A 57,671-nucleotide genomic window follows, 5' to 3' on the forward strand; every position below is an offset into this window, starting at 1 on the left:
CTTTTTTTGAATAAACGCATGAAGTGACGAGAGCTCATTCGTGCAATGGTCGCCAGCTCCTCAATCGTTATTTTGTTCATATAATTTTGTTCGATGTAGTCTTTTACATGTTCTACGGGAGAAGTGGAAAAACGCTCTTCTGCACGTACCACATCGTTGAACATTGTATACAGTAATTCCTGAAAACGAATTTGACCATAGTACCTTTGTAAACCATTCTTACTCCGCGCTTGCTGATAGATCATCTGACAGAGCTCACCAACCGCAACCGCCGAAGCACATATGACCTCAGCGTCACAGGGATCCCCCAGAAGTTGCTTCATAATATCGAGAACTTCAGGATCATCTTGTTCCGCCAAGTGCATCACTTCGAAGTTCATATGATACACCCCTCTTTCATCCAGTGAATGAACATTTGCCTCAACCAACTGCCCAGGCTGTCCGATGTACCAGGCTCCTGCACGTAATTCAATAAAGTTGCCATCTACTGTTAACCAGCCCTGACCACTAGCCATAAACAATAACATATATGTGTCCAGGAAGTGTTTTCTCAAACACCAATTCCTTACATAATCGCTTGCGCCAGGTTGATCCACATATATGAGCTTAAAGTGTAGATGATCCAGCTTGTCAAAACGTTTTAATTGCATTTCGCTATGTGCTTCCTGCATCGTTCTCCCTCCAGCCGTCCCGATTCGTTCTTCTGGTAATCCTTAAAATATAGCACAATTCCGTGAATGAACTAAGTGCCAGTAGGAACAGCTATACACGCGCCCCTTCGCAAAAAAACGGCCCGCACAGCACCTTTTGAATAAAAAAAAGACACTCCGGGCATTCCTATTCCCTGCCTCCAATAAAACAATTTGCTTATCTTGAAGGAAAAACCAGGGTTATAGGGTGCCGGAGTGTCAAGTGCATCAGTCACAAAAATCTAAAACATACCTAGGCCAGAATTCATGTTATAAAAATCTGTATTGCGCTTCGATGAGACCATTATAAACGCCTTGTTTCTGGATAAGTTGCTCATGGTTTCCTTCTTCCTTAATTTCACCGTGATCGAGCACAATAATGTTATCTGCATTCCGGATCGTGGAGAGTCGGTGAGCGACCATGAAAGAGGTTCTGCCTTTAAGCAGCACTTTCAGTGCTTCCTGAATTTTGAGCTCTGTCTCGGTATCAATGCTTGCTGTTGCTTCATCCAGAATAAGAATCCGTGGATCCGCGAGCAAGGCACGGGCGAAAGACAATAGCTGCCGTTGTCCCATGGACAGCACGTTTCCTCTTTCTTCAACCTCCGTATCATATCCACCAGGCAGCTTCATAATAAATTCGTGGGCATTGACCGCCTTCGCAGCCTCCTCCACTTCTTCATTGGTTGCATCCAGTCTGCCAAATCGAATATTGTCTCGAATCGTTCCGGAGAAGATAAAGGTATCCTGCAAGACAATGCTTACCTGACTGCGCAGACTCTCAACCGTAATATCCTGTATATCATGGCCATCAATTGTCAGTCTTCCTCCGGAAATATCATAGAAGCGGCTAATCAGATTGATAATTGTACTTTTTCCTGAGCCGGTGTGACCAACCAGTGCAATGGACTCGCCTGCTGCGGCCTTAAAGCTGATTCCTTTAAGCGCCTGTCTGCCTTTCTCGTATTCAAAAACGACATTGTCAAAAACGATATCGCCTTTAATAGAAGGAATCGGCTTCGCACCCGGTTTGTTCGCAATGCTTGGTTCCTCATCCATGAATTCGAAAATGCGTTCGGAGGAAGCCATGGCTACCAGCAGTTGATTGTACATCTGACCCAAACGGTTGATCGGATCCCAGAAGTTACCCACATAGTTGGCGAAGGCAACAAGCAAACCAACAGTTAATTGACCATCTTGAATCAGGTAGGCACCAAACCAGAACAGGATCAATGTACCGAAACCGCCGGTAATTTCAATGAGCGGTCCAAAGCCCTGGTTCATGGCCGATGCTTTGTCCCATGATTTTTTGCTGGACAAGTTCATGTTGTCAAAGTATTTCATGTTTTCTTTTTCCTGTGTATACGCCTGAGTCACGCGAATCCCCTGAATGGATTCATTCAAGTGGGAGTTAATCCGGGAGTTCTTCATGCGTACATCCTGCCAGGCACGGCGGATCAGTACCCGCAGCTTGGTGGAGATAATAAACATGATCGGTACCGTAATAATAACGGCAAGGCCGAGTTTCCAGTTGATGAGCATCAATATGACGATAATACCCAATAACTGCACGCAGTCGATCATGACGTTGACTGCACCATTGGTGAACAAATCCTGCAATGAGTTGATATCATTCGTGACACGAACGAGTACGGAACCCGCCGGTCTTTTGTCAAAAAAGTTAAAGGACAGCTTTTGAATATGTTTGAACAGATCCGAGCGAAGGTCATAAATGACCCGCTGTCCTATAATGTTGGTTAATTTGATCCGGTACGTATTGGCAGCCCATTGAATGAGATAGAGCAGGAGTACCGAACCCCCAATAATATATAACAGGGTCATGCTTGGCAGTCCGTTCTCTGGTGCTATGGCTCTGTCAATCGCCAAACTGATCAAGAAAGGAACTGACAACTTCGTGATTGTACCCAAAATCATCATTAATATGATCAGCGGCAGAAGCTGCCTTGCATAAGGTTTCATATAGCCGAACAAACGTCCAAATTCTTTCCAGTTAAACGGTTTCTCAATGATCTCATCGTCCTGATAGACGAATCGTTCATTTATATTCTTCTCAGAGGTCCCTTTGACCTCGCGCCTGTCTGCTACCGTTTCGGCACTCATGAGTTCACCTGCTCCCCAGCCTCCCGCTTGCCGCGGGCGATGTAGTCTGCGTATTGAATTTTGTAAACATCCTGATATGGTCCAGGTTCTTCAATAAGACGTTTGTGTGTACCGCGCTGAACGACACGTCCTTCATCCAGTACCAGTATCTCATCTGCATGTCGCAGTGAGGAAATCCGGTGTGCAATGATAAAGGTTGTTCTTCCTCGCATGACCTCCTGGAAACCGGACTGGATTTCATGCTCGGTCTCCATATCCACTGCACTGGTTGCATCATCAAGTACCAGAATTTTCGGATTTTTGAGCAAAGCTCTTGCGATCGCAATCCGCTGTTTCTGACCCCCGGAAAGACCCATGCCTCGTTCTCCAACAACCGTGTCATATCCGTCCGGAAACTCCATAATGAAATCATGTGCTTTGGCCAGCTTCGCTGCCCGAATAATGTCATCCATGCTTACGTTTTTGAGACCATACGAGATATTGTTGCGTATGCTGGAGGAGAACAGGAACGTTTCCTGAAATACGGATGCGATCTGGCTCCGCAAGCTGCGTATCCCCATGTCCTTAATATTTTTGCCATCCAATTTGATGGTTCCCGAATTGACGTTATACGCACGCATCAAGAGCTGAATAATGGTGGATTTACCGGAACCTGTGCCTCCGAGGAAACCGATAACCGAGCCCGGAGGTGCATCAAAATTGATATCGGTTACTGCCGCCATTTTATTGCCATACGCAAAGGTTACAGAATCAAACGTTACATGCCCCTTAACCTGATCAGCCTCGACAATAATTGGATCTTCTGTCTCCTGCACGTCCACCGGTGTATTCAACAGTTCAAGCACCCGTTCGCCCGAAGCTTTGGATTGCGTATAGTTGTTGATATGGAATCCAAGGTTCCACATTGGTCCGATTATGTACCAGATCAAACTGAAAAAGGCAACGAGTTCACCAAGTGACAACGTCTGATTGATGACCATTCTTCCTCCAATGATAAGAAGGAGTACAACGCTTACAGAAGCAAGAATCTCCATGATGGGAAAATAACGACTCCACAATGTTGCAGCATGAATCTGATTCGTTTTATAACGCTCGTTGCGTGTGGAAAACTTCTCCACTTCGTAAGGCTCACGTGCAAAAGATTTTACGGTACGCACTCCAGTAATATTTTCCTGTACGGCTGTCGTCAATGAACTGAGCGCCAGTCGCATCTCCTGGAATGCAGGGTGGATCTGGGATTCAAATCTTAGCGCAACAAAGGCAAGCAGAGGAATACATATGAGCGTCAGCAAGGTAAGCTGCCAGCTCATCGTCATCATCATGATTGCGCCGAATACGACCATCAAAACCATGTTGAGAATCTGTGCAAAGCCAAATCCGATAAAGTTGCGGATGGCTTCCAGGTCTCCCGTGAGGCGGGACATCAGATCACCCGTCTTGGCCGTATCATAATAACGGAAGGATAAAAACTGAAGCTTTTCGTAACATGCGTTACGTAGTCGGTACGCCAGAAAGTTACCAAGGCGTCCTCCATAAAACCCGTGTAAAAACTGCATTCCCGCTTTCAAAATCACAACACCTAACACGGTCAAAGCAAGTATGGGAACGTCTTCAAAATTGCGCGGTATAATTACGTCATCAATCAGTATCCTTAGCAAATTCGGATACACCAGCCCGAGCGCAGTCGCTATGGCGAGGAACAAGATTGATACAAATAAATACGTGCGCTTTTCCCAAAAAAAGGTTTGCAGTTGCCTGAGAACATCCATGTTTCTCCTCCTCTTGTCTCGTTCAAAAACAGTATGAACATTTATGAAGTTTATCACCGTCCCCCATTCGCGGCAAAGCGAATAACTGACCATATTCAGGCTACTTTCTCCTTAATGCGTCATTAACGGGAATAAAAGACCACCTATCAATCAAATGTTTGAATATTCTCTTTGTTTCAGGTTGTTCGGACAAAAAAAGGCTCCCTGTATGACCTGGTCGGTCAGGAGCCTTTTTGCGGATACATATGCATACACTTTGCGTGTATACTTATTCGTGTACGAATTGCTGCACTTGTGCTGAAAGACTGTGCCATTCCTCTGCTGGAACGCCACTTGTCAGTGTCTCATTTAATGCAGCCACAGCTTCTTTCAGTCGATCTTCCAACTGGCTGGCTTGATGCTGCAGCGACTGATGCAGCTGGGCATCATAGAACTGAACCAGTTTTTCCTGTGCAGCAGGAAGAGCTTCAGCCACCATTTGTTTGATGACCGGATCGAGCGCTTCCTGTAGTCGTTGTCTCCCCTCACCTTCAAAGAATTGCTTCGGGTTGCGGAAGTAACTGAGATACGTTTTCCATCCTGACGGTTCCTCCAGCCGGATCTCCTCGAGCACAGGTGTACTCCAATTCTCATTAAAAGCAAGCGAAAGATCCATTCCGCCTGATCGCTCTTTAAGTTCCTGAACGCAATCATCGATCTGCCTCATTAACCAGCTCTTCCCTGCCTGCTCCAGTCGGAGTGTCGTCGCAAGCAATTCCTGCTCCAGCTCTACAGCGATCATACGCAGCAGTTCACGTCCGCATGCTGCAAATGCACCTTTTAGATTACCACGGTCTTCCCGCAGAACAGAAGGATGGAACGCTTCTGCCATAAAGAGCCCCAGTCGATAACCCAGCCGCTGTCTGACATGAAAGAGCAGTTCAGCCGTCTCCTGAGCAAGCTCTTCTCTCATGGAGCGTTCGGCAAGGGTTTGGATTCGCACGAGAGACTGATCCATGACGGCGTGTAGTTCCTGCCTCCGCTGCTGCAGCACTTCTTCACCCTGAACGGCATCGTGGGCACGCTGATCTAACCGCTGGATAACCCTCGACAGTTCTTCGGCAGCACCTCCAACGGCAAGGTCAGCAAGTTCTGTGCCAGCGAACCGATTAAACTCTTCCTCAAAACGAAGGAAACCCGATTGCTCAAGCATATCCGCATCTCCCGTGCTTTTGCCTTCCATGGCAAGCAGGCTGGAAACCGGAAATAATCGTGGTGCCCGAATCCCATTGGTTCGAAGCTGAGTACTGACATGCTCCAGTACCTGTTCAAGTTCATCTTCGGATGACGATAAGTCACTGGCATTCACCACAAAGAACATCTGGTCCATGGCCGAGCTGTCTTTCACCCGTCCCAGTTGGTTGAGAAACTGTCGATCCCCTTGGGAGAAAGCATGGTTGTAATAGGTTACAAAGATAAGCGCATCCGCATTCTTCATATAATTGAATGTTACCCCCGTATGACGGGCATTCACCGAATCGGCCCCAGGTGTATCCACCAGCACAATGCCTTGTTCCGTAACGTCACAGCTGTAGTACAGATCAATGCTGTCGACAAAGCAGGATTTCCGTTCATTGGCCACAAAATTCCGGTACCCGTTAAGGTCCACCTGAACATCTTGACCAAGCTGATCCATCGTGTCATCCCAGCCTGCAGCTGCTGCCTGCAGGAAGCTGTAGTGCGGCCGTCCTGCGGGATGTACATCTTGTGGAGATAAGGATTGCACCCGTTTCTGCCAATCCGCTCCCGGTTCGCCCAATCCGAGCAAACGGAAGGAATAGGCCAGATCTTCCTGAAACGCGGCCAGGGTCTTCATTCGGACCCGGGCCGTTCCATGCTCCGCGCCTCCCGCTGGAGCCATGATCCGGTTAATCGCCGCTGTCGTTGGATGCGGCGATACGGGGAGTACAGCTTCGCCCAGCAATGCGTTGGCGAACGAGGATTTGCCCGCGCTGAAGGCTCCGAACAGCGCCAGAGTAAACGTGCCGCCCGCAAGCGAAGCCGCGCGTGCACGCAAATCCCGTACCGCCGACCCCATGGCGGGGTACGGCTCTACCAGTGCAGCTGCGGCTTCCAGCCGTGCCGCAGCTGCATCTAGGCGCCGGCGGCGCTGTGCGCCAGCCGCCGGCTGCATGTGCGCCGCAGCTTTGCGCGGCGGCGCTTCCGTCTGTGGCTGCGCAGCCACAGACGCAGATGTGCCCGGGTCAGAGCCGTGAGCTTCGCTCGGCTCTTGAGCGGGCACATGCGGGCCCTGTACCTCCGGCAACAGCCCGGAGGGGAGAGGGCCCGCAGGAGGCAGCAGGCTGCGCAGCCCTGCTGCCTCGGCGGCGGCGGTGCGCTGCAGCGCCGTATAGCGCGCCGCCGCCGCGGACTGCGCCAGCACCGCTGCGCGGCTGGCGTCCAGCGCCTGAAGCGCGGCTTCGCCCTGCGCGCCCAGCGCCTCAAGCATCCGGTCTGCCAGCATCATGGCCGACCGGCGGTAGCGGGCCTCAATCTCGCCCCGCACCTCCTTGCTGAATTGAAGCACATACTCGGGAGACACCTCTGCGCCAGCGCTACGTTTCATCTCCAATAGTGCTTCATCCAGAACAGGCAGTTCAGAATTCAATGCCTGTTCCCAGTCCGGGCTCCACAGCTGATGAGCTTCTCCCAGCTTGCGAAGCATAGTGCGAATATGCACTTCCACTTGACCCGAAGTTTGATCCTGCAGCATTTTAACGAGCTCAGCAGCACGGCGCTGCTTTTCCTGTTCGGTCTTCCCACCTGAGAAAAGCAATCCTACCCGGAACCCAGGTTTCCGGCTCTCAAGATAAGCTGCGGCCGAAGTACGGATATCTGCAGGAGTGAGATTGGCATTCGATAGCAGGGACTCCAGCTCCCCCCGGAACTTCTCACGCTCCCGAGAAGGCTTTGCACGAAGTTCGTCTTCATCATCCTTTAACTTATCCAGCTCTCGTTCAAGTCGTTCAATGCCTTCCTGTCCTCCGATCTCCTCCAGCAGAGCTGCCTCTTCGTCCTCTCGCTGTTCAGCCTGTCTGATTATGTGCTGCTCCGTGATATGACTGGCCGAACTTGCAGTGCTATGACGAATGAGTGCTTCCTTCTCGTTCAACATGTGTTGAATCAAATCAGGGAGCACATGCCATTGGTTATAACGATGATCCTTATCGCGAAGCGAAGTGAACAAGAGCCCATCATATCTGACTTCCCACGCGTCAAAAATGGCCTCTACACCTTTCACATACTCGTCAAACGCTAGCTCCCGTTCCCTATGCTTATCAATCTGATTCACGATGAGAAACAGCGGCTTCCCCCAATCCGACAGGCTCTTGGCGAAAGACAAATTGCTCTCAGACTGAACATGGTTATAATCCATCACATAAAAGACCACATCAGCAAGATGAAGCGCCGAATGTGTTGCCAAGCCATGTCCCCGGTCAGTCGAGTCCACACCTGGTGTATCCAACAGCACAGCGTTATCTGCCAGCAAAGGGATGTCATCCCACACTTCAATGGAACGATATGCACCACCATTCTTGCAGTACTCTTCCAGTTGTTCAGGAGAAACCTCAAGCGGATTTGCGATTACTTCCTGATTGTCAGCGCTTTCGTTAGCTGCCGTATAAATCAGCGCTCGCGGTGCGCCATTGCGTATGGACACCACATTGGCACTTGTCGGAACAGGGCTTGATGGCAGTACCCGTTTCCCACATAAACTATTGATCAAACTTGATTTTCCTGCAGAGAAGTGTCCACAAAACGCGATCGTCAATTGCTTCATCTCTGCCTTGCTCATCAGATCTGTTAAAGCATGTACAGCAGTATGGTCTCCTGTTTGCTCCATTGCCTTGCGTAGCGAAAGCAGTGGTTCAGCCAATTCTACTGGGTAATCTGTTCTGGTCATGTCTGGCCTTCCCCCTGGCTTCTCTTAATTGGTACCTGCATCATGTCTTTATCTCATAATAAATGTATTTTAACATTAGACGAACCGAATTTGAACGGTTTCGTTCATTTGAAGCTAAGCGTTGCAGAAAGAAAACATCATTTTTGCTAAAAAAAATAAAACCGTTCTGTCGGTTTTATCTGAGTTATGGTTCTATTGAATACACAATGATGTTCACTGCGCGTAGTTATGTATGCTGCATTCAATGCCAGCATGAACTTATGTGATAAGCTCGACGCCAGCATTGATGCAACATGTCTTGCATTGACCAGGAGAATTAGGAAACAGCATTCTCCAGGGAAGGCAGCAAAATTTCAAATACTTGACCATGCTGCAAAATCGTGATGTCTCTTCCTTTGTCTCTCATAACCACAACTTCCGGTTTTGTAGACATACGTTCCAAATAGTGCTCAGGCACGTCGCCAGAGTGGCTTACTGTGATGCCTTCGACTTCTTTCTCTTCATTTTCAGCCATTTCCTGTTCAACGATTTGTTCAAAAATATCGGAGAAGGCCTCAAAATTGTCAGTGTACACGGAAATGCATTTCATCATTACTCATCCTCTTCTGGTCATTAATTTATTTTTCGTTTTGGGCTTGTAGCACGTTCCTTATCTTTCCTGATTTGGGACGTTTTCATACGCTTTTTCCCTTCCCGGCATACGTCCAGCAATGGACAAATATGACACCCGGGATTTTGCGCCTTGCAATGGTAGCGTCCAAAGAAAATAATCCGGTGGTGAGTTAAAGTCCACTCATCCCGGGGTACGCGCTTCATCAGTTTTTTCTCGACTTCAAGTACGGAGTCGTCCCAGCCTGCCAGCCCGAGCCGTTTGGATACACGTTCAACATGCGTATCCACCGCAATGGCCGGTACACCAAATGCATTGGAAACAACCACATTCGCGGTCTTCCGTCCTACACCTGGCAGCGTTACAAGCTGATCATGTTCCTGCGGTACATCACCGCCATACTGCTCTATTAAAATACGGCACATGTTCTGAATATGCTTGGCCTTGTTCCGGTACAAGCCAATACGCCGGATGTCCTGTTCCAACTCTTCGAGTGGAACAGCCAGATAGTCGGCAGGACTGGTGTACTTTTGGAACAAGTCTGCGGTCACCTTGTTTACCGTTTCATCGGTACACTGGGCAGACAACAGGACAGCTACAGTCAATTCAAACGCATTGCTGTGATTTAATTCGCAATGTGCATCAGGGAACATCGCTTCCATCGTATCGAGTATGTGCCTAACCGTCGCTGCATTCATGAAGAGCTACCTCCCACAAAATCACCACACCGTGTGGAGACTTACTTTCAAGCTTATTTCGAGTGCTCTGCGGGGACGCCAAAAAGCTTGCAAAAAAAACGTCCTGATGGGGGAAAGATCCCGCATCAAGACGGTCATTCTTTTGATCCTCGAAAAATACGATTACTGTTTTTGGATCTCCATGACTACGTTATTCAGGAGATACAATACAATATTATCATTATCTTTGAGAGATTGCACGCTTAAAGTGTTGTCACCCTGGTGAACAAATACGCCTGTACCAAGTGCAAAACGGTAATTTGTATCTGAAGTGGACTCACGTTTAACCAGAATTTGGTTACCGACTCCATCATAAGACCAGAATTGCTTACTCATAATGGTCATCACTCTGAAGCGAGTGGAATTATCCGTATCTTTGGTCATTTCGACACGGTCACCCACCGTAAGGCTGTTTAACGTGGTTAATGTAGAGCCTGACTTGATCACTTTTACAGCACCGCTAACAGGTACGGTTTCGCTCTGTCCATTAAACAACTTCAGCGTTACCGAAGTCGCATCAACAGATGTCACTTCTGCCAAAGTCCGTTTCACGACTTGAACCGCTTTAGGCGTCGTTCCTTCGAAAGTGACGTTAATCAGATTGCCAGCAGTCAGTTGAGAAGCGGTAATACTTTGTCCACTTTCACCTGTCAAAACAGCCTGATCCACGTAAAACTGGCTTGTCAGTGAGTCCGATTTTACACGAACACGACCATTGGTCTCTACAGATACAACTTCAAATTGTGCTACGGTGTTTAATGACACTTTTTGTACGTAATCCTGATTGGAACCAAGCGTAACGGTTACTTTATCACCAATCTTCAGGTCACTCAGACTTGCTCCAGATTTGTTGTAGATCTCAATTGCCGGAACGGTAGAATAAGGAACTGTGATGGTTTGGTTACCAGACAATACGCTGATGGTTTTTTTATTTGTATCCATGCCGCTAAGCGTACCTTCGTATTTGTAAATGACTTTTACGGACAACGCTCTGGTTCCGACATACGTCAGATCGAGTTTGCGTCCTTCGTTCAATAGCGATTCCAATCCTGCAAGCGTAGGCTTGGTTGTGTTGTAGTCCAGTTTCGTTTTGTCATCCAGCGTAAATACAAATGGTTTTTTGTTGCTGTCCAGTACAGTCAGTACTTTGGTTTTACTGTTGTAGGAAACTACAGAAGCTCCGTTCATCGGTTCCATCTGACGTCCAATAACCTGAATTCTCGTTACACGATCTTCCCCATTTAGTGTCAGTTCAACCTGATCACCATTCGTTGCATCCGTAATCAGATCTGACAATGATGCGTCCTGGATTCCGTTGATCACTACCTCCGGATTTTCGGCCAGCAATTTTGCCTCAAGAGAGCCACCTTCACGTTTGAACGTCAATGTTGACTGATTGCCACCAATCTCCACCAAGGTGCCACGTACAGACTGCTCTACACCCTGAGACAATTCAATGCTTTGCAGAACACTGTCCTTCACCGTGTATTTTACGGTACTGCCTGCTTTAAGCTCTGCTAGAGATAGAATTCGATCCTGATAACGAATAATCAGATTATCACCATACGTAAACTGCTCTGTAGTTCCTGCTGCATTCGTGAACTTAATCGTTTTCCCGGTAGTGCTCACTTCCGCAATTACACCACTGTCACTTTTGTTAACAATGCCGGACTTCACGCGGATGGCCACCGTTTTTTTGTCTGCGGAGAAGGTCTCGCGTTGTACTTCAATAATGCTGTCAGCTGTAATATCAGTCAACTTGATCGCATTTCCGTTTTGGTCGATAAATGCAGTTGCTTCATCGTACCCGTAGGTTTCATAGTTCTCGCCAACAAAGATCCCAATTTTATTGCCCGATAACGAACGTGCAAACGTACCTTCGACGCTCTCCACCTGCGGCGTCGCATCGATTACTTCCACATAAGCTGCATTTCCAGCAGATCCAACCACCTGTACTTTGGTATAGAGCTGAACATTGGGTTCTGTCGCACGTGTCTCACTATCTTTTGTAAAATATGGTGTGCTGCTGTTCACCGTAAAGTTAGTTACTTTACCATCAACCAGCAGGCTGATCTGACCATCTTTTAATCCAGTTACATAACCCGTGTACGTGTCCGGATAAGCTGTATCTGTTAACGCTTCTCCTCTGCTGAAGAAAGTTGCTAATTGGGCCCGGGTTACCGATCCGGTTGGATTAAATTTGTTACCTTCCACACCTTTGGCAAGCTCCAGGCTCACTGCCAGATTGACGTAACCTTTGCCATCTGTGGAGATGCTTGCATCATCGGCGAAGCCAGTGGACTGACTGTTCTGAGCCTTCGCTTCAGCCTCTTTGTCCAATGAACGGATCAGCAGCTTGGTAATCCACTCACGCGATGCAGGCTTTTGTCCCCATGTTGTTTTAGATACGTCTGCTGTAGCTTCTTCCGTTTTATCAATCAGTCCCAGTTGAAGCGCCAAAGCCACATATGGCTTGAAATAATTCCCCACTTCCATATTTGTCGGTAATGCCGTAGCCGTGCTGTCGTTCAACTGGCCTTCCTGGTTCATAAAACGGATCGCCATGGTTACAGCTTCCTGTTGTGTTACCGCATCTCCAGGACGGAACAGACCATTGTTACCGAGAAGGATACCTTGGTTTGCCAGCTTATATACATGCTTCTCAGCCCAGTATCCTACCTTGATATCACTGAACAAACCTGCGGGTGCAGTCGTATTGCTTACAGCCGAAGTCTGGCTCTGCTCCGCTTCTGTTGATTCCGCTGCCATGGCAGCTCCGCCAGCGCTAAGGGCCATCATGCCTGCAAGCACGGCTGATACTACTTTTTTAGAGTGTGATGGATTGTTATATTTAAAAGTCACCTATGATTTCCCCTCTCATGTAAAACGGTCGATATCCATTGGAAAACGGTAAAACAACATGCTGCAGCGAAACTATTCGGATCTTGTCATTGGATGCTCAAGATCGACATGGCCCATCAAGCTCTCAGATTGCTGCCCGTCCACCAGCAAATCAAGCGATTTGACTTCATCAAACTGGAAGAATGTTTTCTTCAAGGCATCAATTGCATATGCTTCTCCACCCGCACCAAGACGTGCAGTATCAGGCATATGAATGTCCAATGTAAGTGCACCTGCGTCAAATTTTACGGACTTCAATTCAATATCTTTGGCCCACAGTGGAACAAGTTTGTCATCAGACGTTTGTTGTAAAGCCGCAAATGCTTCCTTGTATTTATCATCATCTGCTGCGTAGGAGATATTTGCTGTGGCTTCATGCAGATCCAGCTCTTCCGGATCGGTATAAAACACCTTGATTGTTTCTTGCTCTGTACTCTGTGAAGTGCTGCTCGAATCCGTAGAAGTTCCTCCCGAAGAAGCTGTTCCTTCCGAACCTGAGCTGGAAGGTGTTGAATCCGGTGTAGATGTCGTACCTTCTGTTTCCACAGTTACAGGATCAGTAATTTCCGTATCATTTGTCTCATTCTCATTATTTTGATCCTCAGGGACGCTAACTTCCGTGCCTGCCCCTTGAGTCTGACTTGGAGCAGGAGCTGCTGTTGGCTTGCTTCCGCATCCGGCAGCAACTGCCATAACCGTTACCAGCAGTGCTGCAATCCATATTTTTTTGTTCATTCTAACTCCGCCTCCTGATCATAAGGGTTAACCCTTATTTAATTCCCAGATACTCCTTGATTCCTGCAACAATACCCTTGGCAACACTGTTTTGGAAACTTTCAGTGAACAGAGCTGCTTCATCACTCTTATTGCTCAGGAAACCGCCCTCCAGCAGAACAGCTGGCATTGTTGTTTCACGGGTAACATGGAGGCTTGCCGTTTTCACGCCACGATCCTTTAATCCCGAAGATTGCAAAAGATATTTATGCATGATGGTAGCCAATTCCTTGCTAGTGGATCGAGTATAGAAGGTTTCTACACCGTTCGCAGCAGCAGGTCCACTATTGGCATGAATGGAAATAAAAATATCCGCGTTTACCTTTTCGGCAATTTTCACACGTTCACTCAAAGCCAGAAAAGTATCATCGCTGCGGGTTAACACAACGTCAATTTTAGACTCTTTTTTCAGCAGTGCTTCCACTTTCAAAGCCATTGCCAAGTTGAAATCCTTTTCCCGTTTACCGGTAACACCAATTGCTCCAGGATCATGATCCCCGTGTCCTGCATCAATGACGACAACTTTCTTGCCATTATCTCCAACTGGAGGGGTAGGTGTCGCGCCTTGTTTGTTCAAATCAACCATAATCAAACCCGAATCGTTTTGAACGTCATAACCTTTGGCATTGGAAAGGTCTATGACAAAACGAACCGTAGAAGGGCTGTTGCTGTATAACGAATACCGAATCTTGGAAACATCGGGATAACCGCTGACTACAAGCTGTCCATTCTGGTTGCTGTCAAGAGCTTGTCCCTCACTGAAAGAATCAGCAAATGCTGTATTAGGTAAGTCGATAACAATCCGATCCGGTCCTGTCATCGTGAAGACGTTCGGCTTCGTTTCTCCGCTGGTTGCAATAAAGAAGCGGTTGTCACTGAAGCTGATGCCGTTCACCAGTACAAGACCTTCCTCATTCGTACTCCCGCCATTATTGCCGGAGTTCGGAGGAGTTGTTGTCCCGTTTCCGGAACCAGAATTCTGGGTAACTAATGTTACCGTCTTCGTAGTGTTGTTCCAACCCACCTTAAGACCCATTTGTTCACCGATAAATCGGAGTGGCACAAGAGTCGTACCATTTTTTACGAGTGGCGGGGCATCCAGGTTCACGTTACTGCCGTTCACCGTTGCCGTCTTCTGTCCTACAATCATCTGCATGGCAGTGTTGTCTTTGCTTATCGTCACGGTGCTTGTACTTTGCTTCCATTCCACACCGTACCCCAGACTCTCGGAAATAACCCGAATCGGCACCATCACTTTGCTATTGATGATTTCCGCTTTGGCATCCGATGGCTGCACAATTTCTTTCCCGTCTAGGATAATTTTCGTATCCACAGCCGCATGACTATAGCCCGGGAAAACGAGCCCAAAGACAAATAACAGTACCAAAAAACCGAACTTCTTCATCCTTCACCCCTACCATTCTCATATTTTTTCGCCGCATGTTGTGACTTACAGCTCCGACTGACCACGTGGGCATTACCAGACACCTATTAGACGCCCCGTACTCTCAAAAGTTGCGAATATATTCCAACATAACAGAAAAAAAACGTTGTCAAATCAAGCTTTTTCTACATTTTAATGTCTTTTTATTTCCTTTTTTATCAATTAAACATCTGAAAACAACGAGCTTTCCTAAACTGCGTATTTACGAATAATCGGACTTAAAGCCCTAAAAATTCTATAATTCCATCTACAATTGCTTCTGCACAGCGGTCCTGATAATCTTCTGTGAGCATAAGTGCTTCATCTGTTGGATTGCTCATAAAACCTAGCTCAAGCAGAACTGCTGGCATAGACGTCTCACGAGTTACATGCAGGCTGACCATTTTAACACCACGATCCTTGAGGCCTGCAACTGGCATGATATGTGTATGAAGCACATCGGCCAGCGTTTTGCTCTCTATCCGACTATAGAGCGTTTCTATTCCATTCGGATCAGGAGTCGTAAATTTGTTCCCGTGAATAGATATGAAAAGGTCCGCCTGATTAAGTTCTGCCATCTCGACTCTCTGCTGCAAGGTAAGTTCAGTATCATCCTGTCGTGTGATCACCGTTTGTATATCTTCATGCTTCTGCAGCAGTGCTTGTACTTTCAGACCCACTGCAAGATTAAAGTCCTTCTCATACTTTCCGGAGATACTTACTGCTCCCGACTGCCTCCCGCCGTGCCCGGGATCAATAATCACTATTTTCTTGTCGTCATCCGTTGGTAAGGCAGGTTGACTGGCAGACTCCCCATTACTTGCTGTCAGATCAACGAGCAGCACATGGTTATCTCCAAGCGACCACTTAGCCGTAGCGGATTGTTTCAGATCAAACACAATACGAACCGTGGATGGTGAATGGCTGAACATGGCGTATCGCACCTTGGATACCACAGTGGAATCTGTAACGACAATGCTGCCACTTCCATCCGAACTGAAGTCCTGTCCTTGGATGAAAGACTCAGAGAACGTGGTTTCAGGCATATCTACAATAATCCGATCCGGTGCACCGAGAGTGGACAGTTTCGGCTTGACTTCTCCACTTGTCGTTATCATCAATCGATTACTGCTGAAGCTGATACTCTGAAGCTCAGCATTCAAGCTGGGAGAAGGAGTTGTCGTAGCCTCATCCTCTTCATCTTGTTCTGCGACTGGCGGTGCGGTGCGTAGGCTGACTGTCTTGGTTCCATTGTCCCATCCTACTTCAAGCCCCATGCCTTCTCCGACGAAGCGCAAGGGGACCAGCGTCGTTCCTTGTTTAACCAAAGGTGGGGAATCCAGTTCTACAGGCCTTCCATTGACTGTTGCTGTATCTCTACCAGCCGTCATTGCTATACTGCGGCTCCCTTTTTGAACCAGAACAGACTTGGTTTCCTTTTCCCACTTCACCTGATAACCGAGGTTTTCTGAAACCATGCGGATCGGTATCATTACCGTCTTTCCGACATTCTCCGGCGCCCCGGATCCCTGATCTATGGTTACACCATCAAGAACAATAGAGGGCACCGCGCCTGCATGTGCTGCGATAGGAAATAAAAACAAAAACAGAAAGAAAACGACTGCAGCCGACCATTCCTTCATAGATCATCCACCAATCTGTCGTGTTCTGTACCTTTGACTGTACCTTCGACAAGTCCTCTATGTAACCTTCCATAATATACTAATCAGTTTATCAGATAATAGCTTTTCATCCGGTTACAACGTTGTCATATTTAGTCGGAACCAACAAGAAAAAAGAAATCAAATTGGAGAAATATCTTCTTTTTAGTCAACAGGAATTGAATATCTTGCCAAAAATATCATCTATTGATGCTATTATATTTTATGAGGCACCATAAGAAGACCCCCATACATAGCCAATTGTCCAATCTACTTTGTATTGTAAAGAAAGAATGAAAGTCATTTTATTCTTAGGAGGGAAACCAGTGATCACTTTGTATAAACAAGCATCCAATGGCAGGCTGCTCTACGCAGAATACTGGATCGAAGAGGATCAGGTTGTGGAGCATATCGGCGAAGTCGGTACGGTTGGTACAACGACCAGAATGGATTTTCCAGCCTCGTTTAGCAATGAGGACGAATTCAAAGTTGATTTTCTTCATCGCTACTCTGACCAAGGTTACAAACAAGCTTCTGAAGACGATGGTTACATGCTGATTATTCAATATCCGATGAAAAGTCTGACAGGCAGCAAACGTGATCTATGGCTCAAGGATAAAGCCAGTGAGGCACTGACAAGTGAGCTAGGGTGGAAAGGGCTCGGCATTGTAGATGGACATGATATGGGCAAAACGGCAAATCCAGTCCCCCAGTACGCTTTAAATATTTACTGCCTTGTAATGGATGAGACACTTGGAATTCAAGCAGTTAAGCGTGTGCTCCGAGAGACGCGACTGGACTATACTAGGATCAAAATCGCATCAAGAGATTTAAAAAATGACGGGGATTACATATTGAAGTATTCAGCAAAAAACAATCAGGAATTCTACGTATAGATCACTTGGTTTAAATGTGTAATTCTAAAAGGCAGCAAGATTAATCAGCACTGGATAATAGAAAAAGCTTCTGTCTCTGATCGGAACAACGTTCCTACGGAGAAGCAGAAGCTTTTTTTATTCGATATGTCAGAGATTATCCAAACAGTTTTGCGGCATGACGCTGCTCATACGCTGTAATCTCATCATCATGTTGCAATGTCAGACCGATATCATCCAGACCTTGCAGCAAGAATTGACGACGATGTTCATCCAGATCAAAATCGATATGCAGTCCGTGTGCATCGGTAATCGTTTTGTTTTCCAGATTAACATTCAGTTCATAGCCTTCATGAGCAGCTGTACGCTGGAACAGATCTTCTACTTGCTCTTCAGACAATTTAATTGGCAGGATGCCGTTTTTGAAACAGTTGTTATAGAAGATATCTGCAAAAGATGGTGCGATGACACAACGGAATCCATAGTCCATAATTGCCCAAGGTGCATGCTCACGGGATGAGCCGCAGCCGAAGTTTGCACGGGAAATCAGAATGGATGCTCCTTCATAACGGGATTTGTTCATTTCGAAGGAAGGATTGTTATTCCCCTCTTCATCGAAACGCCATTCGTAGAACAAAAATTGTCCAAATCCTGTACGTTCAATCCGCTTCAAAAATTGTTTTGGAATGATCGCGTCTGTATCTACATTGACCCGGTCTACCGGTGCAACGATGCCTTGCAGTGTTTTAAATTCTTCCATGTGATCCGTTCTCCCTTCTGTCCGTTACCTGTTAGATAACTGCTTCCGTTTTGAAATTCCAGTCACGTACGTCAACGAAGTGACCTTTAACCGCTGCTGCTGCAGCCATTGCCGGAGATACCAGGTGGGTACGTCCTCCGCGTCCTTGACGTCCTTCAAAGTTACGGTTGGATGTTGATGCACAACGTTGTCCTGGTTTCAATACATCCGGGTTCATTGCAAGACACATGCTGCATCCTGCATCACGCCATTCAAATCCTGCTTCCGTGAAGATTTTGTCCAAACCTTCTTTTTCGGCTTGAATTTTAACACGGCCTGAGCCAGGAACTACGATTGCCGTAACATTGCTGGACACGGTATGGCCTTTGGCAACCTTGGCTGCCGCACGCAGATCCTCAATCCGTCCATTCGTACAAGAACCGATAAATACATAGTCTACAGGAATTTCAGAAATCGGCGTTCCAGGTGTAAGACCCATATATTCAAGCGCCTTTTCAGCTGCTTTACGTTCATTTTCAGTTGGCAGTTCTGCCGGTACAGGCACTTTGGATGAGATATCCGTTCCCATGCCCGGGCTGGTACCCCAAGTTACTTGCGGAATCAGGGACTCCACATCGATCTCTACAACACGATCAAACTCGGCACCTTCGTCTGTAACAAGCTCTTTCCAAGCTGCAACAGCTTCATCAAACTTGGCATCAGCAGGTACATATTCACGTCCACGCAGATACTCAAATGTTGTTTCATCCGGAGCGATCATGCCTGCTCTTGCTCCACCTTCAATAGACATGTTGCATACGGTCATACGCTCTTCCATGCTGAGTTCACGGATCGATTCGCCCGTATACTCAATAACATAACCTGTTGCAAAGTCTGTGCCATATTTGGCAATCACTGCGAGGATCATGTCTTTTGCTGTTACGCCCGGATTACGCTTCCCGACGAAGCGAACCTCCATCGTTTTTGCTTTTGCTTGCTGCAAACATTGAGTAGCCATGACATGCTCTACTTCACTGGTTCCGATTCCGAATGCCAGTGCACCAAATGCACCATGTGTGGACGTATGGCTGTCACCGCAAACAATGGTTTTACCCGGGTGAGTCAGACCAAGTTCTGGTCCCATAACGTGTACAACACCTTGATCGATCGTATCCAGATCATACAATTTTACGCCAAAGTCACGGCAGTTTTGAGAGAGTGTATCAATTTGTTGCTTGGAAATCGGATCTGTAATGTTGAAACGATCCTTGGTAGGAACGTTGTGATCCATTGTCGCAAACGTTAGTTCCGGGCGACGTACCTTGCGTCCTGACAAACGCAAGCCTTCAAAAGCCTGTGGAGAAGTAACCTCATGCACCAGGTGCAGGTCGATATACAGAATGCTCGGTTTTCCTTCTTCCTGATGAATTACGTGATTTTCCCAAATTTTCTCAAACATCGTTTTTTTACTCATCATTTTCACCTCATCATAAGTTCGGTCCTTGGAAGAGCCTCTGTTTTTGTCTAAACCGTGAAGCTCTTGAATGACATAAATATATCACCCTGTCCTTCATTGTTCCAAGATATAATATCTATAGATGTAATAGGTTTGACCTATAATGAGTTAAACGACAATAAACCACTGTATCCACAGCGGCTCTTAATTGATAACAATTATCATTATCATATACAACTTATACTACGTTGCTTCACCGCGAGTGTCAATGCTTTTTCTATATATTCATAACAGAAAACTGATTTATTTATCCATGATGATATAATGGTGGCATAACGAAAGGAATGACATGTGCTTATGGAATTCAGACAACTTCAATATACGCTGCAGATTGCTGCAGAACGGAATTTTTCCCGGGCGGCAGAGAAACTTCATATTGCTCAGCCTTCGCTTAGTCAGCAATTGTCTAAACTTGAGAAAGAGCTTGGCGTTCTGCTCTTTCAGCGTAATACCAGCACGGTAGAGTTAACTCATGCTGGGGTCACCTTTGTGGAGCAAGCCCAAAAGATTGTGGATGCTGTGGAATTGCTTAGACAGGAAATGTCAGATATCTCCCAGCTGCGTAAAGGTAAAGTCGTTGTGGGCAGTATGCCGATCACCGGGTCCCACCTTCTGCCGCATGTACTCCCCGCATACCAGCAAGCCTATCCGGATATCGAAGTAACGCTGCTTGAAGACGCAGGACTAACACTGGAAAAGCTGACAGCCAGCGGCAAAGCTGATCTCAGCCTACTCTCATTGCCTTTGCAGGAACCAAGCCTGTCATATGTTGCAATCGGCGAAGAGCGAATTGATCTGGCGGTACCTCCTCATCACCCCCTTGCCGTCAGAGGGAATCCGGATCATCCGATCCCTGTGCATATGGAGGAGCTTCGGGACGAGTCGTTTGTTGTACTGAAAAAAGGACAGGGCTTCCGCAAACTGACCTTTGATCTGTGCGAGCAGGCTGGATTCGATCCGAGAGTCGTATTTGAGAGCAATAATATAGAAACCGTGCAATCCCTTGTAGCTACAGGCATGGGCATTACCCTTGTTCCACGCTTTATTGCCAGGGCACCACGCAGTGAGTTTGTACCTGTCTATGTACCACTTGCAGAACCTGTCCCAAGTCGCACTCTCGTCGTCGCTTACCGTCAGGGACGTGTACTGTCCAAAGCGGCAGAAGCTTTTATTGACACGTTTAAACGGACGGTTGCCATGCTTTCCGAAGGAGACAATGAGAATCCTGCCTCTGTAAATTAGTCATTTCGAAGTAACAAAATAAACAAAGGCTTGACCCATGTGGGCCAAGCCTTTGTTCTATACTCTTCTCCCGCATAAGCAGGATCAAGTTCTTGCATGAAATCGCAGTACATCGTTACATCACAATGTTGCTGATATCATGATCTAAAGTTAACGTAGAAACGTACATAAGAGATAATCATGTCATGTTGTTTATTTTCGCAAATTACGTTCACTCGTCAGCCTGTTCTGTTGATTGACCAGTCGGCCTTCGTCCTGAACGGTTTGTTCAGGCGGTGATAGCCCTCCTGCTCCATTCTCTAAGAATGGCCTCAAGTGATCTTCCCTTGTGTTTTCCTGTTCCAGTCTCCTGAGCGTATCTTTCACATGGTTGTCCATTGATTGATCATCCTCCTTGGTGACGGGATAGTTATCATTACCCGCCTGCTGGAAGAATAAACACTTTACTGGAATTATTTTTTTTATTATTTTGCACCAAAATAAATACCAGGTCTGCGGTCTTCAAAGACAGGAATGCGTCCCCGCACTTCATCAACAAGGGAAGGGCGAATCAGTCCGGTCACGATCTCTTCCCCTTCTCCTCCCTCAGCCACAATTTCGCCCCAAGGATCAATAATAAGAGAGTGTCCAAAAAATTCGGTGTCTCCCCCTTTACCGACCCGGTTGCACGCAATCACATACATCTGATTTTCAATAGCGCGTGCTGTCAGCAGTGTGCGCCAGTGGTGCAAACGTGGATTCGGCCATTCTGCAGGTACGATCAATGCTCTGGCCCCATTCAATGCAAGCGTGCGGGCTAGTTCTGGAAAACGGATATCATAACAGATGGACGCCCCCGCTGTCAGACCATTCTCCAGTTCGAAAATTTCAGGTTCAGCTCCTGGCTGCAAATATTTCTCCTCATCCATCAGGCGGAACAGATGCAATTTATCATAACGTGTAACCTGCTTTCCTTCCCTGTTGTAGGCATACATGGTATTAAAAATTTGTCCATTTCGCTTCTCTGCTATGGATCCACCGACAATTGAAATCTGGTGCTTCTCGGCAAATGCCGATAACCACTCCCTTGATTTTTGCCCATCCGGGTCTGCGAGCTCATGGATTTGTTCCAATGCGTAACCTGTATTCCACATTTCCGGCAGCACGGCCAGCCCCAGATCCGGATATTGTTCCACTGCTTGCTCAAGCAGAGTCTGCATATGTTTATGATTGGCCTCAGGATTACCAAGCTGAATGTCACCCTGAATCAGGGCAACACGCATTTCCCCCAATTGTTGTTTTGTCATGACGTGCACTCCTCCGAACTGTAATACCTGTTATCATAGCTTGATCCGCGCGAAGCCCGCAACAACGTTTTGATTAAGCTTATTTATGAGTTTAATGGCTGCTAGTGTACGATTATAGAAGATGGGCCAGTTCGTTTAAGCAATTCAGGGAACAGGCTCTGCAATCTGAAGTACGATAAAGCATCTCCTATATTCCACACCTGTTCATCCAACGTGTACATTTTTCCTTTTTTTACGGCAGGCAGCTCCTTCCATTCATCACTTTCAAAAAGCTTCTCCGTTGCTGCCCTGGCTGCATCACTCTCTGGCATCATGACAAAGATATGGTCACCCGCATACTGGCTTATCGACTCTGTTGAAATCTCCTTGTAGGCTCTCCCTGCTGCTAGAGCTTCCTGCACTTTGCTTACAGGCACAAACCCCTGCGGGTGATACAGAAACGGAGCCAGTCCGATATTGCCCATGACAAACAAGCGGGCACCTCGATGATGCACAAGCACTGAAGCCGTTTCGCCAAGCTGAATCCATGGTCTTATGCTGCTCCACATCTCCTCAGTTCTCCTATGATAAGATGCAATCCATGTCTCTGCATCCAGCTCCATGCCAAACCAGCTTCCCACTTTGAGGATGCGCTCTTCCAGGTTCGCATGGGAATTGTATATCAAAGTAGGAGCAATACGGGAAAGCCGCTGGTATAACTGTTCATTCGTGCTATCCAGCAAAATCAGATCCGGCTGCTTCTGCACGGTCCATTCCAAATCAATGGAAGGTAACACATCATACGCTTTGCCATCAAGCACGGGAAGCCCTAACGCAAGTAAGTCCCCTGCCGAATCTCCATAGAATAGAATCCGCTCAGGGTGTCCAGGAATGTTTACTTCATGTCCAGCCCAATCTTGAACAAGCGTATGTCGTTGAAGAGATCGATCATACTGCCGGGGAGCCAGTCCGGTGTGCTGCCTGAAGCGTCTGCTGAAATAGTACTCATCCCGGAAACCTACACGACCCGCAATATCGCGCAGAGGTTCATCGGAAAGGGACAGCCATTCCTTAGCCTGTTCAATGCGTACATGGTTCAGGTATTCAAGAGGCTTGCGGCCTGTAATTTGCCTAAACAAAGCTGTAAACTGAGCTGGTCGAAGATTCGCGAGCCGCGCTAATTTCTGTACACTTATATCCTGAGCGTAATGCTCGTCCACGTATTGAATCGTGCTCTGTACTCTGACATCCGGGCTTTGCTCAGTTTTGGGGAGTGTATAGCGGGACACCACTAGTTCCATCAATTTTTGAAAATGTACATTCAATCGGCTATACTCTGCATCCGTTTGATAGAGGCTAGCCGATTCCAACAAATCCAGCATGCTGAATAACGCGCCGGGTGAAAAGTCATTCATCTGGTCCCTCTCTTCAAATAAAGAACGTGTGTAAAGTTCCGGATCCCCTGTTACCATGTGCACGGCATCATAATGAAGCACCGTATATCTCAGCTCACCAGAACGGTTATGCTCCAGCTGATAATTCTCTCCTGGTGCCATGGGGTATATCTTGCCTGAAATAAATGGATGTAACTCAGATCCGATATATATGCGGCCTTCGCCCTGTTCACAGAACAGCAGCGTATGCCGTTCACAGCTGACTTCAAGCATAACCTGTTCAGAAGGTTCGATATGACGACTAATATGAACATATCGGAACAGGAATGCGGAGAAAAATAGGGGATTACCATTTGCGATCATTTGCTGCACTTCCGTTTCACCTCATACTTACTCTGAATGAGAATGGTTATCATTAATGTATTCTGATTATACGCCGTAAAGCCTCATTATTCCAGCATATATACAAAAGACACTTATACACGATCAAAAACGTTAATAAGAGCCCTCAACGATACGTTGAAGGCCCTGTTCAGGATAAGAACTGGTCTTTTATTGAATCATCTGTTTCGGCAATTCCTGCAGAAGCCACTCTCTTGATGTAGCATCGCTCGATGCTTTGACGATATCAAAACGATAAACCTTGCCCTCCTTGACCGCAGGCAGATTATTCCATACTACACTATTCATCAATTCTTCTGTCGATTGCTGTGCCGCTTGATCTACTGCATTCAATATAAATATGCGGTCTCCAGCGAACTCTGCCATTTTTTCCTGTGATATCTCAACAAATCCTACTTCTTCATCCAGTACCTTTTGAATTTCAGGGGTTGGCTTCATACCACCAGGTCCGTACAACAGCTGGGGCAATCCTGCACCCGCCATCACGAACAATCGATTACCTGGATACATGGTAAATACCGATGCGGTTTCGTCTTCCTTCAGCCCATTTGCACGCAGCTGATTCCACATTTCCTCTGTTGCCTTGGCATGTGCAGCAAGCCAGTCTTCAGCCTCCTGTTTTTTGCCGAGCAAATCTCCCAAGAATCGCATCCGTTCTTCGAGTGGCCAGAAGGAGTTGAACGTCACCGTCGGAGCAACTTTTGAAATCTGATCGTATTGCGTTTCATCATCATTCGAGAAAATGATCAGGTCAGGTTTAAGTGATAGCGATTTTTCAACACTGATTGGAAAACCAACATCTTCTGCATCTGCCACCTGATCATCGAATACCGTACCTTCATTTTTAAGAATACCTACAGGAACGACCCCGAGAGCCAATAGATCCCCGGTAACCTCGCCGTGGTATATGACACGCTGCGGATAGGTCGGAACTTCCACTTCGTGCCCGGTCCAGTCTTTAAATATTTTCGTTTCATTCTTGTTGTCTGCCTCTGCCACCTCTTCTTGCCCGGTGTTCTCTGCTGCTGCCTGCGAGTCATTGGATGTTGCCGCAGCAGTTGTCTCTCCGTCACCTGAACCGTTAGTGGACGAATTGCCGCAAGCAAGCAGCAGTAGGGATAACGCTCCAATCATGAATGTTGTGCTCATCACACGAAAGCCGCTTTGTTTCATTTTTTATTTCCCCCTAGATAGATAAACGTTTTCTTAATGATATTGATTATCATTATCGTAAAAGATCATAAGATAAAGGATCTTCTTCGACAATGGACAAAACCGAATCTGGTCAATTGGGTTTTGTACAAAAACCCATTTACACGGTAGACAAAAAGACTTCAAATCACTTATCCCCTCTATACAGCTCGGGATTAGCGTGATAAATTAATGAATACTATTCCCATTTTTATGAACCGGAGTGATGAAATTAATGAGTAATCTACAGCAAAATTCGGGTCGTTCTGCCTTTGATATACCTACCTCAGACGTCATGACACAGCTGCCAACGCAATTTTTTGCAACACTCGTGCAAAATGTTAACCGTGAAATCGCAAGTGGTCACGACGTGATTAATCTTGGTCAGGGGAACCCGGACACTCCTACACCACCGCATATCGTAAAAACACTGCAAGAGTCTGCCGAAAATCCGCTTTATCATAAATATTCACCTTTTAGTGGACATGTCTTCCTGAAGGAAGCCATCGCCAAACGTTATAAAGAAGATTATAACGTTGACCTTGATCCCGAGACTGAAGTTGCCATTTTGTTTGGCGGGAAAACGGGGCTTGTACAGCTGCCGCAAGTGCTGCTTAATCCCGGGGACGCATGTCTCGTTCCTGATCCGGGTTATCCGGATTACTGGTCCGGGGTCGCTCTTGCCAAAGCGCATATGTCCTTTATGCCTCTTTTGGAGTCGAATGCATTCCTTCCTGATTATGAGGCTATCTTGGATGAAGTTCGCGATAAGGCCAAGCTGATGTATTTAAACTATCCCAACAATCCAACATCCGCGACTGCCCCGCTGTCATTCTATGAAGATACCGTTGAATTCGCGATACGGAACAAGATTGTCGTTGCCAGCGACTTCGCATATGGTGCGATTGGGTTTGACGGACATCGTCCGGTCAGTTTCCTGCAGGCGCCTGGGGCCAAGGAAGTCGGAATTGAATTCTATACGTTATCCAAAACTTACAATATGGCAGGCTGGCGGGTTGGATTCGCCCTTGGGAATGCGGAGATCATCTCCAAAATCAATCTGCTGCAGGATCACATTTATGTTAGCCTATTCGGCGGCATTCAGGCAGCGGCAGCTGCTGCCCTGACTTCCTCCCAACAATGTGTTACCGATCTGGTCGCCCGGTATGAATCCCGCCGTAATGCATTATATGAAGCACTTTCCTCCATTGGATGGCAGGCTTCGAAGCCTGGGGGTTCTTTCTTCAGCTGGCTGCCTGTTCCTTCCGGGTTTACCTCAGCCGAATTTGCAGATTTACTGCTTCGTGAAGCCAAAGTCGCTGTGGCACCGGGTATCGGGTTTGGTACACATGGAGAAGGCTACGTCCGCGCTGGTTTGCTGAGTGACGAGAAACGATTGGAGGAAGCTGCCAGAAGGATTGGCAAGCTGAACTTGTTTAAGTAATTAAAGGCCGCATACCCCTTTGCATCTGCCAAGTTTCCATGGTATGTTATTAACAAATATCGAACGAAACGTGATGACGGGACCAGTACGAGAGAACAAGCCGCGCCCAGAGAGTAAATTCCACCGGGCTGCAAGAATTTACCGCGGCTTCTCTCCGAAACCTACCCCTGAGCGGCCTGTTTATGCAGGACAGTGCCTTCTGTTACAGGGCGAGAGCCGGATGATGCAATCATCAATAAAGGTGGTACCGCGGAAGTAACAAACTTTCGTCCTTTTTACAACAAAGGACGGGAGTTTTTTTTGTACCTGGATAACGGTCCATTGGTATCTCATTCATTATGTTTAAGGAAGTGAAAGCATGTCTTCACGAATAGTAGTCAAGATTGGGAGCAGTTCTCTTACCACCGAGGAAGGCGGCCTTGACCGCAGTTCCATATCATTTTACGCCAGTGAGATCGCTTCGCTCTATGAACAGGGCCATGAAGTTCTCCTGGTCACTTCTGGAGCCGTTGCTGCCGGATTCCGTGAAATTGGTTACCCTCAACGTCCCAAAATGCTGCATGAGAAACAAGCGGCAGCCGCAGTGGGTCAGGCATTGTTGATGCAGGCATATCAACAGGCTTTTGCAGCGCACCGCGTTACTACAGCACAAATTCTGCTAACCAGAACCGATTTCCACAGTCGGAAACGGATGGGGAACGCAGGCATGACCGTGGAAGAGCTGCTCAGACAACGCGTCATTCCCATTTTCAACGAAAATGATACGGTTTCAGTAGACGAGTTGAAATTCGGGGATAACGATCTGCTCTCTGCGCTCGTTGCCAATTTGGTGAAAGCCCAGCATCTTGTTATTCTCACGGATACCAACGGACTCTATACGGCAGATCCCCGCAAGGATCCGAGTGCTGTGCGTTATGATCGAATCCCTGAAATTACAGAAGAAATCTATGCGTATGCCGGAGGTTCAGGTTCATCGGTTGGTACAGGTGGCATGCGGTCCAAAGTCGATGCAGCCAAAGTGGCAACACGAGGAGGCGTGCCTGTCTTTGTGGGCAGCGTCAAGGAACCCGGAGACTTGCAAAACGCGGTGGAGGGCTGTGGCAAGGGGACCTATTTTGAAACTCGTCTGGCCGCACTCTCCCGCAAGAAACAATGGTTAGGCTTCATGTCAACACCTCTCGGTACAGTTGTCGTGGATGCTGGTGCCGAAGAAGCTCTTGTTCACGGCGGTCACAGTCTACTGCCTGTAGGAGTCAAACGGGTGCTTGGCACATTCCACGCAGGTGACGTTGTCGAGGTCATTGGGTTGGACGAAACACTGCTTGGCCGAGGCATTGTCAATTATGATGATGATCAGCTTCGCCTTATCGCAGGTTTGCCAAGCGGAGAAGTCATGAAGACACTGAATGCCATCCATCGGCTTGAAGTCATCCATCGAGACGAGTGGATTACGTTAAAATAACAAGTAATTGTATTGAACTGGATAGGGACATGAACTTGCATAAATGAAGGAGGAATTTCAGATGAGTGAAGTAAGACAAAAAGCCAGCAAAGCTCAATCGACTGTTCCACAGTTAAACCGTTTGAGTACAGAACAGAAAAATAAAGCCTTGCTCGCCATGGCGGATGCGCTTATTACGGAATCGGAATCCATTATTACGGCCAATGCGGAAGATCTCGAACGTGGCAGAGAACAAGGGACGCCAGAATCCATGCTTGATCGTCTCGCTTTGAACAAAGAGCGTATCGCGGGAATTGCGGAGGGATTGCGTCAGATTGTTGAACTCCCAGATCCTGTTGGTGAAGTACTGGAGTCATTTACGCGTCCAGATGGACTTCACATTAAAAAATTGAGAGTGCCAATTGGCCTGATTGGCATCATCTATGAGGCACGTCCTAACGTTACGGTTGATGCAGCAGGGCTATGCCTCAAGACTGGCAATGCCGTTCTGCTGCGCGGGGGTTCTTCTGCCCTCTCTTCCAATCGTCGTATTGTGGAAGTACTCCACCAGGCATTAGCCAAAACAGACATGCCGCCGGATGCCTTGCAGCTCGTGGAAGACGCTAACCGCTCTTCCGTCGATGAAATGCTCAAGCTGAATGGGCTACTGGACGTCATTATTCCAAGAGGCGGTGCTTCACTGATTCGCAACGTGGTGGCCAATGCAACGGTACCTGTCATCGAAACAGGTGCAGGCATCTGCCATACGTATGTGGATGAAACGGCAGATCCGGTCATGGCAGCAGAAATTGCGATCAACGCAAAAGCACAGCGCCCATCCGTATGTAATTCCATGGAAACCCTGCTCCTTCATGCTGCTTATGCAGAACAGCATTTGCCTGCCTTGGCCGAACAATTCCGTGAAGCGAATGTTGTATTAAAGGGTTGTGACACGACTCGTCGTCTGGTCCGTACTGCCCTTCCCGTGACGGCAGAAGACTACGGTACAGAGTATAATGATTATATTTTGAATATACGAGTTGTGCAGGGCCTGGATGAAGCCATGCAGCACATTGCAACTTATGGCACCAAACATTCCGAATGCATTGTCACCCGTGATACAGCACATGCGGAACGCTTTTTGCATGACGTGGATGCTGCAGCAGTTTATCACAATGCTTCCACACGCTTCACGGACGGATTCGAGTTCGGTTATGGAGCCGAAATAGGAATAAGCACACAGAAGCTGCATGCTCGTGGTCCAATGGGACTGCCTGCCCTTACTTCTACCAAATACCGCGTTACCGGCAATGGACAAATTCGGAAATAATATCGCAGCTACAGCCATATAGGAGGAACGATAACCATGAGTCAAGAACAACAGACGTTATTACAACAAAAGATTACTTTCCACGGAGCAGGTGCCATGGCAGAAGCCATTGTGCGCGGACTGATCTCCCGCCTCGTTGTACGCCCGCAGGATATTACGATGCTGAACCGGAGCAACCAGAAACGTCAGGAAGAGCTGAGTACTCGTTATGCCGTTCGCACAGGAACAGCCTCCCAATCATCGGAAGTGCTCTCCGCTTCTCCCGTTATTGTACTTGCCATGAAACCAAAAGACGCTGCGGCAGCTCTTCGTGAGCTTGGTCCCCTCCTGTCACCGGACCAGCTTATTGTCTCTGTCATCGCCGGATTATCCATCCGAACGATGCAAACACTTCTCGGCCGCAAACAACCGATCGCTCGATCCATGCCGAATACATCCAGTACGATTGGACTTGGTGCAACAGGACTTGCCTTCTCCGCCGAAATTACAGATGAGCAGCGCAGTACGGTTATGACGATGTTTGAAGCTGTGGGCATTGTCACCATTGTTCCGGAAGAGAAACTGGAAGTGCTCACGGGTATTTCCGGAAGCGGCCCGGCTTATGTATACTATTTGATGGAAGCCATGATTGCCGCGGGGATCCGTGGCGGACTGTCCAGCCAGCAATCCCGCGACCTGACTGTTCAAACTGTACTTGGTGCGGCGAGAATGGTTCAGCAAACGGGAGCGGAACCCATGAAGCTTCGCAGTGATGTTACCTCACCTGGAGGCGCCACACAGGCAGCACTCAAAACACTGGATGAGGGCGATTTCTTTGAAAACGTGATTGCAGCCGTCAACCGCTGCGCAGAGCGCTCACGGGAGATGGGAGCTGCTTTGGAAGGAGATTTACGATGAACAACATGTGTACTGCCACATATCGTCTGCATGATGATCGTGCAGATTTCCGCAAAAAGGCGGAATCCATAGCAGTCGGCATGACTGTCGGCAGTTGGACTGAATTGCCGCAAGCCAAGCGTGAAGCCATGCAGAAACATCTTGGCGAAGTGATTAGCGTAGAAGTACATGAACATGAGGGTATGGCTTCAGGAGAACGATATGCAGATATTACGATCGGATATCCTGATGTAAACTTCAGCCGCGATATTCCGGCTCTGCTCGTCACTGTCTTCGGCAAAATCTCGATGGATGGCCGGATCAAGCTGACAAGACTGGGCTTCTCGGACGGATTCCTTAGTGCATTCCCTGGTCCCAAATTCGGATTGAATGGGGTTCGTGATCTGCTTGGTGTTCATGATCGTCCTTTGTTAATGAGCATATTCAAATCGGTCATTGGTCTGGATGCGGATGAACTGCGCGAACAGTTTATCCGTCAGGCTCTTGGCGGAGTTGATCTGATCAAGGATGACGAAATTCTGTTTGAGAACAAGCTGACACCTATCGAGAAAAGAGTCGAGGTTTGCATGAAGGCTGCTGAGCAGGCCCGGCAGGAGACTGGCAAGAAATTGCTCTATGCCGCCAACCTGACCGGCCCAACTTCGCGTTTGAAGAAGCAGGCTGAACGAGCGATTGATGCGGGTGCCAATGCCCTTTTGTTTAACGTTTTGTCGTACGGATATGACGTTCTGCATGAGCTTACAAGCGATCCTGACATTAACGTGCCAATTATGGCGCATCCTGCCCTTGCTGGCGCACTGTACCCTTCACCGCATTACGGGATATCCGCTTCGGTGCTGCTGGGTCAGCTGATGCGTCTTGCCGGAGCGGATCTCGTTCTTTTCCCTTCGCCTTACGGATCGGTGACCATGCCAAAAGAAGAGAATATGGCCATTACGGAGCAGCTGCTCTCCAAAGAACTCCCGGTCAGAACCAGCATGCCAGTTCCATCCGCTGGGATTCACCCAGGTCTTGTACCCTTAATTCTCCGTGATTTTGGCACGGATGTTATCGTGAACGCCGGTGGAGGTATCCACGGACATCCAATGGGTACTGAGGCGGGTGGACGTGCATTCTTGCAAGCCATCGAAGCGGCACAGCGCGGAATTCCGCTCGCAGAGTATGCATCTGAGCACCCCGAGTTGAAAAGTGCCCTGGACCTGTGGGGTGGAGAACGATGAGAAGTGATAAGAAAACGGTCATTTTCTGTGATTTTGATGGTACGATTACCCTCTCGGACAATATTGTGGCGATCATGAAGCACTTTAAGCCTGAAGGTTTTGAGGCGATCATGAAAGATACGGTGGATCAAAACATTACCCTGCGTGAAGGCGTCGGGGCCATGTTCGCTCTGCTGCCTGCATCGCAAAAGGATGAAATTGTTGAATTTGTGCTTGGACAAGCGGGCATCCGCGAGGGATTTGGCGAGTTTCTGGAATATGTTCGGAACGAAGGCATTGAATTCAATGTGACCAGTGGCGGTATGGACTTTTTTATCGAACCACTGCTTGCACCCTTTAACATTCCACAAGATCACGTCTATTGTAACGGAGCAGACTTTACAGGGGAATTCATCCGCATTGAATGGCCTAATCCATGTCAGTCCCCTTGTGAGAACGGCTGTGGTATGTGTAAAACGACGGTAATCCGCACATTCCCGGAAGAACAATATAATCGGATTCTGATCGGAGACAGTCTAACCGATTTTGAAGGTGCCAAAATTGCCGATCTGGTGTACTCCCGTTCCATTCTGACGGACAAGTGCATAGAACTTGGTGTAGACCATGTGCCCTTTGCTACCTTTTACGATATTATGGAAGACATGAAACAGAAGCAAACACAAGGAGTGCTGTAAAGATGGGTTTTGAAAAGATTACATTGGAACACAAACGTCAGGTGCTGGAGGAACTTGCTGATATTAAAGCCCTCTTTGCCAGTCGCAACTGGTTCCCTGGAACAAGCGGTAACCTGTCGATGCGTGTGGGAGAGTTTGATCCCGAGCAATTTTATTTTGCCGTTACGGCTTCAGGCAAGGATAAATCGCTTCGCACGCCGGAAGATTTCCTGTTTGTGGACAAGCATGGCAAAGCGATCGAAACAACAACTTTGAAACCAAGTGCAGAAACACTGATTCACTGTGAAATCTATCGGTTGACTGGCTGCGGGGCTGTATTCCATGTACACACTGTATTCAACAATCTGATCAGCGAGTTCTTTGGCGCAGAAGGTCATGTTCCGATCCAAGGCATCGAGCTGATCAAGGCTTTTAACATTTGGGAAGAAAATGCCGAGATTCGTGTGCCTGTACTGCCTAACTTTGCTGATATTCCATCCATTGCCGAACTGGTTCCAGGTGTACTTGACTTAAAAGTGCCGGGAATTTTACTGCGCAATCACGGCATTTATGCCTGGGGCAAAGATGCATTTGAAGCCAAAAGGCATCTAGAAGCGTTTGAGTTTTTGTTCGAAGTGATGTATCGTCAGCTGCTGCTGAAAGGTATTTCGAAATAGCCATCATTTCCTCACTGTTATTCAGGACCAAAAATCAAAAACACACTATGACTGATTGTTCAGCTCATAGCGTGTTTTTTTGACTTTGGGGCTCCTACAAGCCCAAAATTTTCCTTAATTTAATTATCCCGATCCTTGAACAGGAACAGATTTGCCGAATCGTCATCTTTTCCGTTTAGTCCGCTATGCTGCGCAATTGGACGCTGCTTGCCAAAGAGCAGCTTCAATCCGCCAAAAATAAGCAATAGCGAAACGATCACCGTGTTCACATAAGAACGGATTTCATACGTCATAAACAGATTAGGGAACATTTCGTTCAGTTGTGGAATGACAAGCCGGATTGCCAGATAATACACGCCAAGTGCTGCAATGCCGAATCCAATCAGACGCTGATGTCTAGCCCAATCCTTAAATATCGGTTGATCCGTAAGCGGTTCCCGGCCATAGCGGCTTGAACACTGCAGCCCATCAAAGAAGCTGTAGAACCAAACGAGCGGAATCATGAACAGAAAAACGGACAAATGCAGCAGGTCCAAAATATAAATGCTGCCAAGGAACAGGAACATTAATTGCATTCCTCGCTTCTGAAGACCCAGGTACAGATGACCTGCCCCTGGAAAAGCCGACAAGAGGGTAGCTAACACCTTGCTGCGTCGTCCGGATGCTCTGCCCATTTCCAATTCTTCGAACAACGTACGGTCCTGCAAGACTTCACCTGCCTGCTTTCGATGTGCATGCTGCACAGCGTCAAACATGCAGTAAACCCAAATGACTGGCAGAATAAGCAGAAACATCAGAAAGGTCTCTTCATTGGTAATGGATGCAACAAAGACCATCATCGCGAAAGAACCAAAGAATGCGATCAAAAAGGATAGTCCCCGATGCAGCAGCCCCAGATGAAGATGTCCCAGACCTGGGATGAATGACAGTAAAATGGTAAAGAATCGTTCACCTTCACTGCCTTTGCGATACACGGGTTGGCCGTATGTACCCTCAGGAATACCATAGCCACCTGCAGAATGCTGACGCATCTCTTCCCCATTCATTGGCTCCATAACGCCATTTGGATCCGGATAGCCCTGTTCATATGGACCTCCTGGATATGGACCATATTGAGCTTCGTAGCCCCTGTAATGAGCATTACGTGCAGAAGGGGTACGCAGCAGAACAATGATGATGTCCAGCATGTTGATGCACCAGAAGAAAAAGGCAGCCATTGCTCCGAATATCATCAGGTCCCGCTCATCCCCAATTACTGCCAACATGAACGCACCTATCAAAGAGCCAAACACGAGTAATGGGTAAATCATCGCCTTAGCGGTTCGACCCCAATAGAGAAAACCAAGACCCGGGATCACATTTAATAAAAATGCAAATATTTTGTTGCGATCTGATTGCACAGTCGTCATCCTTTCTTTTCAGGCAATGCTATGATTTATGGTTTAGGCTTGAAGTTATCCAGCCAATTGGTGGCGGCTTCCGTCCATTTTTGTGTAAAAGATCCCCGCTGCTCGCCGTCATTGAACTTGTGATAGGGCGCTACCTTATCAAACACTCCGGAGGAGAGAAAGATTAGCGTCAGGCAAGCCGCTACAGCATAATGAAAAACCTTGTGCTCCAGCCAGCGTCTGCTTCGGCCTGAACGTGATTTGCGCTTGCTTCCTGACTGGTTCAGATCCGTAATACGCTCCATGATGGAATCCGCAAAGTGGGCCGGGTTCTCCAGCTGTGGCCATGTTTGATGAATCCCCATCGCTTCCAGATAGTTATCCAGGGCTTCCGGACCTTCAATGATAGCCTTTTCCATGTTTACAGCTTGGTCACCGGTAACTCGTCCTTCAATATAATCCGTCCAGTCCTGCACACTGTACATCTCGTTTTTACTCACGCCACTCATCCTCCTTCCAATGACTTCTGATCCACTGCCGGGCACGGTACAAACGGGATTCCACGGTTTTGACAGCCACCTGGGCATCATGTGCGATCTGCTCATAATTTTTTTCGCTTAAATAATACGCAGTAATAATGTCCCTATGCTGGGCAGGCAGTTGATTAATTCGTTCACGCAGGGTTTCCTTGCGCTCTTCCCGAACGAGCCGGGCCAAAATATCTTCCTCGCTTCCAGGCAGGTTGATTATTCGTTCTTCTCCACCCAGATCTTCACTGCTTCGCCGGCCTAACTTGCGTTTTGCATCAATGGCTTTGTGAAAGGCAATTCGGGTAAGCCATGTTTTGAAGCCTTCGGAACGGTACTCGGGGAGAGATTTATACATCTGAATGAACGCCTCCTGAGCTGCATCCTGCGCCTCCTGATCGTTCCTGAGTACGGAATATGCCACATGATATACATGCTGGCTGTACTTATCGATCAACAAGCGAAACTTGGATGCATCCCCTTGACGGATTTGTTCGATTAAGCGCGCTTCATCAATGACTCTCCCCTCCTCTCCACTACAATAGACGACAACGTTCTGGGCTGCCCCTGCGTATTTATTTAAATTTTTTAAAATTCTTATCATAACAGTGCCTGAATAGATGATGAGTTCATCAATCACTTCATTGTAGACATCCTTATTTCCTTCGAGCATCAAAAAACAGGCTCAGAATGTTTCTGGCCTGTTCCTTGATTTTCCTTTGCACTCAGACTAGCGTCCACCGCTGCGAAAACGCTGCGTGTATGCCTTCGCGTCCTGAACATTCTTCACCCGGTTGCGGCTCCACTCCAGCAAAATGCGGTCAATATAGCGGAAATGTACTTTACCGGCAAATACCGCCTCCTTCAGGGCCATCAATATCAGTTCTTCCTGATAACGGTCCTGATCCAGCCAGCTGGAGATCGTTTCGCATTCCATGGGTGAAAGCGGGCGACCAAATTCTTTCTCGAAGATGGAAAACATATTACGTTCTTCCTCTTCTATTTGAACACTGTTCGAATTAGGACGTGCTGTCATGCTCATTTGCTGCTGCCTTGCAGCTGCTGCATCTTCAGCAACACATGTTGCGAGTTTGGCATATAACCCATGCAGATCGTAACGCTCATACTGAATATCCCGCTCTTCGTCCCGATGCTCATCAATAGATATATACCCATCCCTCATCAACCGTTGGAGCATTCGGGCAATGCCTTCGGGGGCAAGTCCCATTCGTCCCGCCAGCTCTTCCAGGGTAGGAAACTCATTGAATTCTGCCTGACGGTAGCCGAGCAATTGAATCAGCAAAAGCACTTCGGCATCTGATAATCCGAGTTGGTGATAAAAACGCAACAAAGCATACGGGAGCTGTGCTGTCCCAGATGTTAACCCGTAAGCTACGCCACTGAGCCACGCTTTGGAGCCGGTTTCTTCCATAGACTCGCGATTAATCATTAAGGGTACAGACGGTAGAGCATACGCGGGAATGCAATTGTCTCACGTACATGATCCAACCCGCAGATCCATGCTACTGTCCGCTCCAATCCCAGACCGAATCCGGAGTGAGGTACTGATCCGTATTTACGCAGATCCAGGTACCATTGATATGCTTCGTCTGACAACTTGTGCTCTTCAAAGCGTTGCTGCATCAACTCGGGATCATCGATACGTTGAGATCCGCCAATGATTTCACCGTAACCCTCTGGTGCGATCATGTCAGCGCAGAGAACCACTTCTGGACGATTCGGGTCCGGTTTCATGTAAAATGCCTTGATGCCAGCCGGGTAATGCGTAATAAATACAGGCGTATTATACTTCTCCGCAATCGCTGTCTCGTGAGGAGCACCGAAATCTTCACCCCAAGGAATATCGAAGCCTTGTCCATTCAAGAACTCAATCGCCTCATCATACGTAATACGCGGGAATGGAGCTACGATCCCTTCCAGTTTGGATACGTCACGCCCGATGGATTCCAGTTCGGCACGGCAGTTTTTCACGACAGACTGAACCACGTGTGCAATGAACTTCTCTTGTACTCGCAAACTTTCTTCGTGATCCACAAATGCCATTTCCGGCTCAATCATCCAGAACTCGATCAGATGGCGGCGAGTTTTGGATTTTTCGGCACGGAATGTTGGTCCGAAGGAATATACTTTACCCAGCGCCATTGCCGCAGCTTCCATATACAATTGGCCACTTTGAGTAAGATAAGCATCCTCATCAAAGTATTTGATGTGGAACAGGTTGGTGGTTCCCTCAGCGGATGAAGGTGTCAGAATCGGAGGGTCAACCTGAGTGAATCCGTTACCATCAAAAAACTGCTGAACTGCACGGATGATCTCTGCACGAATCACCATAACAGCACGCTGCTTCGTAGAACGCAGCCATAGATGACGATGATCCATCAAGAAGTCCACACCATGCTCTTTCGGTGTAATCGGATAGTTTTCAGTCAAATGAATGATCTCCACGCCCGTAACCGTCATTTCATATCCGGATGCGCTGCGCGGTTCTTCACGAATAATTCCTGTTACATACAAGGAACTTTCTTGCGTGAGGCTTTTGGCATCATTCCATACCTCTTCGCTAACTTCACTCTTTACGACAACCCCTTGAATATATCCGGTTCCATCGCGCAGCTGCAAAAATTGAATTTTGCCGCTGGAACGTTTGTTATTAATCCAGGCACCGATCTTCACGGTTTCGCCCACATGCTCATTCACATTACGAATTACACAATCCGTACTCATGCCCATATCTCCCCTTGGTTCCTAAATTTGAAAATGCAGCGGGCAGGCGTTCGCCTGTCCCCTGCACTTCCTTGACATGCTATATTCACTTTACAATTAGATTACTTAGAATTCAATACGATTCGGTGTGTATCACGTGCAATCACCAATTCTTCATTGGTAGGTACAACGAGAACCTCAACCTTGGAGTTTGCTGTTGTGATTCGGCGTGGTTCGCCGGAACGGATGGCATTGAGAGCTTCATCCACTTCCACACCCAGGTAAGTAAGCTGTTCGCATACTTTTTGACGAAGAACGACGGAGTTCTCGCCCACACCTGCTGTAAATACAATCACGTCCACACCGTTCATTGCTGCCGCATACGAACCGATGTATTTACGCAAACGATATTCGTACATTTCGAATGCAAGGGTGGAGTTCGCATCACCGTTCTCCATTCCTTCCGTAATCTCACGCATGTCACTGCTGATGCCGGAGATGGCAAGCAGTCCGCTATGTTTGTTCAACATGGAGTTCACTTCGCTTACGCTCAGTTCTTCCTTGTTCATTACGTAAGGTACGATGGCCGGGTCAAGGTCACCACTGCGCGTTCCCATCATCAGACCTTCAAGCGGAGTCATACCCATGGATGTATCCACGGATACGCCACCTTTTACTGCCGTTACGCTACCACCGTTACCCACGTGGCAAGTGATGATTTTAAGATCTTCTACTGGACGGCCTAAATATTCCGCTGCAGTCTTGCTTACGTAGTCATGGGAAGTACCATGGGCACCGTAACGACGCACTTTGTATTTTTTGTACAGTACACGCGGAATCGCATAGAGATATGCTTTCTCAGGCATCGTCTGATGGAATGCTGTATCAAATACCATGACCTGAGGTACACCTGGCATATTGAGTTCAGCCGCACGAATACCCATCATTGCTGCTGGGTTGTGAAGTGGTGCCAAATCGAACAAGCGGCGAATTTCAGCCTTCGCTGCATCGTCAACCAGTGCGGATTCCTTGAAGGCTTCCCCGCCGTGAACGACGCGGTGTCCAACAGCCTGAATCTCATCGACTGAACCGAGCACGCCATTTTCTTTATCTGTCAAAATATCGATAACTTTACGAATTGCCGTTGTATGCTCCAGAATTTCACTGACTTCTGTAACATCCTCACGGCCAGTCGGTTTGTGCGTAAGAATGGAGGAATCCATCCCGATCCGTTCAACCAGTCCTTTAGCGAGTACGGACTCATCCGTCATGTCATACAATTGATATTTAAGCGAGGAGCTCCCCGCGTTGATTACTAGTATTTTCACAGCCGGTCACCATCCTTGTCGTACTTGAAGAATCCTTCGCCCGTCTTAACTCCGAGATGTCCTGCACGTACCATTTTCTTCAATACGGTAGAAGGACGATATTTCAGCTCTCCGAATTCACGGAACATTCTTTCCAGTGCAGCTTCAACGGAATCTAATCCAAAACGGTCAGCCATTTCAAGTGGGCCATGTTGGAAGTTGTATCCGATACGCATTGCATCATCGATATCTTCAGCAGAAGCCACGCCCTCTTGAAGGACATGAAGAGCTTCATTGATCAACAGGCAGATCAGTCTGGACGTAACAAATCCCGGTGATTCGTAGATCATTACACCTTTTTTGTCTACAACCTCTTCCACAAATCTTCTTGTTTCCTCGAAAGTGGAATCGGATGTTTTCAAACCACGAATAATTTCTACAAGGTCAACCCGGGAAACCGGGTGAATAAAGTGCATACCAATAACACGCTCTGGGTATTTGGTCGAGCTTGCAAGCTCGGTCAAACTCAGCGTGGATGTGTTACTTGCAAGAATAACGTTGCTTGGGCAAACTTGATCCAATTGGCTAAATACCGCCTTTTTGGCTTCCAGGTCTTCCGAGATCGTTTCGATAACCATATCGCAAGATCCCAGTTCTGCCAGATGAGCTACTTTGGTAATACGGGATAAAATCAATTTTTTCTCGGCTTTGGTAATAGCCCATTTCTCTAATTGCTTATCGAGGTTTGTTTCAATCATGTCATATGCATGGTTAAGCTTCTCCGCCGTGTGCTCCACCAGAAGCACATCAAGTCCTTTGGCTGCAAGCATTTGGGAAATGCCTTGTCCCATGGTGCCGCCGCCGACAACTCCTATTTTTTTAAAAAACATGGTTCTGCTCCATCCTTTCGGTTCTCTATTTCTCTATTGTACCCTGTTCGCCGAAAATTACAAATTTCGACCCAACATATAATAATATCTTAGCACGAGTGAAAAGTAAAAAAAAATAACCGGCATAAATAAATTATGCCGGTAAAAGGGCGCTGTCACGAAATTGACAACGAAATTGCTCCCCAGACAAAACTTCTTCTCTCATCAGCGTATCCAATGAATTGTCGAATATTGTCCGTTGTTCTTCGAGCAGACGTTTGGTCTGATCCATCAGATCCTGCAATATCATTTTATTTTCGCGCATGAGCTCTTCTGTTGTAACCATATCCATGTTGACAATACCAAGCGAGGTCAGACCCGAAGCCATCATGGTCTGTACAACATTGGTCGCCTGTTCAAAGTCATTGCGTGAACCGGTACTGCGACCACCATAGTACATTTCTTCAGCTGCTGCACCGCCAAGTGCAATCATGATCTGTTCTTCCAGAAAACGCTTGGTGTAAAGGAATTGCTCCTGCTGCGGATTGTGACGCACATAACCGAGTGCCTGTCCACGCGGGCTGAGAGCAACCTGGCTAACGCTGCCAGGACGTACGAGCTCTGCCATGATGGCATGTCCCAATTCATGAATGGCTACCCGTTTTTTCTCTTCGACACTGGATTCACGATCTGTCTTCTCACCCATCATGACTTTATCAATCGCCAGAGACAAGTGGCGCTGTTCAATGTTGAGCAGTCCATCTCTCATGGCGTAGATTGCTGCTTCATTCATGACACTTTCCAGCTGGGCACCTGAGAAGCCGTAGGATTCCTCTGCTGTTTTCTCCAGGCTTACCCCTTCCATAAGAGGTTTATTTACCGCATGGAGCTCTAAAATATGTTTTCTGCCCTTCTTGTCAGGCAGGTCCACCTGGATATGACGGTCAAAACGTCCCGGACGAGTTAAGGCGCTGTCCAGCATTTCCTTACGGTTTGTTGCCGCAATTACGAGAATGCGAGGTGTATCGGATGTATAAATTCCGTCCATTTCCGTCAAAAGCTGATTGAGCGTCTGGTCATACTCACGCTGTTGACCGCCTTCACGTTTACCACCAATAACATCAATCTCATCGATAAAGATAATGGCGTTCTCTTTGTTTTCTTTGGCTGCACGTGTTCTAGCATCACGAAACAAATCACGGATTCTTCCTGCACCTACGCCGACGTACATTTCTACAAACTCACTGCCTGAAGCGGCAACGAATACGGAATCTGTATAATGTGCAGCTGCTTTGGCCATCAGGGTTTTCCCTGTTCCCGGAGGGCCCGTAAGCAGGATACCCTTCAATGGACGAATACCGAACTTCTGAATTTCTTCATGTTTGATGAGAAAATCAAGAGCTTCCCGCAGCTCCTGCTTGGCACTATCCTGGCCGCCAATTTCCTCAAACGTCAGTTTGGATGGTCCTTTTTTCTTGCGCTTACGTTCCTGACCCGCTCCAACCGTAATGCCTCCACGCATCTGCATCATAAGCAGCAATCCGCCCACAACCGCTGCTGCGATCAGAATTGGAAAGATATTCACACCAATAAAAGCAAGAAAGATAATCAACACGGGGACAAAACCAATGGCAACTTCCTTCGTCCATTTAGGCATTAGGCCACACTCCTATCTGGCCGGGTACACGCGGCAGAATAATAAACTTGCTGGCATCTCCGTCTCTAAGACTTACATATACGTTATTGTCATCCATGGCTGTATTCACTTGAATACCATTGGTCGCCATCTTGGATAATGTTGGTGTTATTTCGGTATACTGCTTGTTCTCCATCGCCTGAGCAACGGTAAACATCGCATCGCCCCACCAGTTCTCCAGGGCTTCGTTCGAATGATCAACGACATCAAGTTTCAATGAGCGAGAGCCGATCAGGGTCTGTCCTTCTTTCTGAATATATTGAACCAATCTGCCCAAATCTACATTTGGCTGCAAATCAAGTTTCAATTGTACATCATTGCGGTTAATAGTTAACTGAACATCATTAACCCCTTCATACTGGGTTACCATTTTTTCAATCGGATTCTGCATGGCCACCTGACGATACACAAACCAACCTCCAAACAACACAACGGCTGAAATGACGGCAGTTAAAGCAATAGGCAATACTTTTAACTTCAAGTGAGTTTCCCCTCCCAAATTTTTGGCCCATCCCTATAGCTTATAGGCATAATATGAATTGTGTACGAATGACCTGTGATGTGCCCAACAGGTTTTATTCCTGTTTGATGTAACCTTGAATACATATTTGAGTATATCACATCGTATATACAATTTCGAAGGCGAAAATATGAATAAATTATTAATTTTAACTATTCAAATCCAGAATATTTTTCGAGATACGCCAAAAAACCGGATCAGGCGGGGTTCCGTCTGCCGGTTCTTTGAAGATTTTACCTAAAAATCTCTGAATATATGTTAACTGTTTGGAATCGTATAGACCAAGTCAACCTGTTCTCCATTGCTGAAGCGATAGAATCGATAATAGTTGTGCGTATCATCATTGTAATAAACTTGCCATACATAGACGCCATTGACGACTCCAGGCATAATTCGTTTGATCTCTCCGCCCGGTACGTCAGAGCTGAATCGATTGCGGACTTGTGCTTCCGATAACCCGTTCTGCAACAATTCACTGTGCACAGCATTACTTCCTGTGACCGGTTTATTGCTTGCATCAAATTTCACCCAGACAGCGATGTCCTGATTATCTTTATTTTTGGCCATCATCGTCCAGTAAATGTTATCTTCGCCTTCCTTTTGACCCCAAACGTATTTTCGAAGATCCTCATAAGAAGTTATCCCGAGCTGCTCCTGTGCCGCTTGAATAGCTAGCGCTTCTTCGTTGCGCTGGTCCTGGGTAATATAGACATAGAAGCGCTGTAATCCAAACAAAATCAAAACCAGGATGAGCAGCGAGATCCAGATCCATTTCTTTTTTCTTTTCAAAAGCCGAACTTCCTTTCCCCTTATGACGCTGCTGCTATTCTGAAATTAACGGGCGAGCAGTCCGTCAAATGCAAGTTGAGACTCGCGCAGAATGCGCTCTTCATCCATAGTAAGACATTCACCATGTTTCACCAGCTGTTTGCCGTCAACCCATACATGCTCCACATCCTTGGCTGAAGCCGAGTAAATGGTATGAGAAATCAGATCCGTGTGCGGATAGAAGTGTGCTTGTTCAATATTTAGTGCAATGAAATCAGCCTTCATGCCTACTTGGAGTGCTCCCGTATTGTTCAGGAAGATGGATTTGGCACCATATCCCGTTCCGAGCAGCAGCGCTTCCCCCGCTGGTACCGCTGTTGGGTCACCGGATACGCCCTTATGAATCAAAGCAGCCAGTCTCATCTCTTCAAACATATCCAGGTTGTTGTTGCTTGCAGGTCCGTCTGTTCCCAGAGATACGGTTACTCCAGCTTTCAGCAGATCCGGAACTCGCGCAACACCCGAAGCAAGCTTCAGGTTGCTTCCCGGATTGTGAGAGACCGCTACATCATGGCGTGCCAGAATTTCAATCTCCTCATCATTCAAATGTACAGCGTGAGCTACGAGAGAAGGACGAGAGAAGAAACCGAGCTTTTCCAAATGTGCTACTGGACGCAGACCATAATCCGTTACATTCTGTTCGACTTCGCGAAGGGTTTCCGACATATGGGTGTGCAGCGGCAGATCCAAATCATGTGCAACCTGTACCAGCTTCTCTATGTAATCCGGAGGGCAAGTATACGGCGCATGCGGTGAGATGATCGTCGTAATTCGACCACCAGCCTGTCCGTTCCACTCGCGTGCAAACGCAGCCGATTCCTGCAGTTTGCGCATTTGCTCTTCTTCAGAACAGAGACCAATGACACCACGTGCCAATGCGGCACGAATACCGGATTGTTCAACCACTTTTGCCACCTGATCCATATGATCATACATATCCAGGAATGCCGTTGTTCCGCCTTTCAGCATTTCTAATACAGAAAGGGAGGTACCCCAATACACGTCCTCAGACGTCATTTTAGCCTCCATAGGCCACATTTTCTCCTGAAGCCATACTTGCAGGGCCAGATCGTCCCCGTGACCTCTCAGAAGCGACATGGCTGCGTGACCATGCGTATTGATCAGACCCGGCAAAAAGACCAGTCCTTTGCCATCAACCTTCGGCAGGTTCTCATCTCCATCTTGCAGTGTCTCACCAATATGCACAATCTTGTCGTCTTCAACGACCATATATCCTTGAACTACAGTCCATTCCGTACCACTATTTACAGCAAATTTGCCGTTATGAATTACCCATCTATTTGTCGTCATCTTCCTCGTCGTCCTTTCCGTTCTCCAGATAATAAGCCAGGCTAAGCAGATCCGTTGTAAAATCAGCATGATGAATACGGACGTGCGGTGGTGTTTTCAAGATGGTTGGTGCAAAGTTCAGAATCGCTTCAATGCCGGATTCCACGAGCTGATCGGCTACGTTCTGAGCTTCGGTATCCGGAACGGTAATGATGCCAATACGAATATTATCTTTTTTGACCGAATCCGTTAGTTCATTCATGGGCTGTACCTTCAAGCTGTTAATCTGACTGCCGATCTTAGGGCCGTATGCATCGAAAACAGCAACAATTTTCATGTTGTCTTTCAGATAGGCATTGTAATTGGATAATGCATGTCCCAAGTTACCCGCCCCGACCAGAGCAACATTGATTTGCTGATCAATTTTCAAGATATGACGGATTTTTTCGATTAGATACGATACGTCATATCCAATGCCTTTGCGACCGAAGTCCCCAAAGTATGCAAGGTCTTTGCGAATCTGGGCAGGATTAAGATCCAGGCGTAGTCCCAGTTCCTGTGATGACACCGTGCCTACCTCACGTTGATGCAGTTCACTCAAATAACGTAAGTAAACAGGCAATCTGCGTACCACAGCTTCCGAAATTTTATCTGATTTCATTACATTGCTCCCCCTTACCAAGGCCACGATAGATAAATAAAAATGTAGCATCCCGCATAACCGTTTTCGTCTCCGAATGAAATTATGCAAGATGCCTTATGAAATATAAAGTTAAAAGTGCTTCAAGAATGAATCACACTCTAATAAAGTTTACAGCGAGAAGCCCTTATTACGCAACGACGTCATACTTAATTCGCCGTAGTTTCATCCTGTGCTGGTGTTTCCAACCACTCGCTAATCCGTGGAACCATCTGTTCAGTCAGCATATGTTCCATTTTGGGACCGGGTAATGAATATAGGAAATACTTTCCGTAATAAGACTCAATCACCCGCGTATCGTAAACGATGACAATGCCCCGATCCTTGGCTGTACGAACAAGTCTGCCGAATCCCTGCTTGAAACGGATGACAGCCTGTGGAACAGACAGCTTCATAAACGGATTCTTTTTCTGCTCCTGCAGCAGTTCACTCTTCGCCTCGACAAGCGGATGGTTCGGCGGCTGGAAGGGCAATCTCACAATGGCCAGACAGGTTAGCGCCTCGCCAGGGATATCCACCCCTTCCCAGAAACTGCTGGTGCCCAGCAGAACGGTTGCTTTTGCATCCTGGAACCTGCGGGTTAACTTGGAACGACTGCCACTATCAACGCCTTGACCCAGCAGCGAAATATCGTTACCCGACAGTGCTTCTTTTAATGGGTCATATACCTGGCGCAGCATTCGGTATGAAGTAAAGAGCACCATCATACGGCCCCTTGTCGCAATAGCCGTTTCGGCCAGAGATCTTACGAGCATGTCGACAAAGTGAGCATCCCCCACGCTGCCTTTTACACTTGGGAAATCACGAGGGATGACCAGCAAAGCTTGGTCCCTATACCGGAATGGCGACGGCAGCATGGACGTCAGCAAACGGTTATTATCGGCTGCCTCCTGCAAGCCAAGCTGTTCAATCATGAACTGGAATGACTTATCGACCGAGAGCGTAGCGGAAGTTAGGACAACGCTTTTCTTTTTATCGAAGAACATGTCCTTCAACTGCGCACTGACATCGACAGGAACGGCATAGAGCTGCAGTGATTTGCTGCGGAATTGGCCGCTTGCCTCCATCCAGTATACCGTTTTGGCATCATCCATTCGCATGAAGAAACGAAGGTTTTCTTTGAGCGTTGCCAAATCCTTAAGCAGACCTGTAATGTCCGTGATCAAGCTATCCGATTGATAGTCGTCCTGGTCTTCTTTGACTTCAAGAAGCAGCTTGTCTCCCTTACGGATCAAGTCCCCCAGTGTGACATAAATCTGGTTTTCGTAATCCTGGAGCTCCTGCCACTTCGCCGGTTTCATTGAAGGCTTCAGTCTGAGGGAAAATTGCCCCGTTTCTCCCGGAGAAGCATCACTCCGCTCAGGCAGCAGGCTAAACAAGGCATCGCTCAAACGATCCCACATCTCTTTGACTTCAACAGCAAGCGGGAACATCTGGTCAATGACTGAGCCCCACTGCACCGAATTCTCATGACCCGCCAGTTGTGTACGCAGCATGGGAAGCTGACCGTTCCGACTATCCTTAAACAATCGGGTCAGGGTATGAACCAACGTGAAATATTTCATGTGTAGACCCAAGTGCTTACCCGCCACATCCTCGAGATGATGAGCCTCGTCAATGACAAGACTATCGTAAGCAGGGAGCAGCTGATGAGCTGCTTTTACATCCGTAAACAGTTTGGAATGATTCGTAATGACGATATCGGACAATCCTGCTTCATGCTTCGCCCGGTGGTAGAAGCACTTCCTGAACCACGGACAGGAACGTCCCAGACAGGATTCCGATTCACTCTGTACAGTTTCCCAAAAGTCCCCACCGCGCGCACTGAGGTTCAGCTCCTCGTCATCTCCAGTCTCTGTCTGGGTGAGCCACACAATCATCTGAGCCGCTGTAAAATAATCTTCTTTCGGAGTAGCAAACTCACGTTTGTTGATCTTGTGCTCAAACTTCCGCAGACACAGATAGTGTCCCCGACCTTTGAACACGGCAGCCTTAAACGGAAAAGGAACCACTTTGGTCAGCAGCGGGATATCACGCTCCCGAAGCTGTTCCTGCAGGTTGATTGTATGGGTGCTAACCATTACCTTTCGTTCCTGCTTCACACTTTCATATATCGCCGGCAGCAAGTACCCCAGGGATTTCCCTGTACCTGTACCTGCTTCAATTAACAAATGCTTTTCTTCGTCCAGCGCCTGCCTTACACTGCTGAACATCTGTGTCTGTGCCTCGCGTTCTTCATAGTGATCCAGTGTATCCTGCAGATTGGCCCGGACCTGATCCATATACTGCTCAAAGCTTACACCTTCAAGCGGATTACCTTCGCGTTCATCGCGTGGAGCACCGATCTCGGTCCAGTCACTCACATTCAAGGCCAATTGGCGGTAATACGTATGTCCATCCAGATCCTGTATAGGCTCTGCTTCCTTCTCACTGCGCATGCCGTCGAAGAACCAGCCCAGATCACTGTCCTCAGGTGCAAACAAGTCGCTGAGACGCTGTATCGTAATCAATGGCAGTTGACGCAGTTCATCCAAACACTTCAGGAGCACATAGGCTGTTGCCAAGGCGTCACTGTCTGCCTGATGAGGACGGTCATGCTGGAATCCGAATTCTGAAGATACATACCCCAATTGATAAGAACCAAGTGAAGGAAATGAAATTTTGAGAAAATCAATGGTATCCAGAATACGTCCGGTGAACGGCAAGTAGCCGCATCGGTCAAGTGCATTCTGAAGGAAATGAAAATCAAAAGCCACGTTGTGTCCCACAAGGACAACATCGTCTAGCAGCGGAACCATCTCCATCATCATCTCTTCGAGTGAAGGAGCGTTCGCCACATCTTCGTCAGTAATCCCGGTTAATCCCGTAATAAACGGAGGAATAGGCACACCAGGGTTTACATAAGAACTATATATTTGAGTTATGCTGTAGTCATGATCTATGATGGCAAGTCCGGCTTGTATAATCTCACCATCGGACTGCGTGCCGGTTGTTTCGAAATCCAATACGGCAAATTTCATTGCAATGTACAAGTCCCTTCCATTCCAGTCTATGTTACAGCATAGCAAAAAAACGGGCATTTGAAAATTAACTGACAAAAAAGGCGGTGTTCCCTCCATGGTCTTAAAGGAGAAAACACCGTCTTGATGCTGCTGCTCTGCACTTGAAGTTCAAGTACAGTCAGCTTATTCCATATTGCAGTTGTCCGCTGTTCAGCCTGCAGGCTTCCATATTATACAACGGTTCGGTCAACGTCGGGTCATGCTGGAGTGCCTGAGCAAACAAGGAACATGCTCCTTTGGGATTCGCCATCTTCGCTTCGAGGCAGCCCAGCGCATTGCAGGCTAGCCCCTTCAGCCTCGGAGAACCATTCAGGTGCACAATGAGCCGCAAATGACTTCCCGCTTCTGCGGTTTGATTGAGGTTCATATGCGCAAGTCCCAGATAGTACCGAGTCAGTGCACTATCCGGATATTCGGCAATAATTTGTGAGAACTGCACAATCGCCTGTGGATACATCTGTAACTTGAAGTATCCCTGACCGCGACTAAATGATTCCAAATGGATTTCAGGCAGAGCAGTGACCGCTTCCTGTTCCGGTTGGAGTGCCACCGGCTGTTCTAAATCCCTGACCTGACTCATCTTCTCCTCAAACATCAGCCACTCATCAATCATCCCGTCACTCATCCGCTTCAGCAAGTTCCACTTTTGCAGCAGTTCCTGTTTGTTCAGACCTTCAGCGGAAGGGTAGCGCTTGATAATTTCATCTAACATGTCGTTCATTTCGGCGAAAACATGCTGGAACATCGATGCATCCCCACCCTTGAAAAAATGGATTAGTGCGTGACCTGTACTCATTTTTTGCAAGGTGGACCGATTTCATTCCCCTTACCAGTGGATTACATAATTGTCGCGTGCACTTCCTGCTTCATGGTCTGCACAGGTTTGTTTTGACCGTCTACAAAGACCACAGTAGGTTTGTGCGTATTCGCTTCTTCCTGAGACATCATTGCATATGAAATGATAATAACCGTGTCTCCTGGCTGCACAAGACGTGCAGCTGCACCATTCAGACAGATTACTCCGCTGCCTCGTGGTCCGGGAATTACATAGGTCTCGAGCCGTGCACCATTGTTGTTGTTTACAATTTGTACTTTTTCATTTTCCATCAGATCAGACGTTTCCATCAGATCTTCATCAATGGTAATGCTCCCCACATAATTCAGGTTGGCTTCCGTAACGGTGGCACGGTGAATTTTGGATTTCATCAATGTTCTAAACATGGGACAGTACCTCCGCTGTTTGCAATCTTGTATTATCAATCAGTCTCGTTTTGCCAAATTTCACAGCCAGCGCAATCAGGATATCATCTCGTCCATGCACTTTTTCCTGATCAGCAAGCGGCTCCAGACTCGGAAAAGCCTGAATCTCGGCATAATCAATAACAGCACGGGGCGAACGCCCGATGTTCTCACAGAGAATACGTCGTATATCCGCAGCAGTCGTGTCAGCACTTGTATCCACTGCTTCTTGAGCCGCACGCAGGGCCTTGGACAAGACCAGAGCTTCCAGGCGATCTTCAGCACTCAAATAGACATTACGCGAACTAAGTGCCAAGCCATCCTGCTCCCGTACAATCGGACATGGAACAATCTCAACAGGCATATTCAGATCATTGACCATTTGCTGGATGACTGCTACCTGCTGTGCGTCTTTCATTCCGAAAAATGCTCGCTGTGGCTGCACAATGTTAAACAGCTTCGATACCACTGTTGTTACTCCGTCAAAGTGTCCTGGACGGGAAGCCCCGCACAGCCGGTCAGTCAAACTCGACACCGATACTGTGGTTTGTGTCTGCTGTGGATACATCTCTTCAACGGAGGGAATAAATACGATATCCACTCCCTGCGCACGCGCCGTCTCCACATCCCTAGCTTCATCCCGAGGGTAGCTGTCAAAGTCTTCATTTGGCCCAAACTGAATCGGATTTACAAAAATACTTAATACGACAATATCACTTTGCTGTTTGGCAGCATGCATCAGGCTTGCATGACCTTCATGAAGATATCCCATTGTAGGCACCAAGCCTACAATAGACTCTCTGAATTGTGCAGCTTGACGCTTCAAACTAATTTCCTGTCTAAGCTCTGTGATGGTCCGAATCACTTTCATGAGTTACTCTCCACCTTTTCTTTGCGATGTCCATACAGCTGATCTACAACGCCGTCTGCGGCAGTAAATACATGCTCCTCCGCAGGGAAGGAACGGTCTTTGACTTCCTTGACATAAGCTCCAATGCTGTTACGAATCAGAGTACCTACATCGCCGTATGTTTTGACAAAGCGTTTCGGCATGTAAGGAGAGGCATACTGAACCACATCATGGAATACCAAAACCTGACCGTCACATCCACGTCCAGCTCCAATACCAATTGTGGGAATGGACAGTTCCTCCGAAATAGCTCTTGCCACTTCTTCGGTAACGAGTTCAAGCACAATCCCGAAGGCTCCCGCTGCTTCGAGTGCCTTCGCTTCATCCATTAGTCTTCTGGCATCCGCTGCATCCTTACCCTGGATCCGATATCCCCCGATCTGATTCACCGATTGCGGTGTCAGTCCGATGTGTCCCAGAACCGGTACGCCCGCCTGTACCACAGCCTTAACGGTATCCGCAATCTCCACGCCGCCTTCCATTTTGACTGCATGCGCATGACCTTCCTGCATCAAACGACGAACACCCTTCAGCGTTTCATCCACGCTGCCGTGGTAGGTCATGAACGGCATATCCGCTACGATGAATGTACTTCCTGCACCCCTCACAACGGAGCGGGTATGATATACCATATCGTCTATTGTCACAGGCAGGGTGGAATCATAACCCAGTACGACATTGCCGAGCGAATCCCCGACCAAAATCATGTCAATGCCTGCTTCTTCCGCAAGCAGAGCCGTGGGATAATCGTAAGCCGTAATCATGCTGAGCGGCACGCCATCCTGCTTGTATTTTTTCATTTTTACAATATTCAATGCTTGTTTGTTAGCCATTTTCTTTATGGCTCCTTTCTACTTTTCATTTAAGAACGCAACAAAAAAACCTTTTAGTTTTCCACTAAAAAGTCCCGAAAAGTCAAAAAAGAGTCACTTGCGATCGTCCCTTCTGTCTCGGTCCTCTTCGGCTCAGAGCAGAATCCAACAACTCACTTAACACATTTTCCATTTTGCTATGCATCTGTTCATGATCAAGCCAATCAGGCATACTGTTGCCGGAGTGCAATTCGGTCTGCAATAGCCGATATCGCCTCACGAACACAGTATACCAAAGATCAGCCCAAACTTCACGTGTTATGTTCATTATCTTAGTGGAAATTCGACAATTTCCTTAATCGATCAATGATATTTCTCCTGATACAACGGTTATGCGCTCGCCATTTTTCTTCTCTACAATCAAAGCCCCTGAAGGATCTAACCCAATGGCTGTTCCCTCAATATCTCCCTGCGGGTTCGAAACCTTCACTTCCCGATGAATCGAGACGGAGAGAGCTTCCCACAATGACGCGATTACACCGAAACCTTCCCTTTGATACAAAAGGTAAAGATGTTCCATCTCATTCAAAATGGCAGCAGTTAACTTCGTTCGATCCACCTGCTGTCCGGTCTCGACTTTGATTGAAGTCGCAATGGACGTCAGATCCTCCGGATAATCCGTAAGATCAAAATTCACATCTACCCCAATACCTGCAATACAGTACCGCAGTTCATGATCTTCTACCGCTGACTCAAGCAGGATGCCACACATCTTGCGACCGTTAATCAGAAGGTCATTCGGCCATTTGATGCCTGCATCGGCCCCCGTATTGGCCCGGATAGCCCGGCAGACGGCTACCCCCGTCAGTAAAGTCAGCTGTGGTGTGTTCCGCAGTGGCTGCTCCGGACGCAGCAATATGCTCATCCAGATCCCTTTGCCAGGAGGTGAGAACCATTTACGCCCAAATCTTCCCCGTCCACCTGTTTGTTCCTCGGCAAGAACTACCGCACCTTCTGCCTGACCCTGTTCGGCCATTTGCTGAACATCGCCTTGCGTAGACAAGGTTGAATCTAGGATGAGTGCTTTACGGCCAAACACAGAAGTTTGCAGAGCCAGTTGAAGGCCTGCTGCATCAATACTGTCTGGTCTCGTAAGTAGGCGGTATCCTTTGCGGGAGACAGCCTCAAATTCGTATCCGAGATCGCGCAGCTTGTTCACATGTTTCCAGACTGCTGTTCTGCTAATGGACAGGTTCCGGCTGATCTCTTCCCCTGATACAAATCGTCCATCCGCATTCATGAGCATATGTAACAGTTCTTCATGCTTGGTCATCTGCAGCCACCCGTTTCACTTCTGCGGTCAGCGCTTCATGCTGATTCGCTATATTTCCAATCGCTGTTTCACGTAACAAATGCTTCATCAACCGACCCAGCCAAGGCCCACCCTTGCGCTCGAGTAGTCCTAGAACATTTTCTCCGGTAATATGGAGCTCCTTCAGCTCATGAACCGGCATGGATCGACTCCACTCCGCTGCGTTAGCAAGAATCGCTTGGTATGACGCCTCTGCTGAAGCGGAAAGGAAATGGCCAGCGGGGAGAATAAGTTGAATCTTGAGCCAATCCGCAGCGGCTTGACGTCCGCACGTCAGTTCAGCACTAATCCACTCCGATCGTAGTAACACTTGATCCTTATGGTTCTGAACAACCGTCTTCAGTAACTCATCAAACTGTAAAACACCGGTAATGCGCAAACGATCATCGTTGGAAAATGTCCACTTGCGCAGTAAAGCATCGGCTTCATCCTTCTTATATTGACCTGCGATCAGCAGAAGCGACCAGCGCAGTAAGGAATCATGATCTTTCAGTTCCCCGATTCGGAGTAGTAGGTTCCTATTGAATCGGCTGCCTTGCACCGGAGCCTTGATATATTCAAGTATTTTACTGTGCAGCAGCAAATCCAAACCTCGCAGCGGATGTGGACCAGCCATCATCTTCACCATTTCGGTACGGACTCGCTCCATGGCAATATGTTGCAGCAAGTCTCTCTGCTTCATAAGACCTTTCCACGTGTTATAGGCAATGCTGAAGTCAAAAACCGAAGCAAACCGGACACACCGAAGCATGCGAAGCGCATCCTCACCGAACCGCTCACTCGCTGCGCCCACACATCTGACTCGTTCTTCACGAATATCCACTTGTCCACCAAAAGGATCAACGATTGTACCCCTTCTATCCATGGCCAGGGCATTCATCGTAAAATCACGACGCTGCAGATCTTCTTTGATATCCTTGACAAACTGGACTTCAGACGGTCTTCGATTGTCTTTGTATTCCGATTCCGTACGGAATGTTGTGACTTCGAAGTAGTACCCCCCTGAACGTACAGTAACCGTCCCGTGCTGAAGTCCTGTCGGAATACAGTCTGCAAACAGTTCCATCACTTGTTCAGGAGATGCTGAGGTTGTAATATCCATATCATCTACATTGCGACCCAGCAGCTCATCCCGAACACAGCCACCAACCCAAAAGGCATCATAGCCCTCTTCATTCAACTTGAGCAGCACCTGTTCACTCTGCTCAGCCATCTCAAGATCAACCCTTGTCCATTGCACCAAACCAATCACCTCATTGCTTGCCTGTTGCTTGATCATTCTGTATCGCTGCTTCTATCGAATAAATGGAAGTTCAACCGCAAACGGGTTTTAGATTGGGAACTTCTCTTCCCAGTACCCGATAGTATATTTGTTCATATTCATGACGGATGGCATCATTGCAAAAATCATGATGTGCCCTATGAAGACAGGCTTCTCTGAAATCTGCTGCCAGTCGATCGTCGGTCAACAAGCGAATGGCGTTCTCAGCCATGGACTGTGTATCGCCGATCGGTGATAAAAACCCGGTTTTCCCATGTAATACGAGTTCAGGAATTCCTCCTGCCTGTGATCCAACGGTCGGCACACCGCAGGCCATCGCTTCCAGGGCCACAAGTCCGAAGCTCTCTTTTTCCGAAGGAAGCATTAGGATGTCTGCCATGGAAATGACTTGTGCAATGTCATCCTGTTTACCCAGAAAATGAACTTTGTCATTCAGGCCCAATTCATTAATTTTCCATTGGATTTTAGGCAAATCCGGCCCCTCTCCAACAAACAGCAATTTGGCTGGAACCTGCTCCTGAACCTGACGGAAAACTTCAACAACGTCCTGTGTCCGCTTCACCGGGCGGAAGTTGGAGATATGCATCAATATTTTCTCGTTTGGAGCCGCAAAATCCCTGCGCAGACTGGCCGCATCCCGAGGATAATAAATTCGTTTATCAATAAAATTATATGTCAAATCAATCGGACGTTGAATGTCCAGAAGTTCAACCGTCTCCCGAATCAAATCCTGTGAAACCGCGGTTACCGCATCACTCTCGTTGATCGCAAGCCGAATGAGATCTTTCAGGGATTCATCCTGTGCCAGTACGGTAATATCTGTACCATGCAGAGTTGTGACAACCTTCAGATCGTCGCCCACCATCTGTTTGGCCAGGAAAGCACATACTGCGTGGGGAACTGCATAATGCACATGCAGCAAATCAAGCTGCTGGGCTTTGGCCACTTGAGCCATCTTGGTTGCCAAGGACAGGTCGTATGGCGGATAGCGAAATACATAATAATCATTCACTTCAACTTCATGGTAAAAAATATTTTTCTGAAAAGTACCCAGTCGGAACGGAATACTATTCGCAATAAAATGAACCTGGTGACCCTGTTCGGCAAGCAATTTGCCGAGCTCCGTTGCGACAACGCCAGACCCTCCGAGGGACGGATAACAGGTGATACCAATCTTTAGCTTTTGATCCATCCGGTGGACGCTCCTTTAATCTCCCGCGTGTGCGAGTTGATGTAATGCAACGGAATTTATATTTATATTTATATTAGGGTAAGAACTTGCGCAGCAACATATTATCTAGCTGCTGCGCCAAAGTGCCCAACGACATAAGGTGTAATACTCGCAAACCCTTCTGCGAAAGAAATCAAACTCCGCTGACCCAGCAAGGAGTCCCGAGCTCTTACGCGTTCGATATACCCCTGATTCAACGGAGTAGAGACCGTTCCTGCCCCTATCTCAAATTGGGAACGATAACTGAGCAGCGATTTTTCCTTTTGCTCATAGTGTTCCGTAATATCGACAATCAAATCCACTGGTCCCATATCGTTAATGAAGTAAAAATACAGCTCCTTCACTTGGGTGGCAGGCATGTCCGGCATATAATTACGCAGCTTGGCATTGAACACCGCTTCCTGCACAAGCTTGCTGCACATGACATGATCCGGATGACGATCTTCCCAATAGGGTGCAAATACAATTTTCGGGGCATGCCTTCGAATCTCAGCCGTCACTGCCTGTATGTGCTCAGGGGTTATGTATAAACCACGATCCGGCAAGCCCAAATTGGTTCGACACGAAAGACCGAGGACGCGGGAGGCTTCCTCCGCTTCCTCGGCTCTGCGCTCTACAGTCCCGTTGGACGACATTTCTGCTTTTGTCAGATCACACACGCCCACTTTCAATCCCGCTGCAGTATGTTTGGCGATTGTTCCCCCCATACCAATCTCCGCATCGTCTGCGTGTGCTCCGAAAATCAGAATATCAAGACTCATTCGGAATCACCTGTTGTGACTCCAGCTTCCGGTTTGTATTTATGCACGAGCTCTCTCCATGCAAAATCGCCGCGATCCAATGCCTTAACCAGAATTTCAGCCGTTGCAATGTTGGTTGCGAGCGGAATGCCCTGTACATCACACAAACGAAGCAATGCATTAATATCGGGTTCGTGTGGCTGAGCCATCAGCGGATCACGCAGGAAAATAATTAGATCCATCTCATTCTGCGCTACTAAAGCACCAATCTGCTGGTCTCCTCCAAGCGGACCTGATTCAAACCGGTGAATCTTCAAGGAAGTTCCTTCCATAATGCGAAGTCCGGTGGTGCCTGTCGAATACAATTGGTGGTCTGTAAACACGGGTTCATAAGCTGTAACAAAGTTTACCATCTCTTCTTTTTTGCGATCATGGGCAATAAATGCAATTTTCAACATGACAATCTCCTTTAGTCGATAAAGTGATCAAATCCATAGATGAGTCCTGTATATTCCATAACCTTCTGTACACCGATTTTTACACCGGGCATGTAACCTGCACGTTCGTATGAATCATGACGAATTTTGAGCGTTTGGCCAAAATCGCCAAATACCACTTCCTGCTGTGCAAATACGCCTGGTAAACGAACACTGTGAATCCGGAATCCGTTATAATAACCTCCGCGGGAGCCATCAATGGTTTCCTCTTCATTAGGGTTGCCCTGACGGATTTCCTCACGGTTGGCTGCAATCAGCTCAGCCGTTTTAATTGCTGTTCCTGAAGGCGCATCCAGTTTTTGATCCCCATGATACTCAATGATTTCAACGTTAGGCATATGTTTGGCCGCTTGTGCCGCGAATCTCATCATCAAAATGGCACCAATGGAGAAGTTCGGGGCAATCAGACCACCGATCCCTTTGTCCTGACACTGCTTGTCCAGTTGTTCTATCTGCTCCGTCGTGAAGCCGGTAACTCCCATGACGGGTCTGACTCCATAACGGATCGCAAGTTCTGTATGAGCGAAAGCATATTGAGGTATTGTAAAATCAACCATGACCTGCGGTTTCGTCTCTGCAAAAGCCATTTCGATATCATCGGTTACTAGCACTCCGCATTCCGGAAGGCCGACCAGGGTTCCGGCATCAATACCTGCGCCGGAGCGGTTAACCGCGGCAGCAAGCTCCAGTTCCGGGTCTTGAAGAACCAGCTTCACCACTTCCCGGCCCATTCGGCCAGCCGCTCCGATTACGGCAACTCTTATTACTTCACTCATCTTGGCTGCATCTCCTCACTGTATGTTGGTTCAGTCACTATAAAATTCATTTCGTCAGCTTTCGCTTCAGATGAAATGAATTTCTTATTGAATAGAATTCTTACGTTGCTTGATTTGTTGGTCCATTTGATGCAATTGTGCGTTCTGCGGATCCAGCGATATCGCATCACGAACAGCCTTGATTGCACGATCAAATTCATTCAAATCGCTATAGGCCAGCGCAAGCATCACATGCGCTTCGACAGACAGCGGATCAAGCTTAACCGCTTCTTTCAGCAGAGCAGCAGCCGAAACATAACGTTCGTGTGTGCCGTTGCCAGCCTGTTCCAGCAAAATCTTCGCCTGTGTACATAGCTGTTTGGCTTCCAATGTCTGCAGATGCAGAACATATTCTTCTGTGCCACCGGACAGCTCAGCTGCCTTACGGGCATGTTCCAGTGCCGGACCAATGTGCTGGCTGCGGGCATGTGTAATGGAACAACGGTAGTGAAGCTCCGCATGTTCCGGGTAAGCAAGAATAGCCGATTCAAACCAACGGATCGCTTGCTCAAAATCATTTTGCAAAATACAGCGGTAAGCCTGCTGCATGTAATCTTCCGGCTTCATCATCCAAGCTGTCCCTCCCCAATCGGGTGATGGTACAGCATATGTAATCTACGCCTAATCGGTGTTTTTTGGAGTCCACCGATTTGCATCGCGTGTATTAAATTTATGCATGACTTTGTCGTGTGCCTGCGCCAGGTCAATCCCAAGCGAGTTGGCAAAACAAATCGTGATAAACAAAATATCCCCAAGCTCCAGCTCAATGGAATTGTCTGCTTCAGAAGCCTTCTTCGGCTTTTCACCGAACTCGTGATTGACTTCCCGAGCTAGTTCTCCCACCTCTTCCGACATACGCGCCAGCATGGCCAGCGGACTGAAGTAGCCTTCTTTGAACTGGGAAATGTAGAGGTCAACCTCGCGCTGCATTTCTGCGATGCTTTTCTC

At 47.5% G+C, this 57,671-nt stretch carries 50 protein-coding genes (2 of these 50 cut by a window edge); 9 read left to right on the top strand and 41 right to left on the bottom strand.

From position 1 onward, the window contains the following. The 10 genes from MHB82_RS19400 to MHB82_RS19445 form a co-directional block, all read right to left on the bottom strand. On the bottom strand, window positions 1-671 hold the 5' portion of the coding sequence (locus MHB82_RS19400; RefSeq protein WP_341175643.1) for an AraC family transcriptional regulator. The gene continues 979 nt to the left of window position 1, outside the view; the window shows 671 of its 1,650 coding nt (coding positions 1-671); the start codon lies at window positions 669-671; its stop codon lies beyond the left edge, outside the window. A gap of 288 nt (window positions 672-959) precedes the next feature. Beyond that, the gene (locus MHB82_RS19405) at window positions 960-2,810 is read right to left on the bottom strand and encodes an ABC transporter ATP-binding protein (protein WP_095361870.1); all 1,851 of its coding nucleotides are present in this window, start codon (window positions 2,808-2,810) and stop codon (window positions 960-962) included. Beyond that, complete coding sequence (locus MHB82_RS19410) at window positions 2,807-4,579, bottom strand: ABC transporter ATP-binding protein (protein ID WP_095361871.1); 1,773 nt, start codon at window positions 4,577-4,579, stop codon at window positions 2,807-2,809. Before MHB82_RS19410 ends, MHB82_RS19405 begins: the two co-directional genes overlap by 4 nt. A gap of 268 nt (window positions 4,580-4,847) precedes the next feature. Then, on the bottom strand, window positions 4,848-8,522 hold the full coding sequence (locus MHB82_RS19415) for a dynamin family protein (RefSeq protein ID WP_341175644.1): 3,675 nt from the start codon (window positions 8,520-8,522) through the stop codon (window positions 4,848-4,850). Between the two features lie 316 nt (window positions 8,523-8,838). Continuing rightward, a complete protein-coding gene (locus tag MHB82_RS19420; protein WP_095292936.1) occupies window positions 8,839-9,111 on the bottom strand; it encodes an NAD/NADP transhydrogenase alpha subunit in 273 nt (90 codons plus the stop codon). Between the two features lie 23 nt (window positions 9,112-9,134). Further along, window positions 9,135-9,830: an endonuclease III gene (gene nth, locus MHB82_RS19425; RefSeq protein WP_095361873.1), complete on the bottom strand. Its 696-nt coding sequence runs from the start codon at window positions 9,828-9,830 to the stop codon at window positions 9,135-9,137. Window positions 9,831-9,992: 162 nt separating this feature from the next. Beyond that, window positions 9,993-12,731 (bottom strand): S-layer homology domain-containing protein, encoded by a 2,739-nt coding sequence (locus MHB82_RS19430; RefSeq protein WP_341175645.1) that lies wholly within the window; start codon window positions 12,729-12,731, stop codon window positions 9,993-9,995. A 72-nt stretch (window positions 12,732-12,803) separates the two neighbouring features. Beyond that, entirely contained in the window at window positions 12,804-13,505 is a 702-nt protein-coding gene (locus tag MHB82_RS19435; RefSeq protein ID WP_095361875.1) for a GerMN domain-containing protein, read from the bottom strand. A 34-nt stretch (window positions 13,506-13,539) separates the two neighbouring features. After that, window positions 13,540-14,949 carry an N-acetylmuramoyl-L-alanine amidase family protein gene (locus tag MHB82_RS19440; protein WP_095361876.1) on the bottom strand — a complete coding sequence of 470 codons (1,410 nt, stop codon included), beginning with the start codon at window positions 14,947-14,949 and terminating at the stop codon, window positions 13,540-13,542. Between the two features lie 257 nt (window positions 14,950-15,206). After that, a complete protein-coding gene (locus MHB82_RS19445; protein ID WP_341175646.1) occupies window positions 15,207-16,610 on the bottom strand; it encodes an N-acetylmuramoyl-L-alanine amidase family protein in 1,404 nt (467 codons plus the stop codon). Between the two features lie 344 nt (window positions 16,611-16,954). Here MHB82_RS19445 and MHB82_RS19450 point away from each other — a divergent pair, with 344 nt between their 5' ends. Beyond that, a complete protein-coding gene (locus tag MHB82_RS19450; protein WP_258377668.1) occupies window positions 16,955-17,524 on the top strand; it encodes a hypothetical protein in 570 nt (189 codons plus the stop codon). Window positions 17,525-17,660: 136 nt separating this feature from the next. Here the strand turns inward: MHB82_RS19450 and leuD are convergent, their stop codons facing one another. After that, window positions 17,661-18,263, bottom strand: a complete 603-nt coding sequence (gene leuD, locus MHB82_RS19455) for a 3-isopropylmalate dehydratase small subunit (RefSeq protein ID WP_095292742.1) — start codon at window positions 18,261-18,263, stop codon at window positions 17,661-17,663. 31 nt (window positions 18,264-18,294) lie between these two features. Next, entirely contained in the window at window positions 18,295-19,716 is a 1,422-nt protein-coding gene (leuC, locus tag MHB82_RS19460) for a 3-isopropylmalate dehydratase large subunit (protein WP_095361878.1), read from the bottom strand. Between the two features lie 339 nt (window positions 19,717-20,055). On the opposite strand from leuC, the gene MHB82_RS19465 reads away from it, so the two are divergent. After that, a complete protein-coding gene (locus MHB82_RS19465) occupies window positions 20,056-21,000 on the top strand; it encodes a LysR family transcriptional regulator (protein ID WP_095361879.1) in 945 nt (314 codons plus the stop codon). A gap of 192 nt (window positions 21,001-21,192) precedes the next feature. Here the strand turns inward: MHB82_RS19465 and MHB82_RS19470 are convergent, their stop codons facing one another. The 4 genes from MHB82_RS19470 to MHB82_RS19485 all read right to left on the bottom strand — a co-directional run bounded on the left by MHB82_RS19470 (window position 21,193) and on the right by MHB82_RS19485 (window position 25,234). After that, the gene (locus tag MHB82_RS19470; protein WP_095361880.1) at window positions 21,193-21,378 is read right to left on the bottom strand and encodes a hypothetical protein; all 186 of its coding nucleotides are present in this window, start codon (window positions 21,376-21,378) and stop codon (window positions 21,193-21,195) included. A gap of 86 nt (window positions 21,379-21,464) precedes the next feature. After that, window positions 21,465-22,286, bottom strand: a complete 822-nt coding sequence (locus tag MHB82_RS19475) for a carbon-nitrogen family hydrolase (protein WP_110758946.1) — start codon at window positions 22,284-22,286, stop codon at window positions 21,465-21,467. 101 nt (window positions 22,287-22,387) lie between these two features. Next, a complete protein-coding gene (locus MHB82_RS19480) occupies window positions 22,388-24,022 on the bottom strand; it encodes an AraC family transcriptional regulator (RefSeq protein ID WP_341176669.1) in 1,635 nt (544 codons plus the stop codon). A gap of 189 nt (window positions 24,023-24,211) precedes the next feature. Beyond that, the gene (locus tag MHB82_RS19485) at window positions 24,212-25,234 is read right to left on the bottom strand and encodes an ABC transporter substrate-binding protein (protein ID WP_341175647.1); all 1,023 of its coding nucleotides are present in this window, start codon (window positions 25,232-25,234) and stop codon (window positions 24,212-24,214) included. A gap of 253 nt (window positions 25,235-25,487) precedes the next feature. Between MHB82_RS19485 and MHB82_RS19490 the strand changes: the two genes are divergently transcribed. The 7 genes from MHB82_RS19490 to mtnB all read left to right on the top strand — a co-directional run bounded on the left by MHB82_RS19490 (window position 25,488) and on the right by mtnB (window position 32,914). Next, on the top strand, window positions 25,488-26,696 hold the full coding sequence (locus MHB82_RS19490) for a pyridoxal phosphate-dependent aminotransferase (protein WP_341175648.1): 1,209 nt from the start codon (window positions 25,488-25,490) through the stop codon (window positions 26,694-26,696). A gap of 358 nt (window positions 26,697-27,054) precedes the next feature. Next, the gene (gene proB / locus MHB82_RS19495) at window positions 27,055-28,158 is read left to right on the top strand and encodes a glutamate 5-kinase (RefSeq protein WP_095361885.1); all 1,104 of its coding nucleotides are present in this window, start codon (window positions 27,055-27,057) and stop codon (window positions 28,156-28,158) included. Window positions 28,159-28,219: 61 nt separating this feature from the next. Continuing rightward, window positions 28,220-29,467 (top strand): glutamate-5-semialdehyde dehydrogenase, encoded by a 1,248-nt coding sequence (locus MHB82_RS19500; RefSeq protein ID WP_341175649.1) that lies wholly within the window; start codon window positions 28,220-28,222, stop codon window positions 29,465-29,467. A gap of 36 nt (window positions 29,468-29,503) precedes the next feature. Next, window positions 29,504-30,364, top strand: a complete 861-nt coding sequence (gene proC, locus MHB82_RS19505; protein ID WP_176476216.1) for a pyrroline-5-carboxylate reductase — start codon at window positions 29,504-29,506, stop codon at window positions 30,362-30,364. Then, entirely contained in the window at window positions 30,361-31,584 is a 1,224-nt protein-coding gene (locus MHB82_RS19510; RefSeq protein WP_341175650.1) for a 2,3-diketo-5-methylthiopentyl-1-phosphate enolase, read from the top strand. The genes proC and MHB82_RS19510 overlap by 4 nt, the downstream gene beginning before the upstream one ends. Then, window positions 31,581-32,258 (top strand): 2-hydroxy-3-keto-5-methylthiopentenyl-1-phosphate phosphatase, encoded by a 678-nt coding sequence (locus MHB82_RS19515; protein WP_341175651.1) that lies wholly within the window; start codon window positions 31,581-31,583, stop codon window positions 32,256-32,258. Before MHB82_RS19510 ends, MHB82_RS19515 begins: the two co-directional genes overlap by 4 nt. 2 nt (window positions 32,259-32,260) lie before the next feature. Continuing rightward, window positions 32,261-32,914: a methylthioribulose 1-phosphate dehydratase gene (gene mtnB / locus MHB82_RS19520; protein WP_095361889.1), complete on the top strand. Its 654-nt coding sequence runs from the start codon at window positions 32,261-32,263 to the stop codon at window positions 32,912-32,914. 119 nt (window positions 32,915-33,033) lie between these two features. On the opposite strand, the gene MHB82_RS19525 is transcribed toward mtnB, so the two are convergent. From MHB82_RS19525 to MHB82_RS19645, 25 genes are all read right to left on the bottom strand, one after another. Further along, entirely contained in the window at window positions 33,034-34,323 is a 1,290-nt protein-coding gene (locus MHB82_RS19525; RefSeq protein WP_110758960.1) for a multi-tm2 domain protein, read from the bottom strand. 26 nt (window positions 34,324-34,349) lie between these two features. Further along, window positions 34,350-34,802: a hypothetical protein gene (locus tag MHB82_RS19530; protein WP_341175652.1), complete on the bottom strand. Its 453-nt coding sequence runs from the start codon at window positions 34,800-34,802 to the stop codon at window positions 34,350-34,352. Beyond that, window positions 34,795-35,433 carry an RNA polymerase sigma factor gene (locus MHB82_RS19535; RefSeq protein WP_336780760.1) on the bottom strand — a complete coding sequence of 213 codons (639 nt, stop codon included), beginning with the start codon at window positions 35,431-35,433 and terminating at the stop codon, window positions 34,795-34,797. Before MHB82_RS19535 ends, MHB82_RS19530 begins: the two co-directional genes overlap by 8 nt. 126 nt (window positions 35,434-35,559) lie before the next feature. Then, complete coding sequence (locus tag MHB82_RS19540; RefSeq protein WP_110758966.1) at window positions 35,560-36,261, bottom strand: DnaD domain protein; 702 nt, start codon at window positions 36,259-36,261, stop codon at window positions 35,560-35,562. A gap of 17 nt (window positions 36,262-36,278) precedes the next feature. Next, a complete protein-coding gene (gene asnS / locus MHB82_RS19545) occupies window positions 36,279-37,574 on the bottom strand; it encodes an asparagine--tRNA ligase (protein ID WP_095292784.1) in 1,296 nt (431 codons plus the stop codon). A 101-nt stretch (window positions 37,575-37,675) separates the two neighbouring features. Further along, a complete protein-coding gene (locus tag MHB82_RS19550) occupies window positions 37,676-38,881 on the bottom strand; it encodes an acetate/propionate family kinase (RefSeq protein WP_095361895.1) in 1,206 nt (401 codons plus the stop codon). Further along, entirely contained in the window at window positions 38,878-39,750 is an 873-nt protein-coding gene (locus MHB82_RS19555; RefSeq protein WP_095361896.1) for a 3-hydroxyacyl-CoA dehydrogenase family protein, read from the bottom strand. Before MHB82_RS19555 ends, MHB82_RS19550 begins: the two co-directional genes overlap by 4 nt. A gap of 133 nt (window positions 39,751-39,883) precedes the next feature. Beyond that, window positions 39,884-41,386, bottom strand: a complete 1,503-nt coding sequence (locus MHB82_RS19560; protein ID WP_095361897.1) for an AAA family ATPase — start codon at window positions 41,384-41,386, stop codon at window positions 39,884-39,886. After that, window positions 41,379-41,906 (bottom strand): hypothetical protein, encoded by a 528-nt coding sequence (locus tag MHB82_RS19565; RefSeq protein WP_095292793.1) that lies wholly within the window; start codon window positions 41,904-41,906, stop codon window positions 41,379-41,381. Before MHB82_RS19565 ends, MHB82_RS19560 begins: the two co-directional genes overlap by 8 nt. A gap of 297 nt (window positions 41,907-42,203) precedes the next feature. Continuing rightward, the gene (locus MHB82_RS19570) at window positions 42,204-42,734 is read right to left on the bottom strand and encodes a hypothetical protein (RefSeq protein WP_095361898.1); all 531 of its coding nucleotides are present in this window, start codon (window positions 42,732-42,734) and stop codon (window positions 42,204-42,206) included. Window positions 42,735-42,779: 45 nt separating this feature from the next. Beyond that, entirely contained in the window at window positions 42,780-44,084 is a 1,305-nt protein-coding gene (locus tag MHB82_RS19575) for an amidohydrolase (RefSeq protein ID WP_095361899.1), read from the bottom strand. After that, window positions 44,071-44,724 (bottom strand): redox-sensing transcriptional repressor Rex, encoded by a 654-nt coding sequence (locus tag MHB82_RS19580; RefSeq protein WP_095292800.1) that lies wholly within the window; start codon window positions 44,722-44,724, stop codon window positions 44,071-44,073. Before MHB82_RS19580 ends, MHB82_RS19575 begins: the two co-directional genes overlap by 14 nt. 188 nt (window positions 44,725-44,912) lie before the next feature. After that, complete coding sequence (dinG, locus tag MHB82_RS19585; protein ID WP_341175653.1) at window positions 44,913-47,783, bottom strand: ATP-dependent DNA helicase DinG; 2,871 nt, start codon at window positions 47,781-47,783, stop codon at window positions 44,913-44,915. Window positions 47,784-47,943: 160 nt separating this feature from the next. Continuing rightward, a complete protein-coding gene (locus MHB82_RS19590; RefSeq protein WP_341175654.1) occupies window positions 47,944-48,621 on the bottom strand; it encodes a tetratricopeptide repeat protein in 678 nt (225 codons plus the stop codon). Window positions 48,622-48,662: 41 nt separating this feature from the next. Further along, complete coding sequence (panD, locus tag MHB82_RS19595) at window positions 48,663-49,046, bottom strand: aspartate 1-decarboxylase (RefSeq protein WP_095292807.1); 384 nt, start codon at window positions 49,044-49,046, stop codon at window positions 48,663-48,665. Beyond that, a complete protein-coding gene (gene panC / locus MHB82_RS19600; protein ID WP_341175655.1) occupies window positions 49,039-49,935 on the bottom strand; it encodes a pantoate--beta-alanine ligase in 897 nt (298 codons plus the stop codon). Before panC ends, panD begins: the two co-directional genes overlap by 8 nt. Then, window positions 49,932-50,807 (bottom strand): 3-methyl-2-oxobutanoate hydroxymethyltransferase, encoded by an 876-nt coding sequence (panB, locus tag MHB82_RS19605; protein WP_341175656.1) that lies wholly within the window; start codon window positions 50,805-50,807, stop codon window positions 49,932-49,934. The genes panC and panB overlap by 4 nt, the downstream gene beginning before the upstream one ends. Before the next feature lie 334 nt (window positions 50,808-51,141). Continuing rightward, the gene (locus tag MHB82_RS19610) at window positions 51,142-52,119 is read right to left on the bottom strand and encodes a biotin--[acetyl-CoA-carboxylase] ligase (protein WP_110758975.1); all 978 of its coding nucleotides are present in this window, start codon (window positions 52,117-52,119) and stop codon (window positions 51,142-51,144) included. Next, on the bottom strand, window positions 52,106-53,437 hold the full coding sequence (locus MHB82_RS19615; protein ID WP_341175657.1) for a CCA tRNA nucleotidyltransferase: 1,332 nt from the start codon (window positions 53,435-53,437) through the stop codon (window positions 52,106-52,108). Before MHB82_RS19615 ends, MHB82_RS19610 begins: the two co-directional genes overlap by 14 nt. A 34-nt stretch (window positions 53,438-53,471) precedes the next feature. Beyond that, window positions 53,472-54,632 carry an N-acetyl-alpha-D-glucosaminyl L-malate synthase BshA gene (gene bshA, locus MHB82_RS19620; protein ID WP_341175658.1) on the bottom strand — a complete coding sequence of 387 codons (1,161 nt, stop codon included), beginning with the start codon at window positions 54,630-54,632 and terminating at the stop codon, window positions 53,472-53,474. Window positions 54,633-54,733: 101 nt separating this feature from the next. After that, entirely contained in the window at window positions 54,734-55,432 is a 699-nt protein-coding gene (bshB1, locus tag MHB82_RS19625) for a bacillithiol biosynthesis deacetylase BshB1 (RefSeq protein WP_110758982.1), read from the bottom strand. Continuing rightward, window positions 55,429-55,869 carry a methylglyoxal synthase gene (gene mgsA, locus MHB82_RS19630; RefSeq protein ID WP_095292821.1) on the bottom strand — a complete coding sequence of 147 codons (441 nt, stop codon included), beginning with the start codon at window positions 55,867-55,869 and terminating at the stop codon, window positions 55,429-55,431. The genes bshB1 and mgsA overlap by 4 nt, the downstream gene beginning before the upstream one ends. An 11-nt stretch (window positions 55,870-55,880) precedes the next feature. Next, window positions 55,881-56,684, bottom strand: a complete 804-nt coding sequence (dapB, locus tag MHB82_RS19635; protein WP_095361908.1) for a 4-hydroxy-tetrahydrodipicolinate reductase — start codon at window positions 56,682-56,684, stop codon at window positions 55,881-55,883. Window positions 56,685-56,768: 84 nt separating this feature from the next. Further along, entirely contained in the window at window positions 56,769-57,293 is a 525-nt protein-coding gene (locus MHB82_RS19640; protein ID WP_095361909.1) for a tetratricopeptide repeat protein, read from the bottom strand. Between the two features lie 51 nt (window positions 57,294-57,344). Further along, a protein-coding gene (locus MHB82_RS19645) for a nucleotide pyrophosphohydrolase (protein ID WP_056696770.1) crosses the window boundary here: on the bottom strand, window positions 57,345-57,671 show its 3' portion. It continues 3 nt past the right edge of the window; only the last 327 of its 330 coding nucleotides appear in the window; its start codon lies off the right edge, out of view — the gene reads right to left on this strand; it ends in the stop codon at window positions 57,345-57,347.

It is taken from the genome of Paenibacillus sp. FSL K6-2862, from assembly GCF_038005125.1.
Lineage (GTDB): Bacteria > Bacillota > Bacilli > Paenibacillales > Paenibacillaceae > Paenibacillus > Paenibacillus illinoisensis_A.

What these genes read in the sequence shown, in the direction of transcription:
- MHB82_RS19435 (WP_095361875.1), bottom strand. Translation starts at nt 13,505, where the DNA reads ATGAACAAAAAAATATGGATTGCAGCACTGCTGGTAACGGTTATGGCA.
- MHB82_RS19480 (WP_341176669.1), bottom strand. Translation starts at nt 24,022, where the DNA reads ATGATCGCAAATGGTAATCCCCTATTTTTCTCCGCATTCCTGTTCCGA.
- MHB82_RS19610 (WP_110758975.1), bottom strand. Translation starts at nt 52,119, where the DNA reads ATGACCAAGCATGAAGAACTGTTACATATGCTCATGAATGCGGATGGA.
- MHB82_RS19590 (WP_341175654.1), bottom strand. Translation starts at nt 48,621, where the DNA reads ATGAGTACAGGTCACGCACTAATCCATTTTTTCAAGGGTGGGGATGCA.
- MHB82_RS19440 (WP_095361876.1), bottom strand. Translation starts at nt 14,949, where the DNA reads ATGAAGAAGTTCGGTTTTTTGGTACTGTTATTTGTCTTTGGGCTCGTT.
- nth (WP_095361873.1), bottom strand. Translation starts at nt 9,830, where the DNA reads ATGAATGCAGCGACGGTTAGGCACATACTCGATACGATGGAAGCGATG.
- MHB82_RS19540 (WP_110758966.1), bottom strand. Translation starts at nt 36,261, where the DNA reads ATGGAAGAAACCGGCTCCAAAGCGTGGCTCAGTGGCGTAGCTTACGGG.
- leuC (WP_095361878.1), bottom strand. Translation starts at nt 19,716, where the DNA reads ATGAGTAAAAAAACGATGTTTGAGAAAATTTGGGAAAATCACGTAATT.
- mtnB (WP_095361889.1), top strand. Translation starts at nt 32,261, where the DNA reads ATGGGTTTTGAAAAGATTACATTGGAACACAAACGTCAGGTGCTGGAG.
- dinG (WP_341175653.1), bottom strand. Translation starts at nt 47,783, where the DNA reads ATGAAATTTGCCGTATTGGATTTCGAAACAACCGGCACGCAGTCCGAT.
- MHB82_RS19500 (WP_341175649.1), top strand. Translation starts at nt 28,220, where the DNA reads ATGAGTGAAGTAAGACAAAAAGCCAGCAAAGCTCAATCGACTGTTCCA.
- MHB82_RS19560 (WP_095361897.1), bottom strand. Translation starts at nt 41,386, where the DNA reads ATGCCTAAATGGACGAAGGAAGTTGCCATTGGTTTTGTCCCCGTGTTG.
- MHB82_RS19485 (WP_341175647.1), bottom strand. Translation starts at nt 25,234, where the DNA reads ATGAAACAAAGCGGCTTTCGTGTGATGAGCACAACATTCATGATTGGA.
- MHB82_RS19415 (WP_341175644.1), bottom strand. Translation starts at nt 8,522, where the DNA reads ATGACCAGAACAGATTACCCAGTAGAATTGGCTGAACCACTGCTTTCG.
- MHB82_RS19580 (WP_095292800.1), bottom strand. Translation starts at nt 44,724, where the DNA reads ATGAAATCAGATAAAATTTCGGAAGCTGTGGTACGCAGATTGCCTGTT.
- MHB82_RS19445 (WP_341175646.1), bottom strand. Translation starts at nt 16,610, where the DNA reads ATGAAGGAATGGTCGGCTGCAGTCGTTTTCTTTCTGTTTTTGTTTTTA.
- proB (WP_095361885.1), top strand. Translation starts at nt 27,055, where the DNA reads ATGTCTTCACGAATAGTAGTCAAGATTGGGAGCAGTTCTCTTACCACC.
- MHB82_RS19555 (WP_095361896.1), bottom strand. Translation starts at nt 39,750, where the DNA reads ATGTTTTTTAAAAAAATAGGAGTTGTCGGCGGCGGCACCATGGGACAA.
- bshB1 (WP_110758982.1), bottom strand. Translation starts at nt 55,432, where the DNA reads ATGAGTCTTGATATTCTGATTTTCGGAGCACACGCAGACGATGCGGAG.
- leuD (WP_095292742.1), bottom strand. Translation starts at nt 18,263, where the DNA reads ATGGAAGAATTTAAAACACTGCAAGGCATCGTTGCACCGGTAGACCGG.
- MHB82_RS19525 (WP_110758960.1), bottom strand. Translation starts at nt 34,323, where the DNA reads ATGACGACTGTGCAATCAGATCGCAACAAAATATTTGCATTTTTATTA.
- panD (WP_095292807.1), bottom strand. Translation starts at nt 49,046, where the DNA reads ATGTTTAGAACATTGATGAAATCCAAAATTCACCGTGCCACCGTTACG.
- panB (WP_341175656.1), bottom strand. Translation starts at nt 50,807, where the DNA reads ATGGCTAACAAACAAGCATTGAATATTGTAAAAATGAAAAAATACAAG.
- MHB82_RS19535 (WP_336780760.1), bottom strand. Translation starts at nt 35,433, where the DNA reads ATGATAAGAATTTTAAAAAATTTAAATAAATACGCAGGGGCAGCCCAG.
- MHB82_RS19475 (WP_110758946.1), bottom strand. Translation starts at nt 22,286, where the DNA reads ATGACAAAACAACAATTGGGGGAAATGCGTGTTGCCCTGATTCAGGGT.
- MHB82_RS19470 (WP_095361880.1), bottom strand. Translation starts at nt 21,378, where the DNA reads ATGGACAACCATGTGAAAGATACGCTCAGGAGACTGGAACAGGAAAAC.
- MHB82_RS19510 (WP_341175650.1), top strand. Translation starts at nt 30,361, where the DNA reads ATGAACAACATGTGTACTGCCACATATCGTCTGCATGATGATCGTGCA.
- MHB82_RS19410 (WP_095361871.1), bottom strand. Translation starts at nt 4,579, where the DNA reads ATGGATGTTCTCAGGCAACTGCAAACCTTTTTTTGGGAAAAGCGCACG.
- dapB (WP_095361908.1), bottom strand. Translation starts at nt 56,684, where the DNA reads ATGAGTGAAGTAATAAGAGTTGCCGTAATCGGAGCGGCTGGCCGAATG.
- mgsA (WP_095292821.1), bottom strand. Translation starts at nt 55,869, where the DNA reads ATGTTGAAAATTGCATTTATTGCCCATGATCGCAAAAAAGAAGAGATG.
- MHB82_RS19640 (WP_095361909.1), bottom strand. Translation starts at nt 57,293, where the DNA reads ATGATGAAGCCGGAAGATTACATGCAGCAGGCTTACCGCTGTATTTTG.
- MHB82_RS19615 (WP_341175657.1), bottom strand. Translation starts at nt 53,437, where the DNA reads ATGATCAAGCAACAGGCAAGCAATGAGGTGATTGGTTTGGTGCAATGG.
- panC (WP_341175655.1), bottom strand. Translation starts at nt 49,935, where the DNA reads ATGAAAGTGATTCGGACCATCACAGAGCTTAGACAGGAAATTAGTTTG.
- MHB82_RS19575 (WP_095361899.1), bottom strand. Translation starts at nt 44,084, where the DNA reads ATGACGACAAATAGATGGGTAATTCATAACGGCAAATTTGCTGTAAAT.
- asnS (WP_095292784.1), bottom strand. Translation starts at nt 37,574, where the DNA reads ATGAGTACGGATTGTGTAATTCGTAATGTGAATGAGCATGTGGGCGAA.
- MHB82_RS19405 (WP_095361870.1), bottom strand. Translation starts at nt 2,810, where the DNA reads ATGAGTGCCGAAACGGTAGCAGACAGGCGCGAGGTCAAAGGGACCTCT.
- bshA (WP_341175658.1), bottom strand. Translation starts at nt 54,632, where the DNA reads ATGGATCAAAAGCTAAAGATTGGTATCACCTGTTATCCGTCCCTCGGA.
- proC (WP_176476216.1), top strand. Translation starts at nt 29,504, where the DNA reads ATGAGTCAAGAACAACAGACGTTATTACAACAAAAGATTACTTTCCAC.
- MHB82_RS19420 (WP_095292936.1), bottom strand. Translation starts at nt 9,111, where the DNA reads ATGAAATGCATTTCCGTGTACACTGACAATTTTGAGGCCTTCTCCGAT.
- MHB82_RS19465 (WP_095361879.1), top strand. Translation starts at nt 20,056, where the DNA reads ATGGAATTCAGACAACTTCAATATACGCTGCAGATTGCTGCAGAACGG.
- MHB82_RS19490 (WP_341175648.1), top strand. Translation starts at nt 25,488, where the DNA reads ATGAGTAATCTACAGCAAAATTCGGGTCGTTCTGCCTTTGATATACCT.
- MHB82_RS19515 (WP_341175651.1), top strand. Translation starts at nt 31,581, where the DNA reads ATGAGAAGTGATAAGAAAACGGTCATTTTCTGTGATTTTGATGGTACG.